Raw genomic sequence first — 53,921 nt, 5'->3', positions numbered from 1 at the left:
CGGTTTGGGCTTGGGCTTTTCCGCCGGTCTGGGGGCGGGCTTGGGTTGCGGCTTGGGCTCGGGACGCGGCTCGGGCTTGGCCGGTTCGGGTTTCGGCTGTGGACGCGGTTGAGGCTTGGGCTGCGGTTGCGGCTGGGGCGCGGGCGGTGGCGGCGCAGGCTGCGGCGCGGGCTCGGCCTCGACCGGCTCGGGGGGTGCCGCGTCTTCCGGCGCGCCCTCTTCGGGGGCGATCGACTGGGCGGCCTGCTGGTTGGGGGTCGGCGACGCCGCGTCCAGCGCGACATCCTTGACCAGCGAGATGTCGATCGGCGTGACCTTCAGCTTTTCCGGATTCGGCGTCGCCAGAAAGCCGACCGACAACAGGCCGAACAGGACGAGATGCCCTGCGACCGCTATCGCCAATCCCGTCCGCTCGCCACGCTCCATCAGCGCTGGCCCGTTCCCTCGCCCGCGCCACCTTCCACGGTGACCAGCGACACGCGGTTCAGCCCGGCGCGGTTCAGCTCGCCCATGACGCGCATCACCCGGCCGTAATCCAGCGCGCGGTCGGCGCGCAGATAGATTTGCGGCGCCTGCCCATCGGCGCCTTTCCGCGCGGCGATCGCATCCAGCCGCGCGGGCAGGTCGGCATCGCTGATCTCATCGTCGTTCAGGAACAGCCGCCCCTGCTCGTCGATCGCGATCTGCTCGGGCTTTTGCTCCTGGTCCAGCGCCTTGGCCCGGCTGTCGGGCAGGTTGACCGGCACGCCCGTGGTCAGCAGCGGCGCGGTGACCATGAAGATGATCAGCAGCACCAGCATCACGTCGACCAGGGGCGTGACGTTGATGTCCGCCATCGGCGCGCGGCGCCCCCGGCCGGAGCGGGAGGGAAGGTTCATGGCCATCGCCCGTACCCCTTCAGCGTGCCGAGTCGAGCTGGCGGCTGAGCGTGGTGTGGAACCCGTCGGCGAAGCGGTTGAGCGACGCCTCCACCTTGTTCACCCCGTGGCTGAACCGGTTATAGGCGATCACCGCCGGGATGGCGGCGAACAGGCCGATGGCGGTGGCGAACAGCGCCTCCGAAATGCCGGGCGCCACGACCGCCAGCGAGGTGTTCTGCGCCTGCGCGATGCCGGTGAAGCTGCGCATGATGCCCCAGACGGTGCCGAACAGGCCGACGAATGGCGCGACCGAGCCGACCGTCGCCAGCACGTTCAGCCGGTCCGACAGCTTGTCGATCTCACCCGCGACCGCCGATCCCATCGCGGTGGCGAGCCGTTCGCGCGTGCCGTCGCGGTCGATATGCCCGCCCGCGGTCGAGCGACGCCATTCCTGCACGCCCGCCGAAAAGACCCGCGCGGAGGGCAGTTCGCTGTCCTGCTCCATCCGGTGAAAGGCGTCAATATCCTCCGCCTTCCAGAAATCGCGCTCGAACCGGGTCATGCCCTTCTTCGTGCGCGCCAGCTTGCGCGAAAAGGCGACGATGATCGTCCAGGTCCAGATGCTGGACAGCAAAAGTCCGATCATCACGAACTTCACCACCCAGTCGGCGTGGAGGAACAGCGCGACGGGCGACAAACTGGCGGCATCCATGTTGAAGACGGGATTCATGGGTGTTGGGTGTCCCCTTGCCAGACAAGGCGTTGGTAGATGGCGATCCAGTCGGCGGGCTGGCGTCGCGGGCGGCCGTTCGGGCCGACCCATGCGACGGTCACACGCGCGTCGGTCAGCATGACCGCGCCGCACCTGACTGTCTGATGAATGACGACGCGAACCGCACTGACCTGGATCAGCCGCGACCTGACGAGCAGATCGTCGTCGAGCCGCGCGGAGGCGGCATAGCGGATGGCGATGTCGGTGACGGCATAGGCGCCCTCGCCCGCCTCATGCGTGGCGCGCTGGTCGATCCCGGCGACCCGCAGCATGTCGGAGCGCGCGCGCTCCATGTAGCGGAGATAGTTGGCGTGATAGACCACGCCCGACAGGTCGGTATCCTCGAAATAGACGCGCACCGCAAAGCGATGCTCGTGCCCCTCGAAGCGGCCGCCCCTCGGCTGGTCGTCGTCCGTCACCGTCATGGTGACCGCCCGTTAACCCATCCGTCCGGGGGAAGGAAGGCACTTGCTCGCCTGTTACCTACGGGTTACATGATACCTATAGGTTACAGGAGGTTGTGATGAATCTGGTGGAGAAAGCGGAGCGCAAGAGCCGGACAAGAGCCATACTCGGCTATCTGCTCGCGACTACGCTCCTTGCATCCGCCGTGCTGGCGATAGCGGGGCATAGCGAAGGCGCATCGCGGCTCGCACCCTGGTTCGTCATGATCGGCCTTACCGCACTGAACCTGACCAGCCTCCCGTTTCGATGGCGCAGCTATGGTGAGGTTTCGAAGCTGATGAATGACGAAACGACACGCGATCATCGGCGGTCGAGCTTTGCGGCAGGGTTCTGGGCGATGTTCGCAGCGGCTGCAGCGGTGATGATCGTCGCCTGCTTTCGCCCCATGGATGCCGTCGCCATCGGACGAATCATTATCACCGCCGGGCTGATCGCCGCGCTGATATGCTTCTCCACGCTGGAGCTGCGCGCCAGCCGATGAACGAGACGCTTTGCAACGACCTGAAGGCCGCACGCGAGGCGGCGGGGCTGACCCAGGGCGGCCTCGCCGAGGCGATCGGGGTCAGCCGCAAGACGATCAACACGGTGGAAAACGGCGTCTTCCAGCCATCGACCCTGCTCGCGCTCAAACTGGCACGCGCCTTGGGTCGGCCGGTCGAGTCGCTCTTCTGGATCGCGGAGTGAGCCGCCACGCTTATTGCAGCGCGGCGGAATCGACCTTCAGCGACGGCGGGTTGATGACCGGCGGCGCATAGGGCTTGGCGGCGGGGACCGGCTGGCTCGACAGCACGGGGCCGCTCGCCCCGGCCTGCGCGACCGGCGGATTGGCCTGTGCGGCGATGGCGAGCGGCGCGGTCGTGCGCTGCACCGGCACCATCGTCCCCGCGCGCCACGCATCATAGGCGCGGAAGAAGGCGATGAACGGCGCATCCAGCCGGTCCAGCCGCGCCGCCGCGCTGGTTTCGAAATCGTCTGTGGGCGCGTTGCTGATATCGGCGAGCACCGCATCGGCGGCGGCGCAGAAGCCCTTGCGCACCGGGGTGGTCGAGAAGAAATTGTACAGCCGGGTCATCGCATCGTCATAGCGGTCGCGCCAGTCGCCGCCCTGCGCCTGATATTCGGCCGAATAGCGTTTCTCGGCGGCAGCCAGCGCGATCTTCCGCGTGGTCAGCATGGTGTTGTAGCGGGTGACGATCAGCCCCTCGTCCGGCCCGCGACAGGCCAGCGCCGCGACGTTCAGCGCCGAGCGCAGATGCCAGATCGTCGCCGCGCTGGTCAGCGAACGGTTGGGCGTGGCGTAATTGCCGTCGGGCAGCAGCGCGGGGATCCGCATCCCCGGCGTGGCGCCGGGCGGCAGCGGCGCGCGCGCGACCTGCGGCGGGGCGGGCACCATCACCGGCGGCGGCGCGACCTTGGCGGTTTCGCGCGCGGTACATCCCGCCAGCGAGAGACCGATCGCGATACCCGATACAATACGCAAACTCGCCATGACCCTGATCCTTGGAAAACCCCGCCCCCGGCTGTTGGAGACGTCATGCCCAATCAAGGTTAACGCGTCGTAACCCGTGCGATGAAGCGAGCCTTATCTCCGAGGGTTGGAAATCCTCCCCGGCGCAGGGAGGATCAGGCCGTGCGCGCGACCAGCGCGGCGGCGGCCTCGGCCATCAGTTGCGCCAGGATGTCGGCGATCGGCTCTTCCTTCGTGACCATGCCGACCGACTGGCCCGCCATCACGCTGCCATGCTCGACATCACCCTCGATCACCGCGCGGCGCAGCGCGCCCGCCCAGTAATGTTCGATCTGGAGCTGCGCCTCGGCCATCGCGACCTTGCCCTCGTCGAGCGACTGGGCGACTTCGCGCTGCTTGGCGGTGAACAGCTCGCCGCCCGCATTCTTGAGCGCGCGGACCGGGATGACCGGCAGGCGCGGGTCGATCTGCACGCTAGCCACCGCGTCGCGGGCCGAGGCGCGGATGAACGCCTTCTTGAAATTGGGATGCGCGATCGATTCGGTCGCACAGACGAAGCGCGTGCCGAGCTGGACACCCGCCGCCCCCATGTCGAGATAGGCGGCGATCGCCTCGCCCCGGCCGATGCCGCCCGCGACGAAGACGGGGACTTGGGCCGCGATCTCGGGCAGCATTTCCTGCGCCAGCACGCTGGTCGAGACGGGGCCGATATGGCCGCCCGCCTCCATCCCCTCGATCACCAGCGCATCGACGCCCGAGCGGATCAGCTTCTTGGCCAGGGAAAGCGCGGGGGCGAAACAGATGACCTTCGCGCCCGTCTCCTTGATCGCCTCCAGCGCGCCCTTGGGGGGCAGGCCGCCGGCGAGCACGACGTGGCCGACCTGGTGACGGCCGCACACCGCGATCAGGTCGAACAGCTGCGGGTGCATCGTGATCAGATTCACGCCGAAGGGGCGCATGGTCAACGCCTTGGTCGCGGCGATTTCGGTGTCGAGCAGTTCGGGGGTCATCGCGCCGCACGCGATCACGCCGAAGCCGCCCGCATTGGACATGGCGGAGACGAGGTTGCGCTCCGACACCCAGGACATGGCACCCGCCATGATCGCCATGTCGGCGCCAAGAAATTCCGCGCCGCGCGCCATGCGGGTGGCGAGACGCTGTTCGCCGGTGGTGGTGGTGAGGGTGTCGGTCATCGGCGCTCCATGCCGTGGAGCGCGGCGGACGGCAAGATTTGGTTCACGCGAAGCCGCGATGACGCCAAGAGTTTGTTCGCGCGGAGACGCGGAGGCGCGGAGATGATCTGCGCGCGGCAGCGCCATCACTTCATCAACGATGGTTAAAAAAGGAGCGGCGGCGCGACCGGATACACCACCTCCGCGTCTCCGCGCCTCCGCGCGAACCATTCTTCTTAATTACGCTTCGCGTCTTAGCGGCTTCGCGCGAACCCATCCCTCATAACCGTCATCCCAGCGAAGGCTGGGATCTTTGGCGGACCGGATCGAACCCGGGCCAGAGGCCCCAGCCTTCGCTGGGGCGACGGTAGTGGGACGTCGATCGAATATTTACGCCGCCTCGGCGTCCAGACCATAAGCGGTGTGCAGGACACGCACCGCCAGTTCGGTATAGTCCTCTTCGATCAGCACGCTGACCTTGATCTCCGAGGTGGTGATCGCAAGGATGTTGATCCCGCGCGCGCCCAGCGTCTGAAACATGGTCGAGGCGACGCCCGCATGGCTGCGCATACCGACGCCGACGACCGAGATCTTGGCGACGCGGGTATCGTGGACCATCTTGGCATAACCGATGTCACCGCTCGCCTTTTCCAGCACGTCCAGGGTGCGGGCGAGGTCCGCCGACGGGACCGTGAAGGTCACGTCCGTCGAGCCGGTCGAATGCGCGATATTCTGGACGATCATGTCCACATTGATGCCTGCATCCGCAAGCGGCGCGAAGATCGCGCCCACCGAACCGGGCCGATCCGGCACGGCAGTCAGGGTGATCTTGGCTTCGTTTTTGTCATGCGCGATGCCGGTGATGAGCTGGCGTTCCATATCGTCGATTTCCTCTTCGCCCACGATCAACGTGCCGCGATGTCCGTCTTCGTCCCGTGCGTCGTCGAACGAGCTGAGCACCCGCACGCGCACCTGTTCCTTCATCGCCAGACCCACCGATCGGGTCTGGAGCACCTTGGCGCCGACGCTGGCGAGTTCCAGCATCTCCTCATAGGTGACCTTCGAGAGTTTGCGCGCGCGGGGCACGATGCGCGGGTCGGTGGTGTAGACGCCGTCGACATCGGTATAGATGTCGCACCGCTCCGCCTTCATCGCCGCAGCGACCGCGACCGCGCTGGTGTCCGAACCACCGCGGCCCAGCGTCGTGACCCGGTTGCCCTCGGCCACGCCCTGGAAGCCGGGGATGACTGCGACCACGCCCGCCGCCAGGCTCTCGTCGAGCGCGGTCGTGTCGATCTCGCCGATCCGCGCCTTCGCGAAGGCCGTGTCGGTGTGGATCGGCAACTGCCACCCCAGCCACGAACGGGCCGGGACGCCCATCGCCTGGAGCGTGATCGCCAGCAGCCCGCTGGTGATCTGTTCGCCCGCCGAGACGACGACGTCATATTCCTGGGGATCGTAGAGCGACGAGGCCTCGCGGCAGAAACCGACCAGCCGGTCGGTCTCGCCCGCCATCGCGGAGACGACGACCGCGACCTGATGCCCAGCCTCCACCTCGCGTTTGACCCGCGCCGCCACGTTGCGGATGCGCTCGATTCCGGCCATCGAGGTGCCGCCGAACTTCATCACGATACGGGCCATGCGGTTTTTGCCAATCTCCTTGGGGTAAAACGGCGGTCCTGATAGGTAGCCCCCATGACGAACGCAAGCCATTTGAACGATTCTACCATTATCGGCGCCGAAGCCGCACATTTCGGAAAGATGGCAGCCGAGTGGTGGGACCCCAAGGGGTCGAGCGCGATGCTGCACCGGCTGAACCCGCCGCGCCTGCGCTATATCCGCGAGCAGATCGATCTGCACTGGGATGCCGATGGGCAGGGCTTCACGCCGCTTTCGGGCAAGCGTGCGCTCGATGTCGGATGCGGGGCAGGGTTGCTGTGCGAGCCGCTGGCGCGCCTGGGCGCCGAGGTGACGGGGCTGGACGCGGCGGCCGAGAATGTCGCGGTCGCCGCCGCCCATGCCGCGCAATCGGGACTGGCGATCCATTACCGCGCGGGCAGCGTCGAGGGGCTGGCGGGCGAGACGTTCGACCTCGTCACCTCGCTGGAGGTGATCGAGCATGTCGCCGATCCGGCGCGCTTCGTGCGCGGTCTGGCCGATGCGCTGGCGCCCGGCGGGCTGATGATCCTGTCGACGCCCAACCGCACGCCGCTGTCGAAACTGGCGCTGATCACGCTGGCGGAGGGGACGGGCGCGATCCCCAAGGGCACGCATGACTGGTCGAAATTCCTGACCCCCGACGAACTGACCGCCTTGCTGACCCAGGCGGGACTGAAGGTGCGCGACGTGCGCGGGCTGAGCTATTCGCCGACCAAGGGGTTCATGGTCAGCGACTCGACCGCGCTCGACTATTTCGTCACCGCAACGCGGTAATTCCCTTTCCTCCCCTGCAAGGGGAGGTGGCAGGCCGCAGGCCTGACGGAGGGGTGTCCCGGCCAGATAGGACAGGGATACCCCCGCCGCCGGGGACACCCCTCCACCATGCTTCGCATGGTCCCCCTCCCCTTGCAGGGGAGGAATGATCCTGGACCTATCCGAATGTCGAGACTGCCTAGCAATCGCCCCGCCACGGCGAACCACCGCCTCCTCATCCTGCTCGCCGTAGCGATCCTCGCCCGCGTGGCCACCTTCGGCAATCCGGTGGTGCATGTGGACGAGGAGTTCTACTTCTTCACCGGCCACGCGATGTGGCAGGGCGCTTGGCCCTTCGTCGATGTGTGGGACCGCAAGCCGATCGGGCTGTTCCTCCTCTATGCCGTGCCCGCCGCATTCGGGTTTCCGGCGGGCATCTGGGCCTATCAGGCGATGGCGCTGGCCAGCGTGGTCGCGACCGGATGGCTGGTCGCGCGGATGGCGGAGCGACTCGGCTGGGGCGCGGGCGCGACGGCGGCGGGCATCGCCTATATCCTGTGGCTCGGCCTGCTCGGCGGACAGGGCGGGCAGGCGCCGGTCTTCTACAATCTGCTGATGATGGGCGCGGCCTGGGCGATCCTCGAATCGGATCGGCGAGGGGTGCGCAGCCTGGGGCTGGCCGCGATGGCGCTGGTCGGATTGGTCCTCCAGATCAAATATTCGGCGGTGTTCGAGGGGATGGTCTTCGGCCTCTGGCTGCTGGGCAGCGAGTGGCGGCGGAGCCGGAGCCCGGTCGCGCTGATCCTGTACGGCGTGGCGCTGGTCCTGGTGTCGCTGATCCCGACCGCGCTGGCGGCGGGCGTCTATGCCGCGATCGGCCAGTGGGACGCGTTCCTCTACGCCAATTTCCTGTCGATCTTCCATCGCAACCCCGATCCCATCGCGGAGCTGGCGGGCAATCTGGGGCAGATGGTGCTGATCCTCTCCCCCATCGTCACGCTGGCGGTCCTGGGCCTCAAACGGGCGGAGCGCGATCAGGAGCGGACCTTCCTCGCGGTCTGGCTGGGCGCGGCCGTGATCGGCGTGCTGCTGTTCCGGCCGTGGTTCGACCATTATGGCCTGCCGATCCTGCTGCCCGCCTGTACGGCCGCCGCCGCGATGCTGGGTAGCGCGGCGTGGCGGCGGCGCTACACCCCTGCCCTGTTGCTCACCGTGGCACTGGCCGGGCAGATCGTGCTGTTCAGCCTGCGCCACGAGCGGGGCGAGGCGACCGAGTTCGCCGCACTCACCCAGGCGGTCGGCAAGGGGCCGGGTTGTCTGTACGTCTATTCGGGCAGCACGATGCTCTATGTCGCGACCGAGCGTTGCACCCTGTCGCGCTATATCGTGCCCGCGCATCTCAGCCGGGCGCGCGAAGCGGGCGCGACCGGCGTCGACCAGAATGCCGAGATCACCCGGATCCTCGCCCGGCGCCCCGCCGTGGTCGTGATGCGCCCGCCCTATAATGGCGAGCGGCCCGCCGCCCATGCCCGCATCATGGCGGCGATGGCGGACGGATACCGGCTGACCGCGAAACTGCCGATGGGCAATGAGATGATCAGCGTCTATAAATCCACGCGATGAAACGCCTTCTCGCCTCGATCCATGACGTGTCCCCCCGGTTCGAGGGGGCGGTCGATGCGCTGTTCGACCGGCTGTCGGGCCATCTCGGCGGCCCGCGCCTGGCCATGCTGGTCATCCCCGACCATTGGAACAGCGCGCCGATCGCGCCTGGCACCCCCTTTGCCACGCGCCTGCGCGACTGGGCGGACATGGGGATCGAGATGTTCGTCCATGGCTGGTCGCACAAGGACGACATGGTCCACACCGATCAGAAGACCGCGCTGAAGGCCAAGCATATGACCGCGGGCGAAGGCGAGTTCGTCGGCTTGCCCCACGCCGAGGCGCTGCGCCGGATGAAGCGCGGCACCGCGCTGATCGAGGATATCATCGGCCGCCGCGCGACCGGCTTCATCGCGCCCGCCTGGCTCTATTCGGACGAGGCGCGGGCGGCGCTGGGCGATGCGGGATTCGGGCTGGCCGAGGATCATTTCCGCGTCTGGACGCCCGCCGACGGCAAGATCATCGCGCGCGGGCCGGTCGTCACCTGGGCGAGTCGCTCACGCGGGCGGCAGCTCAGCTCGCTCGCCGCCGCCGCCGTACTGCGCCACGGCCTGCGCCCGACGCCGGTGGCGCGGGTCGCGGTCCATCCGGGCGACAATGGCGTGCCCGCGCTGCTCGACAGCATCGACAAGACCTATTCGCGGCTGGCGAGGACCCATACGCCGTCGCGCTATGCGGATTTGCTCGCCGCCTGATCAGCGCGCGGCGAGGCTGTAAAGATATTGGCGCCGCGCTTCTGACCCGCGTGGATAGCGGGACAGTGTCTTCACCTCGGCGCGCGTCAGGGTGAAGCGGTGATAGCCCTTGCCGGTCAGGCATTGCTCGACATTGCCGACCTGAATTGCCTGAAGGTCGCGCTTCTGCCGGTCGGGCTGCGTTCGCCGGACCGAATCGCCCCAGCTATCGCTTTCGGAAGCGCTCGGGAAATTCAAAAGGCGATCCGCCGTCTCGAACCCCCGGATGAAACGCTTGGCCGGTTCGTCCTGCGACACGTCGCGAAAATAGCCGGTCTTGGCACATTCGATCGCGTCGGCGCGGTATTGGGCAAAGCCGATGCCGGGCTTGCCCCAGCTTTCCACGGGCCCATCCGATGCCGCCGACGCCGTGACCGACGACATCGCCAGCACAAGGGCGAAACATACCCGCTTCATGACCCCGCCACCTGACGCGCGGCCAGGGCATGGAGATACTGGCGCCGAGCCTCCGATCCTTTCGGATATCGGCTCAACGTCTTCTGCTCGCTTTTGGTCAGGCTGAACTTGCGATAGCCCTTGTCGACCAGACATTGTTCGACATCGCCAACTTGAATGGCGTGGAGCAGGCGCTTCTGCCGATCGGGTTGAGTCCGCAATATCGAATCGGTCCAGCCTCCAGCCGTCCCGCCGCCGTTCAATGCATTATCAGCCGCCGTGAAACCGGCGATGAAACGCTTGGCGGGCTCGTCCTGCGACACGTCGCGGAAATAACCGGCCTTGGCACAGGCGATGGAATCAGCACGGTACTGGTCGTAGCCGACGCCGGGCTTGCCCCAGCTTTCGATCGCGGGACGGTCGGCGGCCTGGGCCACGCCCGAAGACACCAGCAGGATGCCGACCATGACTGCGAGGCCACGACTCACCGACCGTCTCCCATGACATTTTTGTCATGGTGACAGACTCCCGAGCGGTGCGAAAGGTCCGTTCCGGCTTAAGCGACGGCCCGCTGCTGCTCGCCTTGGTCGAGCAGCCGCTGGTAGCGCGCGATCAGCGCCTCGGCATGGTCGCGGTCGCTGAACACCTTGCCCGCCGCGACGCGCGCGGCGTTGCGCAGCACCCGCGGGTCGCGCGCCAGCAGCCGCTCGATCGCCTCGGCGCAGGCCGCGCCGTCGCGGGCGCGGAACGTCTCGGCGAACAGCGGATTGGCGACCTCGGCGCATCCGCCATAATCGGGCACCACGAGCGGCAGGCCCGAAGCCAGCGCCTCCGATGCCACCAGCCCGAACGTCTCGGTCTCGCACCCATGGACCAGCGCGTCGCAGCTCGCCATGATCCGCGCCAGGCGCGGGCGGTCATAGACCGGGCGGAACAGGCGGATATGCGGGCTGCCCGCGATCCGCTTCTCCAGCGCGCGGCTGGCGACGCCGCCGCCGATCAGGACCAGCCCGACCGGACGGCTGGAGGCCACCCGCTCGACCGCGTCGATCACCATCGTCCAGCGCTTTTCGGGATGATGCCGCCCCAGCCCCAACAGCAGATGCGCATCCTCGGGCAGCGCGCACTGCGCCAGCAGCGCCGCGCGCAGCCGTTCGTCGCGGTGGTCGGGCGAGAAGAAATGCCGCTCGATCCCCAGCGGGATCCCCTCGTCCACCCGCACGCCGCGCTTGCCGAGTCGCTTCACCAGCGCCGGGCCGTTGGACAGCACCAGGTCGTAATGGTCGAGGAAGCGGTTCATGTAGCGGCTGTACCAGCTGAACCAGTCCTCCACCCGCTCCTGCGCGACGATGCCGTCCAGCCAGCGGACCGGATAGGTGCCGACATTGTCGTTGTGCATGAAGAAGACCTTCTTCGCGCGCCCCTGCCAGTTGGCGACGAACCAGGCGGGCTTGGCGGGCGAGGACACCTCGACGATGTCGGGGTCCAGCTCGTCGAGCAGGCGGCACACCGGCGCGCCGTCCCAGAACATGCCGTAATTGGTGTCCAGGATCAGGCGCGGCGCCTTGATATAGATGATCTTGCCGCCGCCCGGACGCTCCTCGACCATATCCTCGGTGCCGGGGGCCAGGACGATCAGCTCATGGCCCATCTCGGCCAGGATCGACATCTTGCGGTCGATATAGGTCCGCACCCCCCCGCCGGTGGGCGAGTAGAATTCGTTGACGTCGACGATACGCATCGTCTTCCCCTTATTCGACCGGGCCGAAGCCGCTCAGGCCCCGCAGATATTGGGCGCGAATGGTCACCGTCGCCACCCCCGACGGCACGTCGATCAGCGCCGATTCGAGCGGCGGCTTGCGGCGGCCCAGCTTGGTGTTGGCCGGGAAGCCCGCGCCGTCGCTCCAGAAATTGAACTTGTTCTTGCCATCGCGGTCATGCGTGAACAACAGCGCATAGCGGCCCGGGCGCGGCACGCGGATGCACATCGCGATCGCCCCACCGCCCGCCGGCGTCGGCACCTGGACACGGCGGAACGTCTTGCCCGCGCGGACCAGCACGCCGTCGTCGGCCAGGAAATCCTCCTCGTTCGCCGGATAGAGTTCCAGCTTCAGATTGCCCTTGCGGTCCTTCAACCCCTCGATCCGGGCCAAGATCGCCGGGCCGCCGCCGCCGGTGCAGGCCGCCGCATCGCTGCCCAGCACCTGCGCGCCCGCCGCCTGCGGCATCGCCGCCAGCATGACCGCCGTCACCGCCATCATCTTCATCACGCGAATCATGCGCGCACCTTTCGAACCAACGCCGTCAGACCGAACCCGGCGATCAGCACGACATGGACCAACAAAGTTAGCGCCGCGGTGAACGCGATCAGTTCGCTCAATTCCTGATCCTGCCCGATCAACAGGATCGCGAAATTGGCGAAAAGAAGGTCCTTGTTGGGCACCAGCGGCAGGCGCGAGACGAGCAGCCGCGCCGCCGACAGGAACAGCCACATGCCGAGCGACACGCTGGGCATCCCGTAATGCCAGGCGAGCGCCACCAGCAGCGAATTGGCGATCAGGCGGACGCAATGGACCATGAAGACCCACCAGAGCGTCCTGCGATCGAGCGAGAAGACCCGGCGCGAGAAGATCAGGAAGGGCAAGGAGGTCGCCATGACGATCGCGATCGATCCCCAGACCAGCCGCAACTGGTCGGCGGTCAGCAATTCGCGCCCGACCGGCAGCGCCAGCCCGATCATCAACAGGGTGATCGCATTGCCCGCGATCGCCGACAGGATGCCGACATCCTTGACCGCGCCGAAGGGCGCCGCGACCATCTTCGCATTGGCGCGCGCCCAGGCATAGAAATAGGCCTCGCCCGAATAGCTGAACGCGACCTCGTTGGCGATGCGCTTGCGGATCAGCGCGGCCATGCCGCTGATCGGAATGCCCCACAGCCGCCGGAAGATGATGTAGTCGCCGATCGGCAGCGCCATGTAGAGGCCGAAAAAGACGACATAGAACATCGGGTTGGCTGGCACCGAATGGCTCAGCCCGACCAGCCCGCGCCCCAGCAGCTCATGCCCCAGCCCCACGATCATGGCGAGCGTCAGCGCCCCGCCGATGATGGCGGGCCAGCGGCTCTTCACGGTCTTCAGCGGCTCCAGCGCGGCCATGTCGCGCGCCACCGGTCCGCTCGTCGCAGACGGGATCGCCTGTTGCGGGGTCATGGGATCATCTCGTTCATTCTGCACGTTAGGGAGATTCCTCGGCGGCGGCGCGCCGGCGGCGCCCGCTAACCTCAACACTGCTTTCTCGCACCTGAATAAGAATTCATCTCTGTCCGGTGATTGTGTCCACCATAGGGCTGATCCTGACATAATTGAGCGACAAGCGCCGATTATCGCCGCATCCCATTGTCGCCATCGTCCCCGTGGGAGCCCATGCCAGCCGATCATATCCTGACTTACGCGCTGGCGATGCGCGGCGGCGTGGAAGCGGCGCTGGGCCGGATGTTCCAGGGCTGGCTGGACCGCGGCCGCCGGGTGACGCTGGTGCTGGGCGAGGAAAGCGGCCAGTTCCAGGCGGGCGTGCCGATGGGGGTGGAGACGGTGACGCTGGGGCATCAGAGCTATGCCGGGCTGTGCACCACCCTGCCCGCGATGATCGGGCGGATGCGGCCCGACATCATCTTCTGCCCCGGCAACCATTATACCAGCATGGCGGCATGGAGCCGGTTGCGGCTGGCCGGGGCCTGCCCGCCGATCGTCGCCAAGATGTCGAACGCGGTGGATCGCGGCGACCATCATCCCGTCCTCGCCTGGGGCCAGCGGCAATGGCTGGCGCGGCACCGGCTGTTCCTCGACGCCTTGGTGGCGATGACGCCCGCCACCGCCCGCGCGGCGCAGGATGCCACCGGGCTGTCGGTCGCGGTCATCCCCAACCCGCCCGCCGCGCTGCCCGACCTGGCGCTCGACCGGCCGCGCCCGCCCGGTCGCCGGATCCTGGGTGTCGGACGACTCGAGCCGCAGAAGCGCTGGGACCGGCTGATCACCGCGATGACTCATCTGCCGCCCGATATCGGGCTGACCATCCTGGGCGAAGGCAGCCTGCGCCCCGCGCTGACCGCACAGATCGCCGCGCTAGGCCTCGCCGGCCGCGTGACGTTGCCGGGACACAGCGCCGACGCCCCCGCCGCGATGGCGGCGGCGCAGGTGGTGGCGCTGGCGTCGGATTATGAAGGCGTGCCCGGCGTGCTGCGCGAGGCGCTGGCGGTCGGGACCCCGGTCGTCGCGACCGATTCGAGCCCGGCGGTGCGCGAGATCGTCCGCGACCCCGCGCTGGGCACGGTCGTCGCGCGCGAGGATCTGGCGGGGCTGGTCGCGGCGCTCCGCCACTGGCTGGACCCGGTCGCGCCACGCCCCGATCCCGTGCCGCAGCCGGGGCAGGATTCGCCCGACCGCTATCTGGCGCTGTTCGATTCGATCGTCACCGCCCGGCACAACCGCCAGGCGCTGGCGTCAGGCAATGTCCGCTTCGGCGCGCGCGCTGTCGCCGTCGCGCGCCGCCTCGCGCTCCGACCGGCGCTGTAGCGCGGACTTGGCCATCGCGGTCATCGGGTCGGCCAGCGCCAGCCCGAGGATACCGAACAACGCGCTCGCCATGATCTGGGTCGACAGGGTCAGCGCGGGGGGCAGGTCGACCGTCCGCTTGGCGACCATCGGCACCACGACATATCCGTCAAAGGTCTGCACGACCAGATAGGTGCCGATCGCCCAGAAACCGGCATCGGTTCCCGCCGAAAAGCCGACCGCGATCATCAGCGTGCCGGTGATGATCGCGCCGATATTGGGGATGAAGGCCAGGATGCCCGCGATGATGCCCAGCAGCAGCGCCATCGGCACGCCCCCGATCATCAGCGCGATGCCGGTCAGCACCCCCTCCACCGCCATGCCGAGCAGCCGCCCGGCGAGCAGCTTGCGCAACGTGCTCATGACGCGCGCCTGGGTGATCGCGAATTCGGGGCGCGCGGCGCGCGGGACCATCCATTGCAGGCCGCGCGCATAGCCTTCCGGGTCCATCGCCAGGAACAACCCGATGATGAGGATCATGAACGCCGAGGTGATCGCCCCGACCGCCGTGCCCACCCATGAGGTCAGCCGCCCGATCGATCCCAGCGACTGTTTCACCAGCCCGTTGATGTCCGAGGTGCCGGGCATCAGCCCCTGCGACGCCAGCCATTCGGTCAACCGCCCGACCTGGGTCTCCAGCGTCGAGCGAAGCTGCGTCACCTGCTGCGTCATCTCGACGCCGGTCAGGAAGAAGGTGCCGAGCAGGAACGCCGTCACCGCCAGCACGACGATCAGCAGTCGCCAGCCGCGCCCGATCGGCAACACCCGCCCGAGCAGCCGCACGCCGCCGTCGAGCAGCGTGGCGAAGACCAGCCCGGCAAAGATCACCAGCAGCGGCTGGACCAGCAACACCGCGATCGCCATGCCCGCGATCAGCCCCAGCCAGATCGCCGCGCGCGTCAGCTCCCGCCGGACGAAGCCCTCGCGAAATTCGATCGGTGCGGGGACGTCGGTCAGCGGGGCCGGGTCGGTCATGGCGCTCAGTCCGCCTTGGCCGGATGCAGCGAGGTGCCCGCCCGGCCCGAGCGCAGCGATCCCCACCAGGTCAGCGGGTTCAGCGTCGCATCGCCGTCCAGACTGAACGTCACGAACTCGGCCCGCCCGCCGATATTCTCATAGGGCACCGCGCCGCCCAGCCCCAGTTCGGCCAGCGAGAAGCGGCTGTCCGCCGAACGGTCGCGATTGTCGCCCATCAGGAAGACATGATTGGCCGGGATGGTGATCGGGCCGTAATTGTCGCCCGGGCTCCAGCCCAGCTCGACCGTGTCGTAGCGGCGGTTGTTGGGCAGCGTCTCGGTCACGATCGGCAGGTGGCAGACCCATTGGCCGCTCGCCAGCCGCACCTTCGCCCCGTCGCCATAGTCGGACGCGTTGCACGGGCTGTTGGTGTCGACCGGGATGTCGACATAATGGAGCGGCCCGCGCTTCACCGGCTGGCCGTTCAGGATGACGGTGCCGTCGCGCACCTCCAGCCGGTCGCCGGGCAAGCCGATGACCCGCTTGATATAGTCGTTGTGAGTCCCCGGCGGCGTCACGATCACCACATCGCCGCGCGTCGGCAGCGAGCCGAAGAGGCGGCCATGGATGAAGGGCAGCTGGAAGCTCCAGCTGTCGGTCGGCTGGTGCAGCACGACCGATTTGAAGATCGCCACCGGATTGGGGATGGTCGGCGAGACGAAGGACCAGCCATAGGCGAATTTGCTGACGACCAGCCGGTCGCCGACGCGCAGGCCCGGCAGCATCGATTCGGACGGGATGTAGAAAGGCTTGGCGATGAAGCTGTGAAAGCCCAGCACGATCAGCAGCAGCCAGAACAGCCCCTTGACCTCGGACCACCAGTCGGTGCGCTTCCTGGGTCGGGGCGCGGAATCCGACGGCTGCGGCCCCGGCTGGTCCGTGGGCGAGCCCTGGTTGGTATCCAACACCGCGTCCTTCATGCGGAAACTTCCGGTCTTGCCTCGATCACCACAAAGGCCTGCGCCCAGGGGTGATCGTCGGTCATGGTCAAGTGAATATGCGCGACGTGGCCCGGCGGGGTCATCGCGTCAAGTCGTTCGCGCGCGCCGCCGGTCAGCACCAGCGTCGGTGCGCCGCCGGGTCGGTTGACGACGCCGATGTCGCGCATGAACACGCCCTGCGCGAAACCGGTGCCCACCGCCTTGGAAAAGGCCTCCTTGGCGGCGAACCGCTTGGCGTAGGTGCCGGCGCGGGTGAAGGGGCGTTTCGCCGCCTTGGCCTGCTCCACATCCGTAAAGCAGCGCGCCTCGAACCGGCCGCCATGCCGGTCGAGCGCGGCCTGGATACGCTCGATATTGCAGAGGTCGGAGCCCAGGCCGATGATCATGACATCCTCCCCGGTACGGGGAGGGGGACCGCCGCGGAGCGGTGGTGGAGGGGGTTCTCCACCACGCGAGCCATCTGGGGCGCTCCCCCTCCACCAGCCTGCGGCTGGTCCCCCTCCCCGTGCCGGGGAGGATTCACCGCGCCACGTCCATCGCGGCGCGCATCTTGCGGACCACTTCGGGCAGGCCGACGAACACCGCATCGGCGATCAGGAAATGGCCGATGTTCAGCTCGCGCACCTGCGGGATCGCCGCGATGGGGGCGACATTGTCATAGGTCAGGCCGTGACCGGCATGGACCTCGATCCCGTTCTTGGCGGCCAGCGCGGCGGCGTCCGACAGGCGGCGGAGTTCCGCGGTGCGGTCCTCGCCGTCCAGCTCGGCATAGCGGCCGGTGTGCAGCTCGACCACCGGCACGCGCAGGGCCAGCGCCGCCTCGATCTGGCGGGGATCGGGTTCGATGAACAGCGAGACGCGGATGCCCGCCTCGCCCAGCTGCGCCACCATCGGGGCCAGCCACTCGCACTGCCCGGCGGCGTCCAGCCCGCCCTCGGTCGTGCGCTCCTCGCGCTTTTCGGGGACGATGCAGGCGGCGTGCGGACGATGCTTCAGCGCGATGGCCAGCATCTCTTGCGTGGCCGCCATCTCCAGGTTGAGCGGCACGGTCAGTTCGGCCGACAGCCGCGCGATGTCGTCATCGGTGATATGCCGCCGGTCCTCGCGCAGATGCGCGGTGATGCCGTCGGCCCCCGCCTCGGCCGCGAGCAGCGCCGCCTTGACCGGATCGGGATAGCCCGCCCCGCGCGCGTTGCGCACGGTCGCAACATGGTCGATATTGACCCCCAGCCGCAGATGCCCGCTCATGCCGCCGCGCGGCTCCCCGGCTTGATCGCAGGGATCGCGGCCAGTTCGGGCGGCAGCTTATCGGGGCTGTAGCTGGGCACGTCGAGCCGGATTAGCGGGAAGAAGGGCACGCCCAGATCGGCGACGCCGTTGGAACGATCGACCAGCGAGGCCGCCGCGATCGTCTGCCCCCCTTCGCGCGCGATGGCGGCGATCGCCTCCCGGCTCGACAGCCCGGTGGTGACCACGTCCTCCATCATCAGCACCTTCTGACCTGCATCAAGCCGGAAGCCGCGACGCAGGTGGAAGGTTCCCTCGGGCCGCTCCAGAAACATGCCCGGTACGCCCAGCGCGCGCGCCATTTCATGGCCGACGATCACGCCGCCCATCGCCGGGGCGACGACCGCGCTGATCTGCGCCCTGATCTCGGCGGGAATCTTGGCCGCCACCGCCTCGCACAGCCGCGCCGCGCGCGCCGGGTCCATCAGGACGCGCGCGCATTGCAGATAGCGGGGGCTGCGCAGGCCCGAGGACAGGATGAAATGCCCCTCGAGGAGCGCCTCGGCGGCGCGGAACTCGGCAAGGACGTCGTCATCGGTCATGCGGGGCAACTCCGGCAGGTCGTTATCAGATGACCCGGCCTCATAGGATCGCGCCTGCGCGGGCGCAATCATGGTCGCGACAGCTATGGGTTGAGGGGGCGCGGTCCCGTGCTATAGTCCATCTAACAAGAACGACATGACGCCCCGCCCGCGACCCGTCGGACCACGATGGGCGGGCGAGGGAGATGGGAGACGAGAGCGGGATGAGCGAGGCCAAGCGCATGTCCGGACCCCGGAGGATGAGGATGCCCAGACGGATGAAGGCGATCGCGATCGCCGCCGGGATGGGATGCGCCGCGCTGTCGGGAACCGCCCTTGCGACTCCGGCCGCGCCCACCCGGCCCGTCCCCCAGGCCGCGGCCGAGGGTGCGGGCGTCGCCAACACCGCGCCGACCAGCGCCGCCGCGCCCGCCACCGCCGCCCCGACCAGCCCGCTGCTGGCGCAGGACGGCGCGCCCGCGACCACCATCGACCCGCAGGTCGGCCTGCCGATCGACGGCCGCATCGGGCTCCAGCCGCAGGTGACGAAGAACGGCGAGTTCGCGCACTGGATGCACAATGGCGTGCTGGTGCCGGTCATCACCGCGATCTGCGTGCTCGTCCTGCTGCTGCTCGCCTGGGTCGTCTTCCGCTATCGCCGGGCCGCCAATCCGGTGCCGTCCAAGACCAGCCACAACACGCTGGTCGAGGTGCTGTGGACGCTGGGCCCGGTCGTCGTCCTGGTCCTGATCGCCATCCCCTCGATCGGGCTGCTCCAGGCGCAGTTCAAGCCCGCGCCCGCCGGTGCGGTCACGCTGAAGGCGATCGGCAACCAATGGTATTGGACCTATCAATATCCGGATCATGGCGGGATCGAGATCACCGCCAACATGCTGAAGGAAAAGGATCAGGTGGCGCCGGGTGAGCGGGCGCGCACCGATGCCGACGGTCCGCGCCTGCTGGCGGTGGACAATCGCATCGTCCTGCCCGTGGGCGTGCCGATCCGCCTCATCACCACCTCCAACGACGTCATCCATAGCTGGGCGATCCCGGCCTTCTGGATGAAGCTGGACGCGGTGCCCGGCCGGTTGAACGAGACGAGCTTCACCATCGAGAAGCCGGGCCTGTATTTCGGGCAATGTTCGGAACTGTGCGGCGCGCGCCATGCCTTCATGCCGATCGCGGTGCAGGCGGTGCCCCCGGCGCAGTTCGCGGCATGGGTCGCGGCCAAGGGCGGCAAGATGCCGGGTTCGGCCGCTCCCTCCTCCTCGGTCATTCCGCAGCCCGGGGCCGAGGGTTCGGCCGCCGAAGCGGCGCAGGCCAATGCCGCCGACGCGGTGACGGGTCCGGCCGAAAACGCCTCCACGCCCGCCCAGTCCCCCTCTTCCGCGCAAGGCGCCACCGGCAATCCGGCGGGCCCCGGCAACGCTGGACAATAAGCCATGACCGACACCGCACTTCACCCCGGATCGGCTTTCGTCGGTCATGACGACCATCACCACGCGCATCATGACGCCGATCACAAGCCCGGCTTCTTCGCGCGCTGGTTCCTGTCGACCAACCACAAGGATATCGGCACCCTCTATCTGATCTTCGCGATCGTGGCGGGGATCATCGGCGGCGCGATCTCGGGCCTGATGCGCGCCGAGCTGCGCGAGCCGGGTATCCAGTATCTGGGCATCTGGGCGGGGATGCTGCACGGCGGCGCGCAGAGCCTCGACCAGTCGCTGCACCTGTGGAACGTGCTCATCACAGCACACGGCCTCATCATGGTGTTCTTCATGGTCATGCCCGCGATGATCGGCGGGTTCGGCAACTGGTTCGTGCCGATCATGATCGGCGCGCCCGACATGGCGTTCCCGCGCATGAACAACGTGTCCTTCTGGCTGCTGATCCCGGCCTTCACGCTGCTGCTCGCCTCGCCCTTTTTCGGGTCGGGCGCGGGCGTGGGCTGGACCGCATACGCCCCGCTATCGACCTTCGGCGAGCCGGGGCCGTCGGTCGACATGGCGATCCTGTCGCTCCATCTGGCGGGCGCCTCGTCGATCCTGGGGGCGATCAACTTCATCACCACCATCTTCAACATGCGCGCGCCGGGCATGACGCTGCACAAGATGCCGCTGTTCGTCTGGTCGGTGCTGGTGACGGCGTTCCTGCTGCTGCTGTCGCTGCCGGTGCTGGCCGCCGCGATCACCATGTTGCTGACCGACCGCAATTTCGGGACGACCTTCTTCGATCCCGCCGGGGGCGGCGACCCGATCCTGTACCAGCATCTCTTCTGGTTCTTCGGCCATCCCGAAGTGTACATCATGATCCTGCCGGGCTTCGGCATCGTCAGCCAGATCATCGCGACCTTCAGCCGCAAGCCCGTCTTCGGCTATCTCGGCATGGCCTATGCCATGGTCGCGATCGGCGTGGTCGGCTTCGTCGTGTGGGCGCACCATATGTTCGCCACCGGCCTGAGCGTGAACACCAAGATGTATTTCACCGCCGCGACGATGATCATCGCGGTGCCGACCGGCATCAAGATCTTCTCGTGGATCGCGACCATGTGGGGCGGTTCTCTGACCTTCAAGACGCCGATGGTCTGGGCGATCGGCTTCATCTTCATGTTCACGGTCGGCGGCGTGACCGGCGTGGTGCTCGCGAACGGCGGCATCGACGATTATATGCACGACACCTATTATGTTGTCGCGCACTTCCACTATGTCCTGTCGCTGGGCGCGGTGTTCGCGCTGTTCGCGGGATTCTATTACTGGTTCCCGAAAATGTCGGGGAAGATGTATAGCGAGCTGCTCGGCCAGCTGCATTTCTGGGTCTTCTTCGCGGGCGTGAACCTGTTGTTCTTCCCGATGCACTTCCTGGGGCTCCAGGGCATGCCGCGCCGCTACCCCGACTATCCGGATGCCTTCGCGCTGTGGAACAAGGTCGCGACGCACGGCTATGAGATCATGGCGGCGGGCATGGCGATCTTCTTCATCAACCTGATCTGGTCGCTGATCGCGGGCAAGCCCGCGGGCGACAATCCATGGGGCGAGGGCGCGACGACGCTGGAATGGACGCTGTCCAGCCCGCCGCCCTATCACCAGTTCGAGACGCTGCCGCGCATCGACTGACCCCCTGGCTCCCCACCGCCCCTGCAAGACCCCGGAGCATCGCCTCCGGGGTCTTTTGCATGTCCGCCATGCCGATATGGAGCCCGTGATGCCGCCAGCCGCCCCTGGGGTGCGACGAACGGCGGAACCTTTCACCGATTGTTATCCACAGATGCGGCACATATCGTCCTGCCGCGACGGGCGGCGGGTTGGCGGGATAGCGCGGCGATGCAGCGGGACGAACCTACGGTCAGCATCCGACCGGCGGAGGCGACCGGAGACGGGGACGCGGACTTCCTCCTGTCCGATCATGGGGCAGGCGGGCCGGGTCCGATCGCGCGACACGGGGCGAGCGGCGCGGCGATGCTGCCCCTGCTGGCGCTTGCGGCCTGTGGCGGCGGGGGCGGCGGAAGCGCGGGGGCCACCGGCACCGGCGCGGGCGGTTCGACCACCACGCCGGTCGTCGTCGTCACCCCCTCCCCCACCACCACCGAGGCGAGCCGGTTCCTGGCGCAGGCGACGATGGGCGCGACCCGCAGCGGGATCGATGCGGTCGTGTCGCGCGGCTATGACGGCTGGCTGACCGATCAGTTCGCGATGGCGCGGGCGACCAGCCATTGGGACTGGCTGACCGCGAACGGCTATGACGCGGCGGCCAACCGCAACTCGCTCGCCGGGCTCGACCCGACGCTGTGGCGCCAGATGATCGTCGAGCCCGACCAGCTGCGCCAGCGGGTGGGCATGGCGCTGCTCGACATCCTCGTCGTCGGGGTGGACGGCATCAACGATGCATGGCGCGCCTTCAGCATGGCGGCCTATGTCGACATCCTGCTCGACAACGCCTTCGGCAATTATCGCGACCTGCTGGGCGCGGTGACGACCAGCTTCGCGATGGGCAGCTATCTGACCTATCTGTCGAACCGCAAGGCCAATGCCGCGACCGGCGCACAGCCCGACGAGAATTACGCGCGCGAGTTGATGCAGCTGTTCACGCTCGGCCTCTATCAGCTCAACATGGACGGATCGCCCCGGCTGAACGGCGGGCAGCCGGTCGAGACCTATAATCAGGCCGATGTGTCGGGACTGGCGCGCATCTTCACCGGGCTGGTCCCCGCGACGAACGACAGCTCGACCCCGGCGCGCTATCGCCAGCCGCTGGTGATGAACGCCGCGCTGAACGAAACCGGCGCGTCCAGCTTTCTCGGCACGACCGTCTCGGGCGGCGGCATGGCGGGGATCAAGGCGGCGCTGGACACGATCTTCGCGCATCCCAACGTCGCGCCCTTCATCTCGAAACAGCTGATCCAGCGGCTCGTCACCAGCAATCCCTCGCCCGCCTATGTCACCCGCGTCGCGACCGCGTTCGCCGACAACGGCCAGGGGGTGCGCGGCGACATGAAGGCGGTGATCCGCGCCATCCTGCTCGACAGCGAGGCCCGCACCCTGTCCAGCGCCACCACCGCGGGCAAGCTGCGCGAGCCGGTGCTGCGGCTGACCGGCTGGGCGCGCGCCTTCGGCGTCACCTCGCCGTCCAATGGCTGGGCGATCGGCGACACCTCCAATCCCGCCAACCGGCTGGGACAGAGCAAGGGCCGCAGCCCCTCGGTCTTCAACTTCTACCGCCCCGGCTACACCCCGGCGGGGACCAGCATCGCCAGCGCCGGGCTGGTCGCGCCCGAGTTCCAGATCACCAACGAACAAAGCGTCATGGGCTATGTGAACTATATGTACGGCCTGATCGCCAACGGCACCGGCGATGTGAAGGCGGACTATAGCGCGATCCTGACCAAGGCGGCCGATGCACAGGCGCTGGTCGACGAGGTGAACCTGGTCCTCGCCGCCGGGCAGCTCTCCACCGCGACGCTGGCCGCGATCCGGGGCGCGGTCGACAGCGTGTCGGCCGCCGCCACCAACGGCGCGATCAACCGGGTCGGCATCGCGATCCTGCTGACCATGGCCTCCCCCGACTATCTGACCCTGCGGTGATGAGCATGATCCACGATCAGTCCCGACGCGCCTTCCTGAAGCGCAGCGCGCTGCTCGGCCTGGCGGGCACCGCCACCCCCTTCGTCACCAGCCTGGCCGCGATCGGCGAGGCGGCGGCGGCCACCGCGTCGGATTACAAGGCGCTGGTCTGCGTGTTCCTGTACGGCGGCAACGACTATGCCAACACGCTCGTCCCCTATGACGAGACCAGCTTCGCGGCCTATCGCGCGGCGCGCGCCAACATCGCCTATCAACGCGATGCGCTGGCGGGCAGCGTCCTCAATCCCGCCGTCGCGCTGCCGGGGGGCCGCGCCTATGCGCTGTCGCCATCGATACCCGAGATGAGCCAGCTGTTCGCGGCGGGCAAGATGGCGGTAGCGCTGAACGTCGGCACGCTGGTCGAACCGACGACCAAGACGCAATATGCCAACCGCACCGTCAGGCTGCCGCCCAAGCTGTTCAGCCACAACGACCAGCAGAGCTTCTTCCAGGCCTCGACGCCTGAGGGCGCGACGAGCGGCTGGGGCGGGCGGATCGGCGACGTGTTCCAGAGCGGCAACGGCGCCGCCGCGCTGACCTGCATCAACACCAGCGGCAACGCCGTCTATCTGACCGGGCGCAGCGCGATCCAATATGCGGTGGGCACGGGCGGGCCGGTGGCGCTGCTCGGCGGCAGCCGGACGCTCTATGGCTCGTCATCGGCGCTCGAGACGCTGCGCGGGTTGATGACCACCGAGCCGGGCTTTGCCATGGCGAGCGAACATGCCCGGATCAGCAAGCGCGCGCTCGACATCCAGGCGCAGTTGAGCAGCGCGCTGGCCGGGGCGCCCGCCGCCAATTTTCCGCTCTTCCCTTCCGGTAACACGCTGGCCGACCAGCTGAAGATGGTCGCGCGGATGATCGCGATCAGCCAGACGCTGGGGCTGAAACGGCAGGTCTTCTTCGTCTCGATGGGCGGGTTCGACCTGCATGACAATCTGGTCGCGCAGCATCCGGGGCTGCTCGCCAAGGTGTCGGCGGCGATGAAGGCCTTTTACGACACCACCGCCGCGATGGGCGTCGCCAACCAGGTGACCAGCTTCACCGCCTCCGACTTCGGGCGGACGCTGCAATCCAATGACGACGGCTCCGACCATGGCTGGGGCGGCATGCATTTCGTCGTCGGCGGCGCGGTGCGGGGCCAGCGCTTCTATGGCAAGGCGCCGATCGTCGGCACCAACAGCAGCGACGATGTCGGGCAGGGCCGCCTGCTGCCCACCATGTCGGTCGACCAATATGCCGCGACGCTGGCCAGTTGGTTCGGGATCGACTCGGGCGGTCTGCGGACCGTGCTTCCCAATATCGGCAATTACGACGCCTCGACCTGGAACCAGGGATTCATGGGATAGGATCGGGGCCGGGACACCGCCTTTCCCGGCCGGTCCCGGACAATCCCCGCCACCCAAAGCATGGCCGCAAATAGTATAGTGACAATATAACATCCTGCATTCTGGCGATTATCCGATCATCAACGATCGGAAAAACTTACCCTTCTCTTGGCTGGCACGCGACTCCGCCCGCCCCATATGGGCGCCGCGATCCTTCGGTCGCGTCACAGATTTCCAGAGGAGCTTCCATGCCCACTCCCGCCAAGGGCTATGCCGCCCAGTCGGCCGAGACCCCGCTCGCGCCCTTTTCCTTCGAGCGTCGCGATCCGCAGGGCGACGATGTCGCGATCGACATCCTCTATTGCGGGGTCTGCCACTCCGACCTGCACACCGCGCGGAGCGAATGGGCGGGCACCCAATATCCGTGCGTGCCGGGCCATGAGATCGTCGGGCGCGTGACCGCCGTCGGCGATGCCGTGACCAAGTACCGGGTCGGCGATCTGGTCGGCGTCGGCTGCATGGTCGACAGTTGCGGCCATTGCCCGTCCTGCCATGACGGCGAGGAGCAATATTGCGAGACGACCGGCTTCGTCGGCACCTATAACGGCCCCGACCCCGTGCTGGGCGGCCATACCTTTGGCGGCTATTCCGACCATATCGTGGTCAAGGAAGGCTTCGTCCTGAAGATCAACCATGACGATGCCGATCTGGCCGCCGTCGCACCTTTGCTCTGCGCCGGAATCACCACCTATTCCCCCTTGCGCCACTGGAAGGTCGGGCCGGGCCAGAAGGTCGGCATCGTCGGTCTGGGCGGCCTGGGCCATATGGGTGTGAAGATCGCCGCCGCGATGGGGGCCGAGGTCTATGTCTTCTCGACCTCGCCGAACAAGGCCGAGGATGCCAAGCGGCTGGGCGCCAAGGACCTGATCGTGTCGAAGGACGCCGATCAGATGGCCGAACACGCCAACAGCTTCGACTTTATCCTGAACACCGTGGCGGCCCCGCACGATCTCGACGCGTTCCTGATGCTGCTCAAGCGCGATGGGACGATGACGCTGGTTGGCGTACCCGACTCGCCTCACCCCTCGCCCTCGGTCGGCAATCTCGTCTTCCGCCGCCGGTCGCTGGCGGGCTCGCTGATCGGCGGCATCGCCGAGACGCAGGAGATGCTGGACTTCTGCCACCAGCATGGTCTGACCGCCGATATCGAGATGATCGCGATGGACGAGGTCAACACCGCCTATGACCGGATGCAGAAGAGCGATGTGAAATATCGCTTCGTCATCGACATGGCGACGCTGAAGGGCTGAGGCCCGTTTAGGCTACGCCCTCAATGCTGGGCACGCCCCTCCCGCAGGCGGGAGGGGATGGGGGAGGGCAGGCCACGGGCGATGGTCTCGGTGAGACCTCCGGCCCTCCCCCCGTCCCCCTCCCGCTTGCGGGAGGGGGTGCGCTCTTGGCGGGCGGGGCCATATTCTTCTCCCCATCCCGCAGGCGGGGGAGGGGGTGCCCCAGGGGTTGACCTTGATGGCCCCCCCAACCCTGGCAAAGACGCTTTGATTGCCCCCCTCCCCGCCAAGCCCTATATGCGGGACTCCCATGTCCAGCATTCCCTCTTCCGTTTTCGTGCCCGCCGACTGGCGCGACTTCCTCGCCCTGACCAAGCCGCGGGTAATGACGCTGGTCGTGTTCACCGGCCTGTGCGGAATGCTGGCCGCGCCGGTGGGGATCGATCCGGTGATCGGCTTCACCGCCATATTGTGCATCGCGCTGGGCGCGGGCGCGGCGGGGGCGCTCAACCAATGGTATGAGGCGGATTTGGATGCGCTGATGAAGCGCACCGCCAAGCGTCCCCTGCCCGCCGGTCGGATGACCCGCGAGTCGGCGCTGCATTTCGGGGTGGGGCTGGCCTGTTTCTCGGTCCTGCTGATGGGGCTGGCGGTCAATTACGTCGCCGCCGGCATCCTGACCGTTTCGATCCTGTTCTATGTCCTCGTCTATACCGTCTGGCTGAAACGGCGGACGCCGCAGAATATCGTCATCGGCGGCGCGGCGGGGGCGTTTCCGCCGCTGATCGGCTGGGCCGCCGCGACCGGCGAAGTGGCGCTGCTGCCCTTCCTGCTGTTCAGCCTCGTCTTCCTGTGGACCCCGCCGCATTTCTGGGCGCTCGCGCTCTTCGTGAAGACCGATTACGCCAATGCGGGCGTGCCGATGCTGCCCGTCGTCGCGGGCGAGCGGGTGACGCGGGCGCAGATCGGGCTCTACACCATCCCGATGGCCATCGCCGCCGTCGCCCCCTGGCCGTTGGGCCTGACGGGTGCGATCTATGGCGGAATCGCCAGCGTCGGGACGGCGATCTTCGCCGCCTATGCCGCGGTGGTCGCCTTTCGCCACACCCGGCCCGACGATGCGATGAAGCCCGAAAAGCGGCTGTTCAAATATTCGATCCTCTATCTTTTCCTTCTCTTCGGCGCGCTGGTGGTGGATCGTTGGGCATGACGCCTGACGATTCGAATCGGATTCGCGCCAAGCAGCGCGCCCGTGCCATGGTGATGGCCCTGCTGCTCGGCTTCCTGGTCGTGCTGATCTTCTTCATCACCCTGTCGAAGATCCGGTCGGGGATGCACTGATGCGGCTGACGCGCCAGGCCCGGACGGTCGCGTTCGCGCTGTTCGGCGTGGTGTTCATGACCGGCCTCGCCTTTGCCAGCGTGCCGCTCTACCGCATGTTCTGCCAGGTCACGGGCTATCAGGGCACGACCCAGCGCGGGGCCGCCGCGCCGGGCAGCGTCCACCGCCAGATCCGCGTCGATTTCGACGCCAATGTCTCCTCGCGGCTGGCCTGGACCTTCAAGCCCGAAAACCCGCACGAGACGGTCGATATCGGCGCGCGCGACATGGTGTTCTTCACCGCGACCAACAATGCGAAGGTGCCCGTCACCGGCACCGCGACCTTCAACGTGACGCCCGACCAGGCCGGACGCTATTTCACCAAGATCCAGTGCTTCTGCTTCATCCAGCAGACGCTGCAACCCGGCGAGACGGCGCGGATGCCGGTGATCTTCTTCATCGACCCCAAGATCCTGAACGACCCGGACGCGCGCGACATCGAGACCATCACCCTGTCCTACACATTTTACCCGGTGGATTCGGGGAAGAAAGCGGGTTAGCCTCCCTCTCAAAAGAGAAACATAGGGACGGGATCATGGCTGGCGCGAAGAACCACGACTATCATATCCTGCCGCCGAGCCCCTGGCCGCTGGCCAGTTCGATGTCGGCGCTGCTCATGGCCTCGGGCGCGATCATGTGGATGCACAGCGCGCCCGGCGGCGGCTGGGCGTTCCTGGCGGGGCTGGCGGCGGTGCTGTACTGCATGGGCAGCTGGTGGGCCGATGTCGTGCGCGAGGCGCATCATGGCGACCACACCCCCGTCGTCCAGCTGCATTTCCGATACGGCATGATCCTGTTCATCGCATCGGAGGTGATGTTCTTCGTCGGCTGGTTCTGGGCCTTTTTCGACTTCGCGCTGTTCCCGACCGCGATGAGCTTCGTCGACGGCCAGGTGGAACGCGCGACCGAGGGCGCCGCCGCCATCGCCGCGACCTGGCCGCCCAAGGGGCTGGAGGTGATCGACGCCTTCAAGCTGCCCTTGCTCAACACGCTGATCCTGCTGACCAGCGGCACCACCGTGACCTGGGCGCACCACGCGCTGATCCACAACCAGCGCGGCGGCGAGAAGCGCGGCCTGTGGGGCGTGCTGGGCGTCGGCGACCGGGACGGCGTGCTGAAGGGCCTGTGGCTGACGGTCGTGCTGGGCCTGATCTTCAGTTCGATCCAGGCCTATGAATATGTCCACGCGCCCTTCCCCTTCAAAGGGATCAACTATGGCGCGGCCTTCTTCATGGCGACCGGCTTTCACGGTTTCCACGTCATCGTCGGCACCATCTTCCTGATCGTCTGCCTGATCCGCGCCTATCGCGGCGATTTCACCCCGCGCCAGCATTTCGGGTTCGAGGCGGCGGCCTGGTACTGGCATTTCGTCGACGTGGTGTGGCTGTTCCTGTTCGTCACCATCTATGTCTGGGGTGGCTGGGGCGCGCCGGTCCATAGTGGCTGAGTTTACGCCGCCCACCATCGCGCAGGCCGCATTCGGGGGGCTGTGTCCGCGTTGCGGCCAGCCCCATTTGTTTGCCGGGCCGCTTTTCTCGAAACAGGTGACGACCTTCGCCGAAACCTGTGCGGCGTGCGGGCTGGATTTCACCCGCTTCAATGTCGGCGATGGGCCTGCCGCCTTCCTGACGCTGATCCTGGGCACGGTCGTCACCATCGCGGCGATCGCGGTCGAGCTGACGCTGCATCCGCCGCTCTGGCTGCACATGCTGATCTGGCTGCCGCTGACCGCCATCGGCGTCGTCTATACCCTGCGCGTCGCCAAGGGCGCGCTGGTGGCGGCCGAATATCGCAACGAAGCGCGCGAGGGCGCGGTCGCCAGACCCGACGCGGACGACGACGCATGAAGCGGGTGCCGGTCCTGCCCACGCTGGTCGTCGGACTGGCGGTCGCGGCGATGGTCGCGCTGGGGCTGTGGCAGTTGCTCGACCGGTTGCCACAGAAGCGGGCCTATCTGGCGCAGCTGGCCGCCAACCCCGCCAGGCCACCCATCGCCTTTCCGCTGTTCCCCGACGACAGCCTGCTCTTCCGCCGCACCGTCGCCGAGTGCCGGCCGCCCGTCACCATCCGTCGCGCCGGAGCCGGGGCGGCGGGGTTCCGGCTGATCGCGACCTGTTCGGTGCAGCACGGCGCGATGCAGGTGCAACTGGGCACCACCCATGATCCGCGCAAGGCGATCGCCTGGCCCGGCGGCCGGGTGACGGGCTATGTCGCCCACGCCCCCGACGGTCGCTCGCTGATCCAGTCGGCCTTCGACCACCGGCCGCAAGCCATGCTGCTGGTCGCGGACAGCCCGGCCGCCGGACTGGAGCCCAACCCCAGCCCCGATATCGACGCGGTGCCCAACAACCACCTGGCCTATGCCGTGCAATGGTTCCTGTTCGCCGCCATCGCCGCAATTATCTATGCTTTGGCGGTCGTTCGGCGCAATCGAATGGTTGTGGTGACCGACACACACGGTTAAGCCGCACCGCATCATGCGCTATCACAGTACCCGCGGCTCCGCCCCCGTCCTCGATTTCCGGGGCGCGACCCTGGCCGGTCTCGCCAGCGATGGCGGGCTCTATGTCCCCGAAGCCTGGCCGACCCTGACGCCCGAAGAGATTGAGGGGCTGGCGGGCCTGTCCTATGCGCAGACCGCCGCGAAGATCATGGCGCCGTTCGTCGGCGACAGCCTGACCGCCGAGGAGCTTCAGGACCTGTGCGACGCCGCCTATGGTCGCTTTTCGCACGCCGCCGTGACGCCCTTGGTCCAGCTCGACCATGACCAGTGGCTGCTGGAGCTGTTTCACGGCCCCACGCTGGCGTTCAAGGACGTCGCGCTCCAGATGCTGGGGCTGTTGTTCGAGCGGTTCCTGCGCGGCACCGACACCCGGCTGACCATCGTCGGCGCGACCAGCGGCGACACCGGATCGGCGGCGATCGACGCGGTGGCGGGGCGCGCCAATATCGACATCTTCATGCTGCACCCGGCGGGCCGCGTGACCGAGATCCAGCGGCGCCAGATGACCACGGTGCTGGCCCCCAATGTCCACAATATCGCGATCGAGGGGAATTTCGACGACGCGCAGGCGCTGGTGAAGGCGATGTTCAACGACCGCGCCTTTGCCGATCGCCACACCCTGTCGGCGGTCAACTCGATCAACTGGGCGCGGTTGATGGCGCAGGTCGTCTATTATTTCTACGCCGCCGTCCGGCTGGGCGCGCCGGGCAAGGCCGTCGCCTTCTCGGTGCCGACGGGCAATTTCGGCGACGTGTTCGCCGGCTATGTCGCGGCGCGCATGGGCCTGCCGGTCGAGCGGCTGATCGTCGCGACCAACGTCAACGACATCCTTCACCGCGCGCTGTCCTCGGGCGATTATTCCAAGGGGCAGGTGCAGGCGACCGCGACGCCGTCGATGGACATCCAGGTCAGCTCCAATTTCGAGCGGCTGTTGTTCGATGCGAACGGCCGCGACGGTGCGGCGCTGGCGGCGCAGATGAAGGGCTTCGAATCGTCGGGCGCGATGCGACTGACCAATGCGCAGAGCCAGAATATCGCCCCGCTCTTCACCAGCGCGCGGGTCGATGCGGACGATATGAGCCGCGCGATGCGCTGGGCGGCCGAGTCGACCGGGCAGATCCTCGATCCGCACACCGCCATCGCGCTGTCCGCCGCACGGGCGAGCGACGTTGCGGTGCCCGTCGTGACGCTGGCCACCGCGCATCCGGCCAAGTTCACCGACGCGGTCGAGCGCGCGACCGGGGTGCGGCCCCCGCTGCCCCCCCGCGTCGGCGACCTGTTCGAGCGCGAGGAACGCTTCACCACCCTGCCCGCCACCTTCGAGGCGGTGACGGCCTTTATCGACGGGCATGGTTTGCGCTAACGCGCATCCCATGAAACTCGAAACGATGATCGGCGAGCCCTGGGCGGATTACGGGCTGGTCGATTCCGGCCATGGTCGCAAGCTGGAACGCTATGGCCGGTTCCGCTTCATCCGCCCCGAACCCCAGGCGATGTGGGCCCCGGCGACCAGCGACTGGCGCGCGGCGGCCGAGTTCGTGCCCGGCTCGGACGAGGATGGCGGCGGCCGCTGGAACTTCAACGAGCCGGTCCCGCGCGAGGGCTGGCCGCTGAAGTGGAACGAGGTGCGCTTCACCGCACAGAACACGCCGTTCCGCCATCTGGGCTTCTTCCCCGACATGGCCCCTGTATGGAGCTGGATGCGCGAGCAGGTCGACGGGCTGGCCGAGCCGGAGTGCATGAACCTGTTCGGCTATACGGGCGTCGGCACGCTGGCGATGGCGAGCGCGGGCGCGAAGATGGTGCATGTCGATGCGTCGAAGAAATCGGTCGAGGCGGCGCGGAGCAATGCGATGCTGTCGGGCCTGGGCGATGCGCCGGTCCGCTGGATCATCGACGACGCCGCCAAGTTCGTCGCGCGTGAGGTGCGGCGCGGACGGCGCTATGACGGCATATTGCTCGACCCTCCCAAATATGGACGCGGGCCGGAGGGCGAGGTGTGGCGGCTGGAGGAAGACCTGCCGGGCCTGATCGCCAATTGTCGCCAGCTGCTCGACGGTGATTCGCGCTTCCTGTTCCTGACCGTCTATGCGGTGCGCATGTCGGCGATGGCGATCGGCGAGATGATGCGCCAGGTGATGGCCGACCTGCCCGGCAAGGTGGAGTGCGGCGAACTGGGCGTGCGCGAGGAAGCACGCGGGCTGACCCTGCCCACCGCCATCTGGGCGCGGTGGAGCCGGTAAAGACACACCCTCCGTTCAGCCTGAGCGAAGTCGAAGGCCACGCCAGATCATAGCGGCGGGGCATGTGCTTCGACTTCGCTCAGCACGAACGGGAGTTGGGAATTTCGATCAACGCCACCTCATAGGTCGCCACCGCACCGCCAGCCTCGAACCGCTTCGCGATCCGCCGCATCGCGCCCGGCGGGATCGGTTGGTGCCCTTCGCGCGGCGTTCCCGCACCGATCGCCCGGAGCGCGCGCATGAACGCGGCCGCCGAGCCGTGCCGCTGCTCGAACCGCCGGGTTTCGACCGGCCAACCCAGCGACCCGACCGGCGGATAGACCGGGCTCCCCGCCGCGAATCCCTCCGCCCGGTGCGCCTCGTGCCAGGCCGCGAACGTCCCCTCGACCAGCGTCGTCACCAGCATCCGCCCGCCGGGCGACAGCAGCGCCGCCAACCGCCGCAACCCGCCGCCCAGATCGGCAAACCACTGCACCGCCAGGCTGCTGACGATCAGGTCGAACGGCGCTTCGTCGGGCAGGTCGGGATGCTCGCCGTCCATCACCCGCCCCCGCGCGCCCGGCTGCCCCGCCAGTCCGCGCGCCAGCATGGCGGGGGCGATGTCGGTCATCAGCCAGTCGGCCCCCTCCAGCCGAGGCCGCACCGCGCCGGTCAGGAAGCCGGTGCCGCATCCCACCTCCAGCACGCGCGGGCCGGGCGGCGCGACCGCGACGATCCGCTCGGCCAGCCAGTCGGCGACCTGCCGCTGGACCACCGCATGCGCGTCATAGGCCGCCGCCGCGTCGAAGGCCCGCGCGATCACCTGGGCGTCTGCCATGATGTCAGTCCCGCACCGACCGGACCGCCGCCGCCGCCAGCCAGGGCGCTCCCGCCACCAGCAGCAGCGAACAGGCCGCCAGGAGCTTCATCGCCCCCATATCCCCGCCGCCCGCGCCGAAGATCAGCAGCGGCAGGGCGAGCGGCAACAGCAGCAGCCCCGCCACACCGCCCGCGCCGCGCAGCCCGGCGGTCAGCGCGCCCGTCGCCACCGCCAGCGCGGCCAGCCCCGGCGTGCCGAGCAGCAGCCCCGCCTCGACCCGGACCAGCGCCGCGCCGTCCAGCCCGAACAGCCCGGCCGCGAGCAGCGCCGCGAGCATCAGCGGCGGCGCAAAGGCCAGCCAGTGCCCCAGAATCCGCACCCCCATGACGAGCGGCAGCGACAGGCCGCGCACCGCGATCTGGTCGAACCAGCCCGATTCGCAATCGGGCGCGACCAGCCGCTCGACCGGCAACAGCGCCGCGAGCAGCGCCGCCACCCAGATCGCGCCCGCACCGATCCGCGCCAGCATCGCCCGGTCGGGCCCGATGGCGAAGGGAAAGAGAATGACCGCCAACAGGAAGAAGCCGCTGACCAGCCCCGCCCCGCCCCCGGCATAGCCGCGCCGCACATCGCGTGCGATCAGTGTGCCGATGATCGTCATGCCGGCACCCTCTCGGCCAGCAGGACCGGCTCGGCATCGGGCAGGGCGAGTGTCTGATGCGTGGCGAGCAGCACCGCCCCGCCCCCGGCGCGGTGGCGGGCAATGGCCTGTTCGAGCATCGCGACCCCGGCGGCATCCAGCCCGTTGCCCGGCTCGTCCAGCAGCCAGAGCGGCGCATCGGCCGCCAGCACCCGCGCCAGCGCCGCGCGCCGCCGCTGCCCGGTGGACAGCAGCCGCACCGGCACCTCGGCCAGCGCCGCCAGCCCGACCTCGGCCAGCGCCGCGACCACCCGCGCGGATGCCTGGTCGCCGCCATCCAGCTTCGCCCAGAAGGACAGCGCATCGACGAGGCGCCTGTCCAGGTCGAGCGCCAGATCCTCGGCCATCAGCGCCACCCGCCCGCTTCGCGCGACATGTCCCTCGAACGGGGCGATCAGCCCGGCGGCGAGGCGCAGCAGGCTGGACTTGCCGATGCCGTTGGGGCCGGTGACGAGCGCCGCCCCGCCGGGGCCCAGCGCCAGCGACAGCCCGGCGAACAACAGCCGCCCGCCGCGCGCGCAGGCGACCTGGGACAGCTGCAATATCACGCCGCCGGACCGTCCATCGCCTCTTCGAGCGCGTGCATATCCTCGTCCGACAGGCCGAAATGATGGCCGATCTCATGGATCGTCACATGCACGACCAGATCGTCCAGCCGTACCCCGGTCTCGACCCATTCGTCCAGGATCGCGCGGCGATACAGGTGGATGCGGTCAGGCAGGCTGCCGGAATCCATCGAACTCTTCTCGCCCACCGGACGCCCGTGATACAGGCCGGTCAGGTCGAGCGGATGGTCGAGCCCCAGCGCGGCCAGCGTCTCGTCATCGGCGAATTCCTCGACGATCAGCACCACATCGCCCAGGTGCGCCGCGAACGCCGCGGGAAGGCGCGCGATGGCGTCGCGCGCGATCGCCTCGATCACATCGGCCCCCGGTGCCGCGCCGATCCCGTCTTGCCCGCTCATGCGCGTCGTCATACCGCTGTGCCGGTCAAAAGAACAAGAGAAGCAAGGGGACGGCAATGGTGGAGCGGCTGAGCGAGCTGGACCGGGACGAGGCGCTGGACGGCCTGCCCGACTGGGACTGGGACGAGGGACGCGACGCGATCAGCCGCCGTTTCGTCTTCGCCGATTTCAACGAGGCGTTCGGCTTCATGACCCGCGTGGCGCTGCTGGCGGAGAAGGCGGACCATCATCCCGAATGGTCGAACGTGTGGAACCGGGTCGACATCGTGCTGACCACCCATGACGCGGGCGGCCTGTCGGCGCGCGACATCGACATGGCCGAGGCGATCGACGCCCTGGTGGAGTAAGTCCAATCCTCCCCAAGCTATGCTTGGGGAGGGGGACCGCCGCGAAGCGGTGGTGGAGGGGCGCCGTCACAGACGGCGGCTGACGCCGCCGCCCCTCCACCACCCCCCTCCCCATCCAAGATGGGGAGGAATGGGAGTTACCCCACCGTCTGCTCGATCGCGCCGAAGATCGGATGGTGGCGGTCGTCCTCCATCCAGATGCGGACGGTATCGCCCTTCTTCAGGAACGGCGTGACGGGCTCGCCGCCCCGGATCGTCTCGATCATGCGCAGCTCGGCCAGGCAGCTATAGCCGACGCCGCCCTCGGCGACGGGCTTGCCCGGCCCGCCATCGGCGTCGCGGTTGGACACGGTGCCCGAACCGATGATCGTCCCCGCCCCCAGCGCGCGCGTCTTGGCGGCATGGGCGACCAGCGTGCCGAAGTCGAAGGTCATGTCCTGCCCCGCATCCGCGCGGCCGAAGGGTTGGCCGTTGAGATCGACCTTGAGCACCCGGTGCAGCTTGCCGTCGCGCCACCAGTCGCCCAGCGACTCGGGCGTTACGAAGACCGGCGAAAAGGCCGAGGCGGGCTTGGACTGGAAAAACCCGAAGCCCTTGGCCAGTTCGCCGGGGATCAGCCCGCGCAGCGACACGTCGTTGGTCAGCCCGACCAGCCGGATCGCGGCCAATGCCTCCTCACGGCTCGCCCCCATGGCCACATCGCCGGTGACGACGACGACCTCGCCCTCCAAGTCGCAGCCCCAGCTTTCGTCGGCCAGCGGGATCGCGTCGCGCGGGGCCAGGAATCCATCCGACCCGCCCTGATACATTAGCGGATCGTGCCAGAAGCTGTCGGGCAGTTCCGCCCCGCGCGCCTGGCGGACGAGCGCGACGTGATTCACATAGGCCGATCCGTCCGCCCATTGATAGGCGCGCGGCAGGGGCGAGGCGGCGTCATGCTCGTGGAATCGCTCACGCGGTATCACCTCATGGTCGAGATCGGTCGCCAGATTGGCCAACGCGGGGGCGACGACATTCCAGTCGTCGAGGGCGGCCTGCAAGGTCGGGGCGATATGGCCCGCATCGGCATACCAGGCGAGATCGCTCGACACGACGACCAGCTTGCCGTCGCGACCACCCTTGAGACTGGCGAGTTTCATGCAGGACTCCTCTTCGCTAACTGGTATCGGATGTAACCATCCGCCCGCGGTTGTCACGCACCGCGACAATGATCCTGCCCGAAACTTGACTTTTCGCAAGGCGGGGCGCACATGCCCACCCGTCGAAGGCGTCCACTTGCAGCGTGAACGGACTCTCCAGTCCCGGCTCCGCCCCGACCCTGTCTCCAGGCTTCCCTTGTCACGCGGGGTGTCATCAACCCCGGCGCCGCCTCTCGCGGCCCTTCGTGACTCGCGCGCCCATGTCAGAAAGTCATTTCATGTCGTTTTCCGAACTCGGCCTTGCCGAGCCGCTCGTCCGCGCGCTCGAAGCCAAGGGCTATTCCGAACCCACCCCGATCCAGCGCGACTCGATCCCGACGCTGCTGGAGGGCCGCGACCTGCTGGGCATCGCGCAGACCGGCACCGGCAAGACCGCCGCGTTCGTGCTGCCGTCGATCCAGCGTCTGGTCGAGGCGAACAAGCGCGTCCTGCCGACCCATTGCCGGATGCTGGTGCTCGCGCCGACCCGCGAACTGGCCAGCCAGATCGCCGAGAATGCGAAGGGCTATGCCAAGTTTTCCAAGCTGGCGGTCGCGACCGTCTTTGGCGGCACCAGCCTGAACAAGAACCGCCAGGACCTGTCGCGCGGCGTGGACATCCTCGTCGCGACGCCGGGCCGCCTGATCGACCTGGTCGAGCAGGGCTTCCTGAACCTGTCGATGATCGAGATCCTGGTGCTGGACGAGGCCGACCAGATGCTCGACCTGGGCTTCATCCACGCGCTGCGCCGCATCGTGAAGATGATCCCGCGCAAGCGCCAGACCTTGTTCTTCTCGGCCACCATGCCCGCCGCGATCCGCGATCTGGCCGACAAGTTCCTCGACAATCCCGCGACCGTCACCGTGACCCCGGTGTCGACCACCGCCGAGCGCGTCGACCAGTCGGTGACGTTCGTGACGCAGCAGGAAAAGCAGGCGCTGCTGACCATCCTGCTCGCCGATCCCGCGATCGAGCTGGCGCTGGTCTTCACCCGCACCAAGCATGGCGCCGACCGCGTCGTGAAGCTGCTGGCGGGCAACGGCATCGCGGCCAACGCGATCCATGGCAACAAGAGCCAGGGCCAGCGCGAGCGCGCGCTGGGCGAGTTCCGCTCGGGCCAGACCCGCGTGCTGGTGGCGACCGACATCGCGGCGCGCGGCATCGACATTCCGGGCGTCAGCCACGTCTTCAACTTCGAGCTGCCCAATGTCGCCGAACAATATGTCCACCGCATCGGCCGCACCGCGCGTGCGGGCCGTTCGGGCATGGCCATCGCCTTCTGCGCCGAGGACGAGCGTCCGTATCTGAAGGACATCGAGAAGCTGACGCGGCAGAAGATCACCGTCGTCCCGCTGCCCGCCGACTTCGTGAAGCGCGCCGAGACGATCAAGTCGCAGCGGGTCAAGGCGATCGGCGCCGATCCCGCGCCGCGCGTCGACCGCCCGCGCGATCCGGCGCGGCCGCGCGCCACGCATTCCCCGCGCGCGACCGATGCCCGCGCGCCCCAGGGTCGCCAGCCGCGCCGTCGTGGCGGCGGTGGCGGAGCTGGTGGTCCGGGCGGCGGCGGTGGCCGCGGTCGTGGCGGCCGTCCCGGCGGCGGTGCGGGTCGCGGCGCCCAGGGCTGACCGCCTTCTTAGCCCCTCCCGCAAGCGGGAGGGGTTGGGGAGGGCATGGAAGTCTCACCGAGACTGTCGCTTGTGGCATTCCCTCCCCCATCCCCTCCCGCAAGCGGGAGGGGCGTGCCCGGCCCCAGACGCTGGCACCATTCCCGCCTCTCCCGCGTTGATCGCGTAACGATTTCCACGCGTCAGGAGAGATTGCCATGGATATTGCCCACACCCCCGCCGCCGAACGCATCGCACGCGTGCTGTGCGGCCAGCGGCTCAGCGCCAATGCGGGGGGCGATGCCGAATCCGCCGGGCGTCTCGTCGACGATCACTGGCGCGAGCATATGGCCGATGCGCTGGCGGTGCTGCGCACGCTGCGCGAGCCCGATCAGGCGATGGCCGATGCGGGCGATCCCGCCATCTGGGAAAAGATGATTCTCGTGGCGGTCGAGGCCGCCAAACCACCCAAGGTCACGCTGTAACCGCTGTTCCTCCCCAGGCGAGCCTGGGGAGGAACAGACCCTAGACCGTGACCTGTTCGCCCAGTTCGAGGACCTTGCCCGGCGGAATCCGCAGGAAGTCGGTCGGGTCGCTGGCGTTGCGCTGCAGGAACATGAAAACCCGGTCCTGCCAGGGCGGCATGCCCTTTTCCGCTTCGGGTTTGAGCGTGTTGCGGCCGATGAAATAGCTGGTCTTCATCGGGTCCAGCCCCGAATGCCGGGTCTCGACGCCCAGGTCCTTCAGGTCGCGCGGCACGTCGGGCGTTTCCATGAAGCCGTAGGTCAGGGTGACGGTCGCGAAATTGTCGTCCAGCCGCTCGACATGCGCGCGCCGCTCGGGCGGGACCACCGGACGGTCGGCGGTGCGGATCGTCACCACCAGATTCTGCGCGTGCAGGATCTTGTTATGCTTCAGATTGTGGAGCAGCGCGCCGGGGGCCGATGCGGGGTTGGCGGTCAGGAACACGGCGGTCCCCGCCACCCGCTCGGGCGGCCGCTTGGCGAGCGCGGCAGCAAGGTCGGCGAGCGGAATCGCCTGCCGCTTCTCGAAGGCCGAGACGATGCCCCGCCCGCGCACCCAGGTATGGATGATGAGCCCGACGCCCGCACCGACCAGCAGCGGCACCCAGCCGCCCTCGATCACGCGCAGGATGTTCGCGCCGAAGAAGACGAGGTCGAGCGCCAGGAAGGGCAGCAGCGCCGCCACCGCGACGCCGCGCGACCAGCCCCAGCGATGCCGCACCACCAGATAGGCCAGGCAGGTGGTCACGACCATCGTGCCCGTCACCGCGATGCCATAGGCCGCCGCCATCGCCGAGGAGGTCTTGAACTGGATCACCAGCACCAGCACCCCGAACAACAGCATCCAGTTGATCGCGGGAAGATAGATCTGCCCCCGGAAATCGGCCGAGGTCTGGCGGACGCGCAGGCGCGGCAACAGCCCCAGCTGGATCGCCTGCTGGGTCAGCGAGAAGGCGCCGGTGATCACCGCCTGCGCCGCGATCACGGTGGCAAGGCCCGCCAGCACGATCAGCGCGGGGCGCAACGGCTCGGGCGCCATCAGGAAGAACCAGTCCTGGTTGGCGAAGGGCTGGCCGCTCGCCGCCGCCTGTTCCAAAGTGGACAGCGCGAACGCTCCCTGCCCCAGATAGTTGAGCGCCAGCGCGGGCAGGACCAGCGAGAACCAGCCGATGCGGATGGGCAGCCGCCCGAAATGGCCCATATCGGCGGTCAGCGCCTCGGCCCCGGTCACGGTCAGGAACACCGCGCCCAGCACGAACAGCCCGACCAGCCCATGGCTCGCCAGGAAGCTGACGCCATAGCCCGGCCAGACGACCCGCGCGATCGAGGGCTCGTCGGCGATATGCCAGACGCCCAGCCCGCCGATGACCAGGAACCACAGGATGCAGATCGGGCCGAACAGCTTCGACACCTGCGCGGTCCCGCGCGACTGGATACAGAAGAGCACGACCAGGATGACGATGGTGCACAGCCGGATGATATTCTCGTCGAAGATCGTCGCGGCGGCGGGAATGGTGCGCAGCCCCTCCATCGCCGACAGCACCGACAGCGCGGGCGTGATGATCGCATCGCCATAGAAGAGCGACGCGCCCGCCGCCCCCAGCACCAGCGCGACGCGCGACCGCACGCCGGTCGCCCGCCGGGCGAGTGCGGCCAGCGCCAGCACCCCGCCCTCGCCCTGATTGTCGGCGCGCATCAGGAAGACGACATATTTGATCGTCACGACAAGGATCAGCGACCAGAGCGCCAGGCTGAGCACGCCCAGAATCTCGCTGGGGTCGATGCCGTCGCCCGCCGACTGGCCCAGCGCCTCGCGAAAGGCGTAGAGCGGGCTGGTGCCGATATCGCCGAAGACGACGCCGATCGCGCCGATGGTCAGCGCGACCAGCGCGGGATGGGGCGCATGCGACGATGCGCCGCTCTCCGCCGACTCCACGGATGCGGTCTGGATGCCCGTCATATCGGTCGCCGTCCCCGTCATGTCCGCCGGAACCCCCTGTGCCAAAAGGACGGCGCGCTTTACGCTTCTGCGCGCCCGACGCAAGGGCTTTCCCATAGCCTGTGCAATCGCTTGATCTTGCCAGGCGTCAAGCGCATGGACAGGAAATGGTTCCCTTTTCGTTCGGCGGCCAGGCGTTCAAGGCCCTGGCCGATGGCGCGCTGTTCTGGCCCGCGCGGGGCGCGCTGCTGGTCGCCGATCTCCATCTGGAGAAGGCGAGCTGGTATGCCGGGGGCGGGCAGATGCTGCCGCCCTATGATTCGCTCGCCACGCTGACCGAGCTGACCGCGCTGGTCCGCCAGACCGGCGCGCGCGAGGTCTGGTGCCTGGGCGACAGCTTTCACGATGCGGAGGGGTGCGACCGCCTGCTGCCCGAGGCGCGCGCGATGCTGCTCGCGCTGACCGGCGCGACGCGGTGGATGTGGATCACCGGCAATCACGATCCCGTCCTGCGCGATCGCTGCGGCGGCGCGGTGATGGACGAAGCGGCGGTCGACGGGCTGATCCTGCGCCACGAGGCCGATCCCGCCGAGACGCGGCCCGAACTGTCGGGCCATTTCCATCCCAAGCTGCGCCTGCGCGTCCGGGGCAAGATGGTCGCGCGCCGCTGTTTCATCGGCACCGCGCGCAAGCTGGTCCTGCCCGCCTTCGGGGCGCTGACCGGGGGGCTGGACGTCGACCACCCCGCGCTGGTCCAGGCGGTCGGTCGCCCGGCCGAGGCGCTGGTGCCAGTGCGCGACCGGATGCTGCGCTTTCCGGTCGCGGCCTGAGGCCTATCCCGCGCGCGCCAGATCGGGGAAGCCCGCGCGGAAGCCCGCCACCTTGGGCTTGTCCCAGCGCATGATATAGGGATGGCCGGGATTGCGGTCGTAGAAATTCTGGTGATCCGCCTCGGCGGGGAAGAAGCGCCCCTGCTCGATCCGCGTCGTGATCGGCCTGGCAAAGGCATGGGCCTGACTCAGCTGCGCGATATAGGCGCGCGCCACCCGCGCCTGTTCGGGCGACTGGGCGAAGATGGCCGAGCGATAGCTGGGACCGCGATCGGGGCCCTGCCCGCCGACCTGGGTCGGGTCGTGCGCGATCGAGAAATAGACGCGCAGCAGCGTGGCATAGGAGACCTGCGCGGGGTCGTAGGTGATCCGGATCGCCTCGGCATGGCGAGTCCGCTCGGTCGAGACGGCGGCGTAGTTGGCATCGGCCGCCGCGCCCCCGGCATACCCCGCGGTGACGCCGCGCACGCCCTTCACCCGCTCGAACACCGCCTCCATGCCCCAGAAACAGCCGCCCGCCAGGACCGCCACCTGCGGGCGCCGCGCGGCGGGCAGGTCGAGCGTCGCCTTGGGCAACGGCACGGCACGCTCGGCGTGCGCGGGAAGCGAGGACAAGGCGACCGCTCCGAATGCGGTCGCGGCCAGGGCGATGCAGAGGCTATTGCGCATCGCCGGGATATGGGGTGTCTTTGGGGTTCGGCCAGGGGCTGGCGTTGTAGCGTGGGCTTCGACTTCGCTCAGCCTGAACGGCTGTTGTGATGGCCTTCGCCCTTCGCTGCGTTCAGCCTGCGCGAAGTCGAAGGCCAGGCCCGTCGCTTAGCGAACCGCCTCGACCGGGGCCGAACCGTAACGGCTGGGCGCTTCGGCGGGGTGAAGCACGATGAGGCCCAGGGCACCCAGCGCAAATCCGCCGGCGAACTGCCACACGAAGCTGGACTTGAGGAGGGCACGCATTCGTCTTCACCTGTCTAAAACGGGTCGCCCCCGAATGGGCGGCGATCTTCCGGGCGCCATCTGGTCGATCCGCGTCCTTCCGACAATGGCATTTATAGAAACACAGCATTAACGGCACGTGGACGTGTCGTTCATGCCACAGTTAGGCCTTATTGCTGCGGCGCACATAGGGATAGGAAAAAGCCCGCAGGTACAGCCTTTTGGCCATACCCACGGGCTTTCGCACCGCCGCAGGGGCGGGAAATTATTTCAGCGCGGCGCAGGCCGTCTGAATGCGGGTGCACGCTTCCTTGAGCAGCGCGTCCGAGGTCGCATAGCTGATTCGCATCGCGGGCGAGAGGCCGAACGCCGCGCCCTGCACCGCCGCGACCCTCGCATCGTCGAGCAGATAGCCGACGAACGCCTCGTCGCTGTCGATCAACCGACCCGAGGGCGTGGTCTTGCCGATCAGCGGCGCAAAGGACGGATAGACGTAGAAGGCCCCTTCGGGCGTCGGGCAGGTCATGCCGTCGATTGCGTTGAGCATCGACACGACCATGTCGCGCCGCGCCTGGAACGCCAGATTGCGCTCGGCCAGGAAGCTCTGGTCGCCGGTCAGCGCCGCCGTCGCCGCCGCCTGCGCGATCGAGCAGGGGTTGGAGGTCGACTGCGACTGGAGCTTGGCGATCACCTTGATCAGCCAGGGCGCGCCGCCCGCATAGCCGATTCGCCAGCCGGTCATCGCATAGGCCTTGGAACAGCCGTTGACGGTCAGCGTGCGCTCGTACAGCTCGGGGCAGACCTGCGCGATGGTGGCAAAGCGGAAGCCGTCATAGACGATATGTTCGTACATATCGTCGGCGAAGACCCAGACATGCGGATGGCGAAGGATGACCTCGCCCAGCGCCTTCAGCTCGTCGGCGGTATAGCCCGCGCCCGTCGGATTGGACGGCGAGTTCAGGATGACCCACTTGGTCCTGGGCGTGATCGCGGCGTCGAGCGCCTCGGGGGTCAGCTTGTAACCCTGTTCCGGCCCGGCCTTGACGATCACCGGCACGCCGCCCGCGAACTGGACGACGTCCGGATAGCTGACCCAGTAAGGTGCCGGGATCACCACCTCGTCTCCGGCGTCGATCGTCGCGACCATCGCGTTGAACAGGGTGTGCTTGCCGCCGACATTCACGCTGATCTGATCGGCCTTGTAGGTCAGGCCGTTGTCGCGCGCGAACTTCTGCGCGATCGCGGCTTTCAGCTCGGGCGTGCCGTCGACATTCGTATATTTGGTCTTGCCGTCCCGAATCGCCTGGATCGCGGCCTCTTTCACGAAGTCGGGCGTGTCGAAATCGGGCTCGCCCGCGCCCAGCCCGATCACGTCGACGCCGGCGCGCTTCAGCTCCATCACGCGGCTGGTGATGGCGAGCGTGGGGGACGGGCTGATACGGCCGAGCGCGGCGGAGGGCTGCATGGAACGGAACCTTTGCGACAGGAGAGTGCGGGCGCGCTTTAGCGCCCTCCTGCCTCAATCCGCAACCATCTGTGCACGAAACAATCCGCGAAGCGCGTTGCCAAGCAAGAATCCGTCTTGCAGATCGGCACGGGTCAACGCCCCCTCGACCGCGCGACCGCTCTCGATCAGATGGCCGCGCAGCACGCCCGGCAGCAGCCCCTGTGCCAGCGGCGGCGTCACCAGCTTGTCGCCGCGCGCGACGAACAGCGAGCTATAGCTGCCCTCGGTCAGATAGCCGTCGGGCGTCTCGAACACGACCTCGGCCGTGCCCGCCGCCGCCCGTGCCGAGTCGTAGAAGCCCCGCGCGCTGGTCTTGTGGCGCAGCCGCAGGTCGGACGTGGCGACGGGCAGCGGCACGATCCGCACCGGCACCACCCCGTCGAACGGCGCCGGACGCGGCGCGACCTCGACCACCACCGCGCCGCTGCGCGCCAGCAACAGCCGGATGCGCCGGGTATCGCGCAGGCGGAAGGTCGCCGCCTGCAACTCGTTGCGCGCGTCATGCCGGTCGAAGGTGAAGCCCAGCGCCGCCGCGCTCGCCTTCATCCGGGCGAGATGCTCTTCCAGATGCTGGATGCCGTCGACGGGATCGAAGGCCATGGTCTCGATCAGATCGACATCGCTGCGCCCGCCGTCCAGGAAGGCGGCCTTGGCGAGGCATTCGTCCCACTCGTCCGCCGCCACCGAGTCGGCGACCACCCCCGATCCCAGCCCCAGCGTCGCATGGTCGGCGCCGTGCGGCCAGGTCAGGGTGCGGATCGCGACGTTGAACATCGCATCGCCATCCGCATCGAGTCGCCCGATCGCGCCGGTATAGAGGCCGCGGGGCGAATCCTCGATCTCCGCGATCGCCTGCATCGCGCGGATCTTGGGCGCGCCGGTGATCGAGCCGCAGGGGAAAAGCGCGGACAGCACGTCCAGGGCGTCCTGCCCCTCGGCCAGATCGGCGGTGACGGTCGACACCATCTGGTGGACGGTCGGATAGGGTTCGACCGCGAAAAGCGCGGGCACCGCGACGCTGCCCGGCCGCGCGACTCGCGACAGGTCGTTGCGCATCAGGTCGACGATCATCAGATTCTCGGCACGCTGCTTGGGATCGTCGCGCAGTTCCTGCGCCGCGCGTGCATCGGCGGCGGGGTCGTCGTCGCGCCGTGCGGTCCCCTTCATCGGCCGCGCGGTCAGGCGGCCGTCCTCCAGCGCGAAGAACAGCTCGGGCGACAGCGACAGGATGGTCGCCTCCTCCGTCGCCACCACCGCGCCCCAGCCCGCGCGCGACCGGGCGCGCAGTCCCGCATAGAGCGCCAGCGGATCGCCCGCGACCGGCACCTGCGCGCGAAAGGTCAGATTGACCTGATAGAGATCGCCCGCCGCGATCAGCGCCTGCACCTCGGCGAATTGCCGGGCATGGCGCTGCGCATCGCCCTCGGGAACCAGATCGCCCGCCCAGGCACCGGCGGGGTCGGGCAGCAGCGCCGGGACATCGACCGTCGCATGATCGCGGAACAGCCCGAACCACAGCAGCGGTCCGTCAACCGCGCGGGCCGCTACTCCCGGCTCGAACGCCGCCCCCGCCTCATAGGCCAGATAGCCGGCGGCATGCAGCCCCTGCCGCTGCGCGCGGCGTAGCGCAGCCAGCGCGGGGGCGACCTGTTCGGGGCGATGCGCGGTCACGATGTCGACCGGCGCGGCATAGAGACGTGCGGCCGCTCCCCCGTGGCGGGCATCGTCCAGCAGGACGAACGGAGGGGGGTTCACCATCATGAAGGGCCATGCATGCACGGCCCGCCCCCGCACATGCAAGTATCGATTGGCCGATCCTGTGCCATTGCCTATCTCGGGGGGATGACCGACCCCTTGCAAAATCCGCCGCTGCGCGCCGCGATCGTCCCCGTCACCCCGCTTCAGCAGAATTGCTCGATCGTCTGGTGCACCGCGACGATGAAGGCGGCGGTGGTCGATCCCGGCGGCGACCTGCCGCGCATTCGAGATGCCATCGCCAAGACCGGCGTGACGGTGGAAAAAATCCTGCTGACCCATGGTCATATCGACCATGCGGGCGGTGCCAAGGCGCTGTCCGATACGCTGGGCGTGCCCGTGGAGGGGCCGCAGGAGGAGGATCGCTTCTGGCTCGCGCGGCTCGACGAAGACGGCCAGGCTTATGGCATCCCCGCCCAGGTGCTGGAGCCGACCCGCTGGCTGTCGGAGGGCGACACGGTGACGATCGGCGACCTGACGCTCGATGTGTACGAGACGCCGGGGCATACGCGCGGCCATGTGATCTTCCACCATGCGCCGTCGCATTTCGCGCTGGTCGGCGACGTGCTGTTCCAGGGCTCGGTCGGGCGCTCGGACCTGCCCGGCGGGGATCACGACACGCTGATCCGCTCGATCGTCGAGAAGCTCTGGCCGCTGGGCAACGAGACCGCCTTCATTCCCGGCCATGGCCAGCCCAGCACCTTCGGGCATGAGCGGCAGAGCAATGCCTTCGTGGCGGACCGGGTGTTGGGTCTTTGACCCGTCGCCCCAGCGCAGGCTGGGGCCTTGTCATTTGGGGTGAGGTGGGGCGTGGGCTTCGACTTCGCTCAGCCTGAACGGAGGTTGAAAAGAGAGCCCACTCCCTACCCCCGTTCAGCCTGAGCCCTTCGGCTGGCTGGCAAGCCAGCCGCTCAGGATAAACTTCGGCACTTTGCGCCGAAGTCGAAGGCCAAGGGAATCACTTCCGCTCCGCAGCACTCTCCGCCCGAATCGCCTTGAACTCGGACCCCGCGCGCCATTCCGGCCAGTCGCGCCCATCGGCCAGATCGCGCCCGATCCGGTAGAACAGGCCGACATCCTTCGCCGCCCCGCTCAGGTCCCATGTCGAATCCCAGGCATCGCAGGTCTGGTGGTAGCAGCGCATATAGGTGTCGAGCCATGCCTGCCCCGCCGGGCGTCCTCCGGCCACCAGATCGGGCGCGCCACTGATCGCCATCAGCAGCAGCGTCGGCACGCCGCGCCGCGCGACCGAGAAGTGATCGGCGCGGTAGAACAGCCCGCGCTCGGGCAGCGCCTCGGGCGTCACCGTGCGTCCTTGCGCGGCAGCGGCGACCTTCAGCCAGTCCTCCAGGTCGTTCTGGCCGTCCCCGACCAGCATCACGTCCCGCGACGGTCCCGCCGTCTGGAGGATGTCCAGCGTCAGGTTCGCGACCGTCTTGGCCAGCGGCGTGACCGGATTGACTGCATAGGTCTCGGACCCCAGCAGGCCGCGCTCCTCGCCGGTCCACAGCGCGAAGACGAGGCTGCGGTCGGTGCGCGGCGCCGCCTTGAACGCGCGCGCCAGCTCCAGCACGCCCGCCACGCCCAGCGCATCGTCATTGGCGCCCGGCCGGATCACCCGGCCCTGCGCGTCCGGCGCGCCCTTGCCATAGGCGTCCCAATGCGCGCCGAACATCACCACCTCGTCGGGGCGCGTCCTGCCGGGCAGCCTGGCCAGCACGTTGCGGCTTTCCGCGCGCACCGTCTTGACCGGCAGATCGGCGGAGAATCGCTGCCCCTCCAGCGTGACGGGGCGGAAATCGGCCCGCCGCGCGCGGGCACGCTGCTGCGCCAGGTCGAGCCCGGCGGCGGCGAACAGCTTCGTCGCCGCCTCGCCCGACAGCCAGCCCTGAAGCAGCACGCGCGAGGTCGGATCGGCGCGGACGATATCGTAATTCTCGCCCGCCGGGGCCGTCACCGTCGCCCAGCCATAGCCCGCGCCCGGCGTATCATGGACGATCAGCGCGCCGATCGCGCCCTGTCGCGCGGCTTCCTCATATTTATAGGTCCAGCGGCCATAATAGGTCATCCGCCGGTCGCCGAACTTCCCCTTGGCGTCGTCGCCGGGGGCGGCCTCGAAATCGGGATCGTTGACCAGGAAGACCGCGATCTTGCCCTTCAGGTCGACGCCCTTGAAATCGTCCCAGCCGCGCTCGGGCGCATGGACGCCGTAACCGACGAACACCATCGGCGCGTTCGCGATCGCCACCTGGTCGACGGGCCGCACGGTCGAGACATAGACGCCCTGCCCCTGGACGAGCGGCATCGTGCCCGCGCGCATCGTCCCCTGCCCGATCTGGGTGCGGATCAGCGGCACCGGCTGGGTCCATTGTCCGTTCGGACCGCCGGGTTGCAGCCCCATTGCCTTGAACTGCGCGACCAGCCAGTCGACGGTCTTCGCCTCGCCCGGGGTGCCCGGTGCGCGCCCCTCAAAGGCGTCGGAGGCGAGCGTCTTCACATCCGCCGACAGCCGCGCGGGCGAGATGGGGTCGGGGGCGGCGGCAGTCAGCGCGACGGCGGCCAGGCCGATCAGGGGAAAGCGAATCATCAGCGGTCGATCCTCACGACGGTGGTGGTCGCGACAGGCACGGCCTGCGCGGTATAGACGATCCCGATCGCCCAGCCGGCCAACAAGGCCAGGATCGCCCAGGTTCCGATCGCCCCGCCCGCGCGACCGACATTGGGCGCGGGCCGCGTCATGCCCCAGCCATGGCCGATCCGCGCGACGACGAACGTGCCGCCCAGCACCCACAGCCAGAAGCGCGCGCCACCCGCCAGCTCGATCAGCCCCATCAGGATCAGGACGAAGGGCGCATATTCGACGAAATTGGCCTGGGCGCGCATCCCCGCCACGAGTCGCGAATCGCCCCCGTCGCCGATCAGGATCTTGCCGCGAAACCGCCCGACGACGATTCGCAGCGCGAGCCACAGATTGACCAGCGCGGCGGCCGCCGCGATGCTGAGCGTGACCGGCAGGACCATAAGCGCCATATTCTCCGTCGATTGAACCCGAACACCGCGTGCCATTCTGCGGCGATGCTTGCAACATCGGCAAAACTCGCTATAGGCGCGGGGCTTCGCGATGCGTCCGGCTGGGTGCTCACGCGGCCGGGTCTTCGATCCGGGCGCGCAATGGGTGCTGACCGTGGCGTATTCCACCCATTGTTCGAATTGATAAGGTGCCGCAATGGCCGTCCCCAAGAGAAAGACTTCGCCCTCCAAGCGCGGCATGCGCCGTGGCCACGACTCGCTGTCGATCGCCGCGTTCCAGGAATGCCCGAACTGCGGCGAGCTGAAGCGTCCGCACAATCTGTGCACCGCTTGCGGCCACTATAACGGCCGTGAGGTCGTGTCGGTCGAGGGCTGATCCCCTCTTCCTGGCAATAACGACCGTTAGAGGAACGCATGGCCGATAACGCCTGGATCGCCGTCGATGCGATGGGCGGCGACGACGGGCTGGCCGTGATGCTGGCCGGTGTCGCCAGAGCGCGACGCCGCTTCGAAGGCATGCGCTTCCTGCTGGTCGGGGACGAGACGCAGATTGCGGAGGGGCTGAAGTCCCATCCCAACCTGTCCGCCGCGTCCGAGATCGTGCACGCACCCGAGGTCGTCGGCTCGAGCGACAAGCCGAGCCAGGCGATCCGGCGCGCGCGCGTCACGTCGATGGGCATCGCCATCGATCTGGTGAAGCGCGGTCGCGCCGCCGCCGCCGTCTCGTCGGGTAACACCGGCGCATTGATGGCGATGGCCAAGCTGTCGCTGCGCACCCTGCCCGGCATCGACCGGCCTGCACTGGCCGCCCCCTTGCCCACGCTCGGCGACAATGACGTCGTCATGCTCGACCTCGGCGCCAATACCGAATGCGATGCGCGCAACCTCGTCCAGTTCGCGGTGATGGGCGCGGCCTATGCCCGCACGCTGCTCGAACTCGACAATCCGCGCGTCGCGCTGCTCAACATTGGGTCCGAGGACCAGAAGGGCACCGACGAGATTCGCGACGCCGCCGCCGTGCTGCGCGGGCAGAGCCATCTCCCGCTCAACTTCACCGGCTTCATCGAGGGTAATCAGCTTGCCCGTGGCGAGGTCGATGTGATCGTGTGCGACGGCTTTGCGGGCAATATCGCGCTCAAGACCGCCGAGGGCACCGCGCGATTCGTCGGCGACCTGCTCAAGCGCGCCTTCCGCTCCTCGACCCGGTCGAAGATCGGCTTCCTGATCTCGCGCCCCGCCACCGAATTGCTGCGCGACCATCTCGACCCCAACAACCATAATGGCGCGGTCTTCCTCGGCCTGAACGGGCTGGTGGTGAAGAGCCATGGCGGCGCGACCGAAGTGGGCGTCGCCACCGCGATCGGCAATGCGGCCAAGATGGTGCGCGCCGACCTGACCCGGCGGATCGCCGAGGATCTCCTGAACTTCGAGGCTGCGGCATGATACGCTCGATCGTCACCGGCACGGGCTCGGCGCTTCCCACCCGGCGGGTGTCGAACGCGGAACTGGCGCAGGAGGTCGACACTTCGGACGAGTGGATCGTCGAGCGGACCGGCATCCGCTTCCGCCATATCGCAGGCCCCGAGGAAACGACCGCGACGCTGGCCGCCGACGCCGCCAAGGCCGCGATCGCCGCCGCGGGCCTGTCGGCGCAGGACATCGACCTGATCGTCCTGGCCACCGCCACCCCCGACCAGACCTTCCCCGCCACCGCGACCAAGGTCCAGGCGATGCTGGGCATCAACGACTGCGTCGCGTTCGACGTCGCCGCCGTCTGCTCGGGCTTTCTCTATGCGGTGCAGGTCGCCGACGCGATGCTGCGCAGCGGCGTGCAGCGTCGCGCGCTGGTGATCGGCGCGGAAACCTTCAGCCGCATCCTCGACTGGGAGGATCGCACCACCTGCGTCCTGTTCGGCGACGGCGCGGGCGCGATGGTGCTGGAGGCGCGCGAGAGCGACGACGCCCAGGGCCGCGGCATCCTGGCGACCCGGCTGCATGCCGACGGCCGCCACAACGGCCTGCTCTATGTCGATGGCGGTCCCTCGACCACCGGCACGGTCGGCAAGTTGCGGATGAAGGGTCGCGAAGTCTTTCGCCACGCCGTCGTCAATCTGGCGCAAGTCATGGAAGAAGCACTGGGTCTTGCCGGTCTGTCGTCGTCCGATGTCGACTGGGTCGTGCCGCACCAGGCCAATGCCCGCATCCTCGACGCGACCGCGCGCAAGTTGGACCTTCCCGCCGGAAAGGTCGTCGTCACGGTCGACCAACATGCCAACACCTCCGCCGCCTCGGTTCCGCTGGCGCTGGATACGGCGGTCCGGGACGGACGCATCAAGGAAAATGATCTGATCGTTCTGGAGGCAATGGGCGGGGGCTTTACCTGGGGGGCGGCGGTAATCCGCTTCTGAACAATCGATTTTGCTTAACCGAGATAAATCCCTTTCGGTCGCATATTGCGCTGTGTTAGGCGCAATCTGAGACACCATTGGGGGATGGACATGACCAACACCGGAACTTTGACCCGCGCCGATCTTGCCGAGTCGCTTCATCAGGAAATGGGGCTCTCGCGCTCCGATTCCGCCGAAGTGGTCGAACAGATCCTCGTCGAGATGTGCGATGCCCTGTCGCGCGGCGAGAATGTCAAGATTTCCGGTTTTGGCACCTTCGTGCTGCGTGACAAGGGAGAGCGGATCGGCCGCAATCCCAAGACCGGGATCGAGGTGCCGATCGCACCCCGCCGCGTCCTGACCTTCCGCGCCAGCCAAATGATGCGCGATCGCATTGTCGCGGCGGGATAGACCCGAGCGTCCTTCCGACGGCGGAAAGGCCGATGGTGCCCTGCGCACCATCGGTGAGGCGTCGCGTGAGACCGGCGTGGCGCAGCATGTGCTGCGCTATTGGGAAGGCCGCTTCCCACAGCTCAAGCCGGTGCAGCGGGCGGGCAATCGCCGCTATTATCGTCCCGACGACCTGACGCTGATCCGCCGGATCGACCGGCTGCTCAACCAGCAGGGCTATACCGTGCGCGGCGTCCAGCAGCTGTTCGAGGGCGAGGCCAAGGCGAAGGACGATCCCGCGACGATGCTGCGCGCGATTCGCGACTCGCTGGCCGAGGGATTGGCCTGGGACGACCGGGCGGAGCGCTAGGCGTCGGGGCATGGCCTTCGACTTCGCTCAGGCTGAACGGATAATCGTACCTTATCCCAAACCCCGTTCAGGCTGAGCGAAGTCGAAGCCCACGCCCTGCGCTCGCCTCAAGCGGTGGCGACCACCCCGCCCTGCTCGCCCAGCAGCAAATCCCGGCATGCCCGGTTATAGGCGTGTGCCCGCCACCAGAACCAGCCGCCATTGCCCACGCCCCAGGCTGCGACGCCCAGCGCCGCCCAGGGCACCGCGCGCGCCACGCGGCCGCCGCGCGCCGCGACCCGGCCCGCCGCCAGCCCACCCTGGCCGATCCGGCGGGCGGTCTTGGCGAGCTTTCCGGCCGCCCGCGCCTGTGACAACAGCCCCGATCCGCCGCGCAGGTCGCCCAGGATCGCGGCCGGGCCGACAAAGCCCTTGAGCTTGCCGACAATCTCCTGCGCCTCGATCGCCATGCCGGGTTCCAGCTGACGCCGCTGCGCGCCGGTCAGGCCATAGGCGTCGGCGATCGCGTCGATCGTCTCGGCCAGGCTTTCGGTGCCGATGGTCAGCGCCTTGGCCCCCGCCTTCAACGCGCGGCGGCGGATCAGCTTCTCATTGGCCTCGAAGGTCGCTTCGATCGCGGTACGGTCCATGATGGGTCCCTGTTCGTGCATGGACCGTTGAAGCCGCGAAACGGCCCGCCGGTTCCCTTATCGTTCGCGCGTCGCGAGGAAACGGACCTTGGGATAGCGATCGGCGACATAGCCGACCTCCCAGGCGCTCTTGGCGAGGAAGACGGGGTTGTCGTCGCGGTCCTTGGCCATGGCCGAGCGGTTCAGGTCCATGAACGCCTTCAGGTCGGCGGGGTCATCCGCCGTGATCCAGCGCGCGGTGTCGAACGGCGCGGGCTCCAGCCCGGCCGCGACCTTATATTCCGCATCCAGCCGCGACAGCAGCACGTCGAGCTGGAGCTGCCCGACCACGCCGATGATCCAGTTCGACCCGATCTCGGGATAGAAGACCTGGGTCACCCCCTCCTCGGCCATGTCGTCCAGGGCTTTCCGCAGCTGCTTGGTCTTGGTCGGGTCCTTCAGCGCGACGCGGCGCAGGATTTCGGGCGCGAAATTGGGCAGGCCGGTGAAGCGGACGTCCGCCCGTTCCGACAGCGTGTCCCCGACGCGCAGCGTGCCGTGGTTGGGAATGCCGATGATGTCGCCCGGAAACGCCTCGTCCGCGACTTCGCGATTCTGCGCGAAGAACAGGATCGGCGAATGGACCGCGATCGGCTTGCCATGGCCCGTGGGGGTCAGCTTCATGCCGCGCTTGAAGGTGCCCGAGCAGAGCCGCATGAACGCGATTCGGTCGCGGTGCTGCGGGTCCATATTCGCCTGCACCTTGAACACGAAGCCGGTGACTTCCTTGTTCTCCGGCGCGACGGGGGCGGGCTCGGCAGGCTGGGGCCGGGGCGGCGGCGCGTGGCGGCTGAGCGCGTCGATCAGCTCGGCGACCCCGAAATCCTTCAGCGCGGAGCCGAAATACACGGGCGTCAGGTCGCCGTTGCGATAGGCTTCGCCATCGAACGCGGCATAACCGGCCTGGGCGAGTTCGACCTCCTCGGCGATCTCGGCGGGCAGCGTCGGCGCCTCGTCCACCTTGCCCAGGAACGCGCGGCTGTCGCCCTCGGGACGGCTGACCTTGCCGGTGGTCAGGTCGAGGATCCCCTCGAACAGCCCGCCCATGCCGACCGGCCAGCTCATCGGCGCGACGTCGAGCGCCAGGATGTCGGCGATCTCGTCGAGCAGCTCGAAGGGCGGACGGCCCTCGCGATCGACCTTGTTGACGAAGGTGATGATCGGCATCGAACGCAGGCGGCACACCTCGAAGAGTTTCCGCGTCTGCGCCTCGATACCGCGCGCCGCGTCGATGACCATCACGGCCGAGTCGACGGCGGTCAGGGTGCGGTACGTGTCCTCCGAGAAATCCTCGTGGCCCGGCGTGTCGAGCAGGTTGAAGGTCACGCCGTCCTTCTCGAACGTCATGACCGAGGAGGTGACCGAGATGCCGCGCTGCTGCTCAATCTTCATCCAGTCCGACCGCGCGCGCCGGTTCTGGCCGCGCGCCTTGACCTCGCCCGCCAGATGGATCGCGCCGCCGAAATAGAGCAGCTTTTCGGTCAGCGTCGTCTTACCGGCGTCAGGGTGCGAGATGATCGCGAAGGTACGGCGGGGGGAAGTCATGGGCGGCTCTGTCGAATAGGGAATTGGCGCATCCGAGCGCCCGAGATGATCCGCCTGTTACAGCAAATTGTGGCACAAGACAGGCCCCGGATTTGGGGGGCCTTTGATTCCGAAGATCATATATGCACCCCACCCCGGCGAAAGCCGGGGTCCAGTTGCTGCGACCTTTACGGTGGAGACCTATGCGCGCCACAGGCCTACTGGCAACTGGACCCCGGCCTCCGCCGGGGTGGGGTGGAAGAAAGGGTGGTGCCCTTACCCCGCCAACG

General features: G+C 68.1%; 61 protein-coding genes (2 of these 61 running past the window's edge). 29 read left to right on the top strand and 32 right to left on the bottom strand.

Annotated elements, in window-relative coordinates; genetic code table 11:
* The 4 genes in view from QE360_RS06880 to QE360_RS06865 are tightly spaced (at most 13 nt apart) and all read right to left on the bottom strand, a layout consistent with a single transcriptional unit that may run on beyond the window.
* Positions 1-426 carry the start of a cell envelope integrity protein TolA gene (locus QE360_RS06880; RefSeq protein ID WP_307101459.1) on the bottom strand. The gene continues 612 nt to the left of window position 1, outside the view, so only the first 426 of its 1,038 coding nucleotides appear in the window; it begins with the start codon at positions 424-426; the stop codon falls past the left edge of the window.
* The gene (gene tolR / locus QE360_RS06875; protein ID WP_309700294.1) at positions 426-884 is read right to left on the bottom strand and encodes a protein TolR; all 459 of its coding nucleotides are present in this window, start codon (positions 882-884) and stop codon (positions 426-428) included. The genes QE360_RS06880 and tolR overlap by 1 nt, the downstream gene beginning before the upstream one ends.
* A 13-nt stretch (positions 885-897) precedes the next feature.
* On the bottom strand, positions 898-1,590 hold the full coding sequence (gene tolQ, locus QE360_RS06870) for a protein TolQ (RefSeq protein WP_307101463.1): 693 nt from the start codon (positions 1,588-1,590) through the stop codon (positions 898-900).
* Positions 1,587-2,057: a YbgC/FadM family acyl-CoA thioesterase gene (locus tag QE360_RS06865; RefSeq protein ID WP_309700291.1), complete on the bottom strand. Its 471-nt coding sequence runs from the start codon at positions 2,055-2,057 to the stop codon at positions 1,587-1,589. Before QE360_RS06865 ends, tolQ begins: the two co-directional genes overlap by 4 nt.
* A gap of 98 nt (positions 2,058-2,155) precedes the next feature.
* Between QE360_RS06865 and QE360_RS06860 the strand changes: the two genes are divergently transcribed.
* Both QE360_RS06860 and QE360_RS06855 read left to right on the top strand, forming a co-directional pair.
* Positions 2,156-2,578, top strand: a complete 423-nt coding sequence (locus tag QE360_RS06860; RefSeq protein ID WP_309700289.1) for a hypothetical protein — start codon at positions 2,156-2,158, stop codon at positions 2,576-2,578.
* Positions 2,575-2,781: a helix-turn-helix transcriptional regulator gene (locus QE360_RS06855; protein WP_307101471.1), complete on the top strand. Its 207-nt coding sequence runs from the start codon at positions 2,575-2,577 to the stop codon at positions 2,779-2,781. Before QE360_RS06860 ends, QE360_RS06855 begins: the two co-directional genes overlap by 4 nt.
* A 10-nt stretch (positions 2,782-2,791) precedes the next feature.
* Here QE360_RS06855 and QE360_RS06850 read toward each other — a convergent pair whose 3' ends face one another.
* The 3 genes from QE360_RS06850 to QE360_RS06840 all read right to left on the bottom strand — a co-directional run bounded on the left by QE360_RS06850 (position 2,792) and on the right by QE360_RS06840 (position 6,378).
* Positions 2,792-3,586, bottom strand: a complete 795-nt coding sequence (locus tag QE360_RS06850; RefSeq protein ID WP_309700286.1) for a hypothetical protein — start codon at positions 3,584-3,586, stop codon at positions 2,792-2,794.
* 134 nt (positions 3,587-3,720) lie between these two features.
* On the bottom strand, positions 3,721-4,758 hold the full coding sequence (locus tag QE360_RS06845; RefSeq protein WP_309700284.1) for a nitronate monooxygenase: 1,038 nt from the start codon (positions 4,756-4,758) through the stop codon (positions 3,721-3,723).
* A 369-nt stretch (positions 4,759-5,127) separates the two neighbouring features.
* Positions 5,128-6,378, bottom strand: a complete 1,251-nt coding sequence (locus tag QE360_RS06840; protein ID WP_294233037.1) for an aspartate kinase — start codon at positions 6,376-6,378, stop codon at positions 5,128-5,130.
* Positions 6,379-6,432: 54 nt separating this feature from the next.
* Between QE360_RS06840 and ubiG the strand changes: the two genes are divergently transcribed.
* The 3 genes from ubiG to QE360_RS06825 all read left to right on the top strand — a co-directional run bounded on the left by ubiG (position 6,433) and on the right by QE360_RS06825 (position 9,506).
* On the top strand, positions 6,433-7,170 hold the full coding sequence (ubiG, locus tag QE360_RS06835) for a bifunctional 2-polyprenyl-6-hydroxyphenol methylase/3-demethylubiquinol 3-O-methyltransferase UbiG (RefSeq protein WP_309700282.1): 738 nt from the start codon (positions 6,433-6,435) through the stop codon (positions 7,168-7,170).
* A gap of 165 nt (positions 7,171-7,335) precedes the next feature.
* Entirely contained in the window at positions 7,336-8,772 is a 1,437-nt protein-coding gene (locus QE360_RS06830) for a hypothetical protein (protein WP_309700280.1), read from the top strand.
* On the top strand, positions 8,769-9,506 hold the full coding sequence (locus QE360_RS06825; RefSeq protein WP_309700278.1) for a polysaccharide deacetylase family protein: 738 nt from the start codon (positions 8,769-8,771) through the stop codon (positions 9,504-9,506). The genes QE360_RS06830 and QE360_RS06825 overlap by 4 nt, the downstream gene beginning before the upstream one ends.
* Here the strand turns inward: QE360_RS06825 and QE360_RS06820 are convergent, their stop codons facing one another.
* The 5 genes from QE360_RS06820 to QE360_RS06800 all read right to left on the bottom strand — a co-directional run bounded on the left by QE360_RS06820 (position 9,507) and on the right by QE360_RS06800 (position 13,152).
* Positions 9,507-9,962 carry a hypothetical protein gene (locus tag QE360_RS06820; RefSeq protein WP_309700276.1) on the bottom strand — a complete coding sequence of 152 codons (456 nt, stop codon included), beginning with the start codon at positions 9,960-9,962 and terminating at the stop codon, positions 9,507-9,509. It lies immediately after the preceding gene.
* Positions 9,959-10,429, bottom strand: coding sequence for a hypothetical protein (locus tag QE360_RS06815; RefSeq protein ID WP_309700274.1), 471 nt, complete (start codon positions 10,427-10,429; stop codon positions 9,959-9,961). Before QE360_RS06815 ends, QE360_RS06820 begins: the two co-directional genes overlap by 4 nt.
* Positions 10,430-10,497: 68 nt before the next feature.
* Complete coding sequence (locus tag QE360_RS06810; protein WP_309700272.1) at positions 10,498-11,682, bottom strand: glycosyltransferase; 1,185 nt, start codon at positions 11,680-11,682, stop codon at positions 10,498-10,500.
* A gap of 10 nt (positions 11,683-11,692) precedes the next feature.
* A complete protein-coding gene (locus QE360_RS06805) occupies positions 11,693-12,220 on the bottom strand; it encodes a DUF2141 domain-containing protein (protein WP_309700270.1) in 528 nt (175 codons plus the stop codon).
* A complete protein-coding gene (locus tag QE360_RS06800; protein WP_307101489.1) occupies positions 12,217-13,152 on the bottom strand; it encodes a hypothetical protein in 936 nt (311 codons plus the stop codon). The genes QE360_RS06805 and QE360_RS06800 overlap by 4 nt, the downstream gene beginning before the upstream one ends.
* A 213-nt stretch (positions 13,153-13,365) precedes the next feature.
* Here QE360_RS06800 and QE360_RS06795 point away from each other — a divergent pair, with 213 nt between their 5' ends.
* On the top strand, positions 13,366-14,514 hold the full coding sequence (locus tag QE360_RS06795; protein WP_309700267.1) for a glycosyltransferase: 1,149 nt from the start codon (positions 13,366-13,368) through the stop codon (positions 14,512-14,514).
* Here the strand turns inward: QE360_RS06795 and QE360_RS06790 are convergent.
* The 5 genes from QE360_RS06790 to pyrE form a co-directional block, all read right to left on the bottom strand.
* Entirely contained in the window at positions 14,443-15,528 is a 1,086-nt protein-coding gene (locus QE360_RS06790) for an AI-2E family transporter (RefSeq protein WP_309700265.1), read from the bottom strand. The genes QE360_RS06795 and QE360_RS06790 overlap by 72 nt on opposite strands.
* Positions 15,529-15,533: 5 nt before the next feature.
* Positions 15,534-16,490 (bottom strand): signal peptidase I, encoded by a 957-nt coding sequence (lepB, locus tag QE360_RS06785; RefSeq protein WP_309690930.1) that lies wholly within the window; start codon positions 16,488-16,490, stop codon positions 15,534-15,536.
* On the bottom strand, positions 16,487-16,897 hold the full coding sequence (acpS, locus tag QE360_RS06780; RefSeq protein WP_309690932.1) for a holo-ACP synthase: 411 nt from the start codon (positions 16,895-16,897) through the stop codon (positions 16,487-16,489). The genes lepB and acpS overlap by 4 nt, the downstream gene beginning before the upstream one ends.
* Positions 16,898-17,030: 133 nt before the next feature.
* Positions 17,031-17,759: a pyridoxine 5'-phosphate synthase gene (locus QE360_RS06775; protein ID WP_309700263.1), complete on the bottom strand. Its 729-nt coding sequence runs from the start codon at positions 17,757-17,759 to the stop codon at positions 17,031-17,033.
* A complete protein-coding gene (gene pyrE, locus QE360_RS06770; RefSeq protein ID WP_309700260.1) occupies positions 17,756-18,340 on the bottom strand; it encodes an orotate phosphoribosyltransferase in 585 nt (194 codons plus the stop codon). The genes QE360_RS06775 and pyrE overlap by 4 nt, the downstream gene beginning before the upstream one ends.
* 257 nt (positions 18,341-18,597) lie before the next feature.
* Here pyrE and coxB point away from each other — a divergent pair, with 257 nt between their 5' ends.
* The 13 genes from coxB (at position 18,598) to QE360_RS06705 (ending at position 32,182) form a co-directional block, all read left to right on the top strand.
* A complete protein-coding gene (gene coxB / locus QE360_RS06765; protein ID WP_309700258.1) occupies positions 18,598-19,758 on the top strand; it encodes a cytochrome c oxidase subunit II in 1,161 nt (386 codons plus the stop codon).
* 3 nt (positions 19,759-19,761) lie between these two features.
* Complete coding sequence (ctaD, locus tag QE360_RS06760) at positions 19,762-21,435, top strand: cytochrome c oxidase subunit I (RefSeq protein ID WP_309690941.1); 1,674 nt, start codon at positions 19,762-19,764, stop codon at positions 21,433-21,435.
* A 207-nt stretch (positions 21,436-21,642) separates the two neighbouring features.
* Positions 21,643-23,400 (top strand): DUF1800 domain-containing protein, encoded by a 1,758-nt coding sequence (locus QE360_RS06755; protein ID WP_309700256.1) that lies wholly within the window; start codon positions 21,643-21,645, stop codon positions 23,398-23,400.
* A gap of 5 nt (positions 23,401-23,405) precedes the next feature.
* Positions 23,406-24,788 (top strand): DUF1501 domain-containing protein, encoded by a 1,383-nt coding sequence (locus tag QE360_RS06750; RefSeq protein WP_309700254.1) that lies wholly within the window; start codon positions 23,406-23,408, stop codon positions 24,786-24,788.
* A gap of 227 nt (positions 24,789-25,015) precedes the next feature.
* Positions 25,016-26,077 (top strand): NAD(P)-dependent alcohol dehydrogenase, encoded by a 1,062-nt coding sequence (locus tag QE360_RS06745; RefSeq protein WP_309700252.1) that lies wholly within the window; start codon positions 25,016-25,018, stop codon positions 26,075-26,077.
* Between the two features lie 289 nt (positions 26,078-26,366).
* Complete coding sequence (locus tag QE360_RS06740; protein ID WP_309700250.1) at positions 26,367-27,266, top strand: heme o synthase; 900 nt, start codon at positions 26,367-26,369, stop codon at positions 27,264-27,266.
* Complete coding sequence (locus tag QE360_RS06735; RefSeq protein ID WP_307101516.1) at positions 27,263-27,397, top strand: hypothetical protein; 135 nt, start codon at positions 27,263-27,265, stop codon at positions 27,395-27,397. The genes QE360_RS06740 and QE360_RS06735 overlap by 4 nt, the downstream gene beginning before the upstream one ends.
* Positions 27,397-27,936 (top strand): cytochrome c oxidase assembly protein, encoded by a 540-nt coding sequence (locus tag QE360_RS06730; RefSeq protein WP_309700247.1) that lies wholly within the window; start codon positions 27,397-27,399, stop codon positions 27,934-27,936. Before QE360_RS06735 ends, QE360_RS06730 begins: the two co-directional genes overlap by 1 nt.
* Positions 27,937-27,971: 35 nt before the next feature.
* Positions 27,972-28,883 carry a cytochrome c oxidase subunit 3 gene (locus QE360_RS06725; RefSeq protein WP_309700245.1) on the top strand — a complete coding sequence of 304 codons (912 nt, stop codon included), beginning with the start codon at positions 27,972-27,974 and terminating at the stop codon, positions 28,881-28,883.
* Positions 28,843-29,283, top strand: coding sequence for a DUF983 domain-containing protein (locus tag QE360_RS06720; RefSeq protein WP_309700243.1), 441 nt, complete (start codon positions 28,843-28,845; stop codon positions 29,281-29,283). Before QE360_RS06725 ends, QE360_RS06720 begins: the two co-directional genes overlap by 41 nt.
* Positions 29,280-29,900, top strand: a complete 621-nt coding sequence (locus tag QE360_RS06715; RefSeq protein ID WP_309700241.1) for an SURF1 family cytochrome oxidase biogenesis protein — start codon at positions 29,280-29,282, stop codon at positions 29,898-29,900. Before QE360_RS06720 ends, QE360_RS06715 begins: the two co-directional genes overlap by 4 nt.
* 13 nt (positions 29,901-29,913) lie before the next feature.
* On the top strand, positions 29,914-31,302 hold the full coding sequence (gene thrC, locus QE360_RS06710) for a threonine synthase (protein WP_309700238.1): 1,389 nt from the start codon (positions 29,914-29,916) through the stop codon (positions 31,300-31,302).
* Positions 31,303-31,312: 10 nt separating this feature from the next.
* Complete coding sequence (locus tag QE360_RS06705; protein ID WP_307101528.1) at positions 31,313-32,182, top strand: class I SAM-dependent methyltransferase; 870 nt, start codon at positions 31,313-31,315, stop codon at positions 32,180-32,182.
* A gap of 79 nt (positions 32,183-32,261) precedes the next feature.
* On the opposite strand, the gene QE360_RS06700 is transcribed toward QE360_RS06705, so the two are convergent.
* The 4 genes from QE360_RS06700 to QE360_RS06685 are packed head-to-tail and all read right to left on the bottom strand — an operon-like array spanning position 32,262 to position 34,645.
* Complete coding sequence (locus tag QE360_RS06700) at positions 32,262-32,999, bottom strand: methyltransferase (RefSeq protein ID WP_309700235.1); 738 nt, start codon at positions 32,997-32,999, stop codon at positions 32,262-32,264.
* A gap of 4 nt (positions 33,000-33,003) precedes the next feature.
* On the bottom strand, positions 33,004-33,642 hold the full coding sequence (locus QE360_RS06695) for a heme exporter protein CcmB (RefSeq protein WP_309700233.1): 639 nt from the start codon (positions 33,640-33,642) through the stop codon (positions 33,004-33,006).
* Positions 33,639-34,229 (bottom strand): heme ABC exporter ATP-binding protein CcmA, encoded by a 591-nt coding sequence (gene ccmA, locus QE360_RS06690; protein ID WP_309700230.1) that lies wholly within the window; start codon positions 34,227-34,229, stop codon positions 33,639-33,641. Before ccmA ends, QE360_RS06695 begins: the two co-directional genes overlap by 4 nt.
* Positions 34,226-34,645, bottom strand: coding sequence for a metallopeptidase family protein (locus tag QE360_RS06685; RefSeq protein ID WP_309700228.1), 420 nt, complete (start codon positions 34,643-34,645; stop codon positions 34,226-34,228). The genes ccmA and QE360_RS06685 overlap by 4 nt, the downstream gene beginning before the upstream one ends.
* Between QE360_RS06685 and QE360_RS06680 the strand changes: the two genes are divergently transcribed.
* The gene (locus QE360_RS06680) at positions 34,615-34,992 is read left to right on the top strand and encodes a 4a-hydroxytetrahydrobiopterin dehydratase (RefSeq protein WP_307101539.1); all 378 of its coding nucleotides are present in this window, start codon (positions 34,615-34,617) and stop codon (positions 34,990-34,992) included. The two genes, QE360_RS06685 and QE360_RS06680, sit on opposite strands and share 31 nt — an antisense overlap.
* Before the next feature lie 137 nt (positions 34,993-35,129).
* Here the strand turns inward: QE360_RS06680 and QE360_RS06675 are convergent, their stop codons facing one another.
* Complete coding sequence (locus QE360_RS06675; protein ID WP_309700227.1) at positions 35,130-36,131, bottom strand: fumarylacetoacetate hydrolase family protein; 1,002 nt, start codon at positions 36,129-36,131, stop codon at positions 35,130-35,132.
* 278 nt (positions 36,132-36,409) lie between these two features.
* Between QE360_RS06675 and QE360_RS06670 the strand changes: the two genes are divergently transcribed.
* Positions 36,410-37,795 (top strand): DEAD/DEAH box helicase, encoded by a 1,386-nt coding sequence (locus tag QE360_RS06670; protein ID WP_309700225.1) that lies wholly within the window; start codon positions 36,410-36,412, stop codon positions 37,793-37,795.
* A 197-nt stretch (positions 37,796-37,992) separates the two neighbouring features.
* On the top strand, positions 37,993-38,259 hold the full coding sequence (locus QE360_RS06665; RefSeq protein ID WP_307101545.1) for a hypothetical protein: 267 nt from the start codon (positions 37,993-37,995) through the stop codon (positions 38,257-38,259).
* Between the two features lie 40 nt (positions 38,260-38,299).
* Here QE360_RS06665 and QE360_RS06660 read toward each other — a convergent pair whose 3' ends face one another.
* Positions 38,300-40,258 carry a potassium transporter Kup gene (locus QE360_RS06660; protein ID WP_309704095.1) on the bottom strand — a complete coding sequence of 653 codons (1,959 nt, stop codon included), beginning with the start codon at positions 40,256-40,258 and terminating at the stop codon, positions 38,300-38,302.
* Positions 40,259-40,404: 146 nt separating this feature from the next.
* On the opposite strand from QE360_RS06660, the gene pdeM reads away from it, so the two are divergent.
* Positions 40,405-41,067 carry a ligase-associated DNA damage response endonuclease PdeM gene (pdeM, locus tag QE360_RS06655; RefSeq protein WP_309700222.1) on the top strand — a complete coding sequence of 221 codons (663 nt, stop codon included), beginning with the start codon at positions 40,405-40,407 and terminating at the stop codon, positions 41,065-41,067.
* Positions 41,068-41,070: 3 nt separating this feature from the next.
* Here the strand turns inward: pdeM and msrA are convergent, their stop codons facing one another.
* The 4 genes from msrA to pabB form a co-directional block, all read right to left on the bottom strand.
* Positions 41,071-41,736, bottom strand: coding sequence for a peptide-methionine (S)-S-oxide reductase MsrA (msrA, locus tag QE360_RS06650; RefSeq protein ID WP_309700220.1), 666 nt, complete (start codon positions 41,734-41,736; stop codon positions 41,071-41,073).
* Between the two features lie 147 nt (positions 41,737-41,883).
* Entirely contained in the window at positions 41,884-42,021 is a 138-nt protein-coding gene (locus QE360_RS06645; RefSeq protein ID WP_307101551.1) for a hypothetical protein, read from the bottom strand.
* A 244-nt stretch (positions 42,022-42,265) separates the two neighbouring features.
* Complete coding sequence (locus QE360_RS06640; RefSeq protein ID WP_309700218.1) at positions 42,266-43,465, bottom strand: pyridoxal phosphate-dependent aminotransferase; 1,200 nt, start codon at positions 43,463-43,465, stop codon at positions 42,266-42,268.
* 54 nt (positions 43,466-43,519) lie between these two features.
* Positions 43,520-45,268: an aminodeoxychorismate synthase component I gene (gene pabB / locus QE360_RS06635; protein WP_405052576.1), complete on the bottom strand. Its 1,749-nt coding sequence runs from the start codon at positions 45,266-45,268 to the stop codon at positions 43,520-43,522.
* An 81-nt stretch (positions 45,269-45,349) separates the two neighbouring features.
* Between pabB and QE360_RS06630 the strand changes: the two genes are divergently transcribed.
* Positions 45,350-46,021 (top strand): MBL fold metallo-hydrolase, encoded by a 672-nt coding sequence (locus QE360_RS06630; RefSeq protein WP_309700214.1) that lies wholly within the window; start codon positions 45,350-45,352, stop codon positions 46,019-46,021.
* Between the two features lie 199 nt (positions 46,022-46,220).
* Here the strand turns inward: QE360_RS06630 and QE360_RS06625 are convergent, their stop codons facing one another.
* Complete coding sequence (locus tag QE360_RS06625) at positions 46,221-47,849, bottom strand: M28 family metallopeptidase (RefSeq protein ID WP_309700211.1); 1,629 nt, start codon at positions 47,847-47,849, stop codon at positions 46,221-46,223.
* The gene (locus tag QE360_RS06620; protein WP_309704091.1) at positions 47,849-48,283 is read right to left on the bottom strand and encodes an MAPEG family protein; all 435 of its coding nucleotides are present in this window, start codon (positions 48,281-48,283) and stop codon (positions 47,849-47,851) included. The genes QE360_RS06625 and QE360_RS06620 overlap by 1 nt, the downstream gene beginning before the upstream one ends.
* A 205-nt stretch (positions 48,284-48,488) precedes the next feature.
* Between QE360_RS06620 and rpmF the strand changes: the two genes are divergently transcribed.
* The 5 genes from rpmF to QE360_RS06595 all read left to right on the top strand — a co-directional run bounded on the left by rpmF (position 48,489) and on the right by QE360_RS06595 (position 51,439).
* A complete protein-coding gene (gene rpmF / locus QE360_RS06615) occupies positions 48,489-48,668 on the top strand; it encodes a 50S ribosomal protein L32 (RefSeq protein WP_230482852.1) in 180 nt (59 codons plus the stop codon).
* Positions 48,669-48,706: 38 nt separating this feature from the next.
* Positions 48,707-49,735 (top strand): phosphate acyltransferase PlsX, encoded by a 1,029-nt coding sequence (plsX, locus tag QE360_RS06610; protein WP_309700209.1) that lies wholly within the window; start codon positions 48,707-48,709, stop codon positions 49,733-49,735.
* Complete coding sequence (locus QE360_RS06605; protein WP_309691029.1) at positions 49,732-50,700, top strand: beta-ketoacyl-ACP synthase III; 969 nt, start codon at positions 49,732-49,734, stop codon at positions 50,698-50,700. Before plsX ends, QE360_RS06605 begins: the two co-directional genes overlap by 4 nt.
* Before the next feature lie 90 nt (positions 50,701-50,790).
* Positions 50,791-51,090: an integration host factor subunit alpha gene (locus tag QE360_RS06600; protein WP_309700207.1), complete on the top strand. Its 300-nt coding sequence runs from the start codon at positions 50,791-50,793 to the stop codon at positions 51,088-51,090.
* Positions 51,074-51,439, top strand: a complete 366-nt coding sequence (locus QE360_RS06595) for a MerR family transcriptional regulator (protein ID WP_307101568.1) — start codon at positions 51,074-51,076, stop codon at positions 51,437-51,439. Before QE360_RS06600 ends, QE360_RS06595 begins: the two co-directional genes overlap by 17 nt.
* A gap of 107 nt (positions 51,440-51,546) precedes the next feature.
* On the opposite strand, the gene QE360_RS06590 is transcribed toward QE360_RS06595, so the two are convergent.
* The 3 genes from QE360_RS06590 to QE360_RS06580 form a co-directional block, all read right to left on the bottom strand.
* Complete coding sequence (locus QE360_RS06590; RefSeq protein WP_309700205.1) at positions 51,547-52,068, bottom strand: hypothetical protein; 522 nt, start codon at positions 52,066-52,068, stop codon at positions 51,547-51,549.
* A gap of 57 nt (positions 52,069-52,125) precedes the next feature.
* Complete coding sequence (locus QE360_RS06585) at positions 52,126-53,652, bottom strand: peptide chain release factor 3 (RefSeq protein WP_309700203.1); 1,527 nt, start codon at positions 53,650-53,652, stop codon at positions 52,126-52,128.
* A 255-nt stretch (positions 53,653-53,907) separates the two neighbouring features.
* Positions 53,908-53,921: the 3' portion of an aldose 1-epimerase family protein gene (locus QE360_RS06580; RefSeq protein WP_309700201.1), read on the bottom strand. Its footprint extends 868 nt past the window's final position; only the last 14 of its 882 coding nucleotides appear in the window; the start codon falls outside the window, past its right edge; its stop codon occupies positions 53,908-53,910.

The sequence above is a fragment of the Sphingomonas sp. SORGH_AS_0789 genome (genome assembly GCF_031453055.1).
Lineage (GTDB): Bacteria > Pseudomonadota > Alphaproteobacteria > Sphingomonadales > Sphingomonadaceae > Sphingomonas.
The sequence above is the reverse complement of the archived record's forward strand: the minus strand, read 5'-3'. Positions and strand labels throughout refer to the sequence as shown.

Excerpts from the sequence above, each read along its gene's own strand:
- QE360_RS06850 (WP_309700286.1), bottom strand. The coding sequence starts at position 3,586 with ATGGCGAGTTTGCGTATTGTATCGGGTATCGCGATCGGTCTCTCGCTG.
- QE360_RS06695 (WP_309700233.1), bottom strand. The coding sequence starts at position 33,642 with ATGACGATCATCGGCACACTGATCGCACGCGATGTGCGGCGCGGCTAT.
- msrA (WP_309700220.1), bottom strand. The coding sequence starts at position 41,736 with ATGCGCAATAGCCTCTGCATCGCCCTGGCCGCGACCGCATTCGGAGCG.
- QE360_RS06685 (WP_309700228.1), bottom strand. The coding sequence starts at position 34,645 with ATGAGCGGGCAAGACGGGATCGGCGCGGCACCGGGGGCCGATGTGATC.
- QE360_RS06700 (WP_309700235.1), bottom strand. The coding sequence starts at position 32,999 with ATGGCAGACGCCCAGGTGATCGCGCGGGCCTTCGACGCGGCGGCGGCC.
- rpmF (WP_230482852.1), top strand. The coding sequence starts at position 48,489 with ATGGCCGTCCCCAAGAGAAAGACTTCGCCCTCCAAGCGCGGCATGCGC.
- QE360_RS06645 (WP_307101551.1), bottom strand. The coding sequence starts at position 42,021 with ATGCGTGCCCTCCTCAAGTCCAGCTTCGTGTGGCAGTTCGCCGGCGGA.
- QE360_RS06725 (WP_309700245.1), top strand. The coding sequence starts at position 27,972 with ATGGCTGGCGCGAAGAACCACGACTATCATATCCTGCCGCCGAGCCCC.
- ubiG (WP_309700282.1), top strand. The coding sequence starts at position 6,433 with ATGACGAACGCAAGCCATTTGAACGATTCTACCATTATCGGCGCCGAA.
- QE360_RS06800 (WP_307101489.1), bottom strand. The coding sequence starts at position 13,152 with ATGACCCCGCAACAGGCGATCCCGTCTGCGACGAGCGGACCGGTGGCG.
- QE360_RS06640 (WP_309700218.1), bottom strand. The coding sequence starts at position 43,465 with ATGCAGCCCTCCGCCGCGCTCGGCCGTATCAGCCCGTCCCCCACGCTC.
- QE360_RS06630 (WP_309700214.1), top strand. The coding sequence starts at position 45,350 with ATGACCGACCCCTTGCAAAATCCGCCGCTGCGCGCCGCGATCGTCCCC.
- QE360_RS06675 (WP_309700227.1), bottom strand. The coding sequence starts at position 36,131 with ATGAAACTCGCCAGTCTCAAGGGTGGTCGCGACGGCAAGCTGGTCGTC.
- QE360_RS06670 (WP_309700225.1), top strand. The coding sequence starts at position 36,410 with ATGTCGTTTTCCGAACTCGGCCTTGCCGAGCCGCTCGTCCGCGCGCTC.
- QE360_RS06855 (WP_307101471.1), top strand. The coding sequence starts at position 2,575 with ATGAACGAGACGCTTTGCAACGACCTGAAGGCCGCACGCGAGGCGGCG.
- QE360_RS06720 (WP_309700243.1), top strand. The coding sequence starts at position 28,843 with ATGTCTGGGGTGGCTGGGGCGCGCCGGTCCATAGTGGCTGAGTTTACG.
- lepB (WP_309690930.1), bottom strand. The coding sequence starts at position 16,490 with ATGAAGGACGCGGTGTTGGATACCAACCAGGGCTCGCCCACGGACCAG.
- plsX (WP_309700209.1), top strand. The coding sequence starts at position 48,707 with ATGGCCGATAACGCCTGGATCGCCGTCGATGCGATGGGCGGCGACGAC.
- pyrE (WP_309700260.1), bottom strand. The coding sequence starts at position 18,340 with ATGACCGATGACGACGTCCTTGCCGAGTTCCGCGCCGCCGAGGCGCTC.
- QE360_RS06585 (WP_309700203.1), bottom strand. The coding sequence starts at position 53,652 with ATGACTTCCCCCCGCCGTACCTTCGCGATCATCTCGCACCCTGACGCC.
- QE360_RS06820 (WP_309700276.1), bottom strand. The coding sequence starts at position 9,962 with ATGAAGCGGGTATGTTTCGCCCTTGTGCTGGCGATGTCGTCGGTCACG.
- QE360_RS06590 (WP_309700205.1), bottom strand. The coding sequence starts at position 52,068 with ATGGACCGTACCGCGATCGAAGCGACCTTCGAGGCCAATGAGAAGCTG.
- pabB (WP_405052576.1), bottom strand. The coding sequence starts at position 45,268 with ATGATGGTGAACCCCCCTCCGTTCGTCCTGCTGGACGATGCCCGCCAC.
- ctaD (WP_309690941.1), top strand. The coding sequence starts at position 19,762 with ATGACCGACACCGCACTTCACCCCGGATCGGCTTTCGTCGGTCATGAC.
- QE360_RS06660 (WP_309704095.1), bottom strand. The coding sequence starts at position 40,258 with ATGACGGGCATCCAGACCGCATCCGTGGAGTCGGCGGAGAGCGGCGCA.
- QE360_RS06665 (WP_307101545.1), top strand. The coding sequence starts at position 37,993 with ATGGATATTGCCCACACCCCCGCCGCCGAACGCATCGCACGCGTGCTG.
- pdeM (WP_309700222.1), top strand. The coding sequence starts at position 40,405 with ATGGTTCCCTTTTCGTTCGGCGGCCAGGCGTTCAAGGCCCTGGCCGAT.
- thrC (WP_309700238.1), top strand. The coding sequence starts at position 29,914 with ATGCGCTATCACAGTACCCGCGGCTCCGCCCCCGTCCTCGATTTCCGG.
- QE360_RS06605 (WP_309691029.1), top strand. The coding sequence starts at position 49,732 with ATGATACGCTCGATCGTCACCGGCACGGGCTCGGCGCTTCCCACCCGG.
- QE360_RS06865 (WP_309700291.1), bottom strand. The coding sequence starts at position 2,057 with ATGACGGTGACGGACGACGACCAGCCGAGGGGCGGCCGCTTCGAGGGG.
- QE360_RS06845 (WP_309700284.1), bottom strand. The coding sequence starts at position 4,758 with ATGACCGACACCCTCACCACCACCACCGGCGAACAGCGTCTCGCCACC.
- QE360_RS06735 (WP_307101516.1), top strand. The coding sequence starts at position 27,263 with ATGACGCCTGACGATTCGAATCGGATTCGCGCCAAGCAGCGCGCCCGT.
- QE360_RS06755 (WP_309700256.1), top strand. The coding sequence starts at position 21,643 with ATGCAGCGGGACGAACCTACGGTCAGCATCCGACCGGCGGAGGCGACC.
- QE360_RS06745 (WP_309700252.1), top strand. The coding sequence starts at position 25,016 with ATGCCCACTCCCGCCAAGGGCTATGCCGCCCAGTCGGCCGAGACCCCG.
- QE360_RS06620 (WP_309704091.1), bottom strand. The coding sequence starts at position 48,283 with ATGGTCCTGCCGGTCACGCTCAGCATCGCGGCGGCCGCCGCGCTGGTC.
- QE360_RS06740 (WP_309700250.1), top strand. The coding sequence starts at position 26,367 with ATGTCCAGCATTCCCTCTTCCGTTTTCGTGCCCGCCGACTGGCGCGAC.
- tolQ (WP_307101463.1), bottom strand. The coding sequence starts at position 1,590 with ATGAATCCCGTCTTCAACATGGATGCCGCCAGTTTGTCGCCCGTCGCG.
- QE360_RS06790 (WP_309700265.1), bottom strand. The coding sequence starts at position 15,528 with ATGACCGACCCGGCCCCGCTGACCGACGTCCCCGCACCGATCGAATTT.
- QE360_RS06860 (WP_309700289.1), top strand. The coding sequence starts at position 2,156 with ATGAATCTGGTGGAGAAAGCGGAGCGCAAGAGCCGGACAAGAGCCATA.
- QE360_RS06625 (WP_309700211.1), bottom strand. The coding sequence starts at position 47,849 with ATGATTCGCTTTCCCCTGATCGGCCTGGCCGCCGTCGCGCTGACTGCC.
- QE360_RS06830 (WP_309700280.1), top strand. The coding sequence starts at position 7,336 with ATGTCGAGACTGCCTAGCAATCGCCCCGCCACGGCGAACCACCGCCTC.
- QE360_RS06825 (WP_309700278.1), top strand. The coding sequence starts at position 8,769 with ATGAAACGCCTTCTCGCCTCGATCCATGACGTGTCCCCCCGGTTCGAG.
- coxB (WP_309700258.1), top strand. The coding sequence starts at position 18,598 with ATGAAGGCGATCGCGATCGCCGCCGGGATGGGATGCGCCGCGCTGTCG.
- acpS (WP_309690932.1), bottom strand. The coding sequence starts at position 16,897 with ATGATCATCGGCCTGGGCTCCGACCTCTGCAATATCGAGCGTATCCAG.
- QE360_RS06705 (WP_307101528.1), top strand. The coding sequence starts at position 31,313 with ATGAAACTCGAAACGATGATCGGCGAGCCCTGGGCGGATTACGGGCTG.
- tolR (WP_309700294.1), bottom strand. The coding sequence starts at position 884 with ATGGCCATGAACCTTCCCTCCCGCTCCGGCCGGGGGCGCCGCGCGCCG.
- QE360_RS06750 (WP_309700254.1), top strand. The coding sequence starts at position 23,406 with ATGATCCACGATCAGTCCCGACGCGCCTTCCTGAAGCGCAGCGCGCTG.
- QE360_RS06775 (WP_309700263.1), bottom strand. The coding sequence starts at position 17,759 with ATGAGCGGGCATCTGCGGCTGGGGGTCAATATCGACCATGTTGCGACC.
- QE360_RS06840 (WP_294233037.1), bottom strand. The coding sequence starts at position 6,378 with ATGGCCCGTATCGTGATGAAGTTCGGCGGCACCTCGATGGCCGGAATC.
- QE360_RS06715 (WP_309700241.1), top strand. The coding sequence starts at position 29,280 with ATGAAGCGGGTGCCGGTCCTGCCCACGCTGGTCGTCGGACTGGCGGTC.
- QE360_RS06805 (WP_309700270.1), bottom strand. The coding sequence starts at position 12,220 with ATGATTCGCGTGATGAAGATGATGGCGGTGACGGCGGTCATGCTGGCG.
- QE360_RS06810 (WP_309700272.1), bottom strand. The coding sequence starts at position 11,682 with ATGCGTATCGTCGACGTCAACGAATTCTACTCGCCCACCGGCGGGGGG.
- QE360_RS06600 (WP_309700207.1), top strand. The coding sequence starts at position 50,791 with ATGACCAACACCGGAACTTTGACCCGCGCCGATCTTGCCGAGTCGCTT.
- QE360_RS06795 (WP_309700267.1), top strand. The coding sequence starts at position 13,366 with ATGCCAGCCGATCATATCCTGACTTACGCGCTGGCGATGCGCGGCGGC.
- QE360_RS06730 (WP_309700247.1), top strand. The coding sequence starts at position 27,397 with ATGCGGCTGACGCGCCAGGCCCGGACGGTCGCGTTCGCGCTGTTCGGC.